At 60.9% G+C, this 54,434-nt stretch carries 59 protein-coding genes, 2 pseudogenes and 1 riboswitch (1 of these 62 running past the window's edge); of the genes and pseudogenes, 34 read left to right on the top strand and 27 right to left on the bottom strand.

Features of this window, described 5'->3' with window-relative positions:
- The 7 genes from ACF8GB_RS09290 to ACF8GB_RS09260 all read right to left on the bottom strand — a co-directional run.
- Positions 1-191: the 5' portion of a histone-like nucleoid-structuring protein, MvaT/MvaU family gene (locus tag ACF8GB_RS09290; protein ID WP_070094665.1), read on the bottom strand. 175 nt of this gene lie to the left of the window's left edge; the window shows 191 of its 366 coding nt (coding positions 1-191); it begins with the start codon at positions 189-191; its stop codon lies off the left edge, out of view.
- 84 nt (positions 192-275) lie between these two features.
- A complete protein-coding gene (locus ACF8GB_RS09285; RefSeq protein ID WP_100412981.1) occupies positions 276-1,148 on the bottom strand; it encodes a restriction endonuclease in 873 nt (290 codons plus the stop codon).
- Positions 1,149-1,261: 113 nt separating this feature from the next.
- Entirely contained in the window at positions 1,262-1,657 is a 396-nt protein-coding gene (locus tag ACF8GB_RS09280) for a hypothetical protein (protein ID WP_392526905.1), read from the bottom strand.
- Positions 1,658-1,841: 184 nt separating this feature from the next.
- Complete coding sequence (locus ACF8GB_RS09275; RefSeq protein WP_208210329.1) at positions 1,842-2,405, bottom strand: hypothetical protein; 564 nt, start codon at positions 2,403-2,405, stop codon at positions 1,842-1,844.
- Positions 2,406-2,477: 72 nt separating this feature from the next.
- The gene (locus ACF8GB_RS09270) at positions 2,478-2,864 is read right to left on the bottom strand and encodes a hypothetical protein (RefSeq protein ID WP_070094663.1); all 387 of its coding nucleotides are present in this window, start codon (positions 2,862-2,864) and stop codon (positions 2,478-2,480) included.
- Positions 2,865-2,866: 2 nt separating this feature from the next.
- Positions 2,867-3,337, bottom strand: a complete 471-nt coding sequence (locus ACF8GB_RS09265) for a hypothetical protein (RefSeq protein ID WP_070094662.1) — start codon at positions 3,335-3,337, stop codon at positions 2,867-2,869.
- Between the two features lie 42 nt (positions 3,338-3,379).
- Positions 3,380-3,778 carry a DUF6957 family protein gene (locus ACF8GB_RS09260; protein WP_070094661.1) on the bottom strand — a complete coding sequence of 133 codons (399 nt, stop codon included), beginning with the start codon at positions 3,776-3,778 and terminating at the stop codon, positions 3,380-3,382.
- 145 nt (positions 3,779-3,923) lie between these two features.
- Here ACF8GB_RS09260 and ACF8GB_RS09255 point away from each other — a divergent pair, with 145 nt between their 5' ends.
- Complete coding sequence (locus ACF8GB_RS09255; RefSeq protein WP_070094660.1) at positions 3,924-4,385, top strand: helix-turn-helix domain-containing protein; 462 nt, start codon at positions 3,924-3,926, stop codon at positions 4,383-4,385.
- A gap of 347 nt (positions 4,386-4,732) precedes the next feature.
- On the opposite strand, the gene ACF8GB_RS09250 is transcribed toward ACF8GB_RS09255, so the two are convergent.
- Genes ACF8GB_RS09250 through ACF8GB_RS09235 form a run of 4 tightly spaced genes read right to left on the bottom strand, consistent with a single transcriptional unit; the run spans position 4,733 to position 10,157 of the window.
- Positions 4,733-6,016, bottom strand: coding sequence for a site-specific integrase (locus ACF8GB_RS09250; RefSeq protein WP_079989982.1), 1,284 nt, complete (start codon positions 6,014-6,016; stop codon positions 4,733-4,735).
- Positions 6,013-6,552 (bottom strand): hypothetical protein, encoded by a 540-nt coding sequence (locus tag ACF8GB_RS09245; protein WP_052742384.1) that lies wholly within the window; start codon positions 6,550-6,552, stop codon positions 6,013-6,015. The genes ACF8GB_RS09250 and ACF8GB_RS09245 overlap by 4 nt, the downstream gene beginning before the upstream one ends.
- Position 6,553: 1 nt before the next feature.
- On the bottom strand, positions 6,554-8,416 hold the full coding sequence (locus tag ACF8GB_RS09240) for a hypothetical protein (protein WP_152994582.1): 1,863 nt from the start codon (positions 8,414-8,416) through the stop codon (positions 6,554-6,556).
- Positions 8,409-10,157 carry a hypothetical protein gene (locus ACF8GB_RS09235; protein ID WP_039594348.1) on the bottom strand — a complete coding sequence of 583 codons (1,749 nt, stop codon included), beginning with the start codon at positions 10,155-10,157 and terminating at the stop codon, positions 8,409-8,411. The genes ACF8GB_RS09240 and ACF8GB_RS09235 overlap by 8 nt, the downstream gene beginning before the upstream one ends.
- Positions 10,158-10,303: 146 nt before the next feature.
- Here ACF8GB_RS09235 and ACF8GB_RS09230 point away from each other — a divergent pair.
- Positions 10,304-10,879: pseudogene (locus ACF8GB_RS09230) on the top strand (DNA recombination/repair protein RecA); the annotation flags it as partial.
- 20 nt (positions 10,880-10,899) lie between these two features.
- Positions 10,900-11,367, top strand: coding sequence for a recombination regulator RecX (gene recX / locus ACF8GB_RS09225; protein WP_078478976.1), 468 nt, complete (start codon positions 10,900-10,902; stop codon positions 11,365-11,367).
- A 15-nt stretch (positions 11,368-11,382) separates the two neighbouring features.
- On the opposite strand, the pseudogene ACF8GB_RS09220 reads toward recX, so the two are convergent.
- Both ACF8GB_RS09220 and ACF8GB_RS09215 read right to left on the bottom strand, forming a co-directional pair.
- Positions 11,383-12,491: pseudogene (locus ACF8GB_RS09220) on the bottom strand (TIGR00730 family Rossman fold protein).
- 120 nt (positions 12,492-12,611) lie between these two features.
- The gene (locus ACF8GB_RS09215) at positions 12,612-13,031 is read right to left on the bottom strand and encodes a quorum-sensing-regulated virulence factor family protein (RefSeq protein WP_058605329.1); all 420 of its coding nucleotides are present in this window, start codon (positions 13,029-13,031) and stop codon (positions 12,612-12,614) included.
- Between the two features lie 210 nt (positions 13,032-13,241).
- Between ACF8GB_RS09215 and ACF8GB_RS09210 the strand changes: the two genes are divergently transcribed.
- The 3 genes from ACF8GB_RS09210 (at position 13,242) to ACF8GB_RS09200 (ending at position 15,220) form a co-directional block, all read left to right on the top strand.
- Positions 13,242-13,952 (top strand): tRNA-uridine aminocarboxypropyltransferase, encoded by a 711-nt coding sequence (locus ACF8GB_RS09210; protein WP_392515042.1) that lies wholly within the window; start codon positions 13,242-13,244, stop codon positions 13,950-13,952.
- Between the two features lie 175 nt (positions 13,953-14,127).
- Positions 14,128-14,778, top strand: a complete 651-nt coding sequence (gene erdR, locus ACF8GB_RS09205; protein WP_058605331.1) for a response regulator transcription factor ErdR — start codon at positions 14,128-14,130, stop codon at positions 14,776-14,778.
- Positions 14,779-14,851: 73 nt separating this feature from the next.
- Positions 14,852-15,220, top strand: a complete 369-nt coding sequence (locus tag ACF8GB_RS09200) for a diacylglycerol kinase (protein ID WP_326383754.1) — start codon at positions 14,852-14,854, stop codon at positions 15,218-15,220.
- Positions 15,221-15,252: 32 nt separating this feature from the next.
- Here the strand turns inward: ACF8GB_RS09200 and ACF8GB_RS09195 are convergent, their stop codons facing one another.
- Positions 15,253-16,179: a LysR family transcriptional regulator gene (locus ACF8GB_RS09195; RefSeq protein WP_058639504.1), complete on the bottom strand. Its 927-nt coding sequence runs from the start codon at positions 16,177-16,179 to the stop codon at positions 15,253-15,255.
- A 121-nt stretch (positions 16,180-16,300) separates the two neighbouring features.
- On the opposite strand from ACF8GB_RS09195, the gene fpr reads away from it, so the two are divergent.
- Positions 16,301-17,080, top strand: a complete 780-nt coding sequence (gene fpr / locus ACF8GB_RS09190; protein ID WP_028635022.1) for a ferredoxin-NADP reductase — start codon at positions 16,301-16,303, stop codon at positions 17,078-17,080.
- A gap of 83 nt (positions 17,081-17,163) precedes the next feature.
- Here the strand turns inward: fpr and ACF8GB_RS09185 are convergent, their stop codons facing one another.
- On the bottom strand, positions 17,164-17,670 hold the full coding sequence (locus tag ACF8GB_RS09185; RefSeq protein ID WP_256674258.1) for a SprT family zinc-dependent metalloprotease: 507 nt from the start codon (positions 17,668-17,670) through the stop codon (positions 17,164-17,166).
- A gap of 168 nt (positions 17,671-17,838) precedes the next feature.
- Here ACF8GB_RS09185 and ttcA point away from each other — a divergent pair, with 168 nt between their 5' ends.
- Together ttcA and ACF8GB_RS09175 are read left to right on the top strand one after the other, a co-directional pair.
- Entirely contained in the window at positions 17,839-18,663 is an 825-nt protein-coding gene (gene ttcA / locus ACF8GB_RS09180) for a tRNA 2-thiocytidine(32) synthetase TtcA (RefSeq protein WP_023534071.1), read from the top strand.
- A gap of 3 nt (positions 18,664-18,666) precedes the next feature.
- Positions 18,667-19,338, top strand: a complete 672-nt coding sequence (locus ACF8GB_RS09175) for a DNA-3-methyladenine glycosylase I (protein WP_078478973.1) — start codon at positions 18,667-18,669, stop codon at positions 19,336-19,338.
- Positions 19,339-19,364: 26 nt separating this feature from the next.
- Here the strand turns inward: ACF8GB_RS09175 and ACF8GB_RS09170 are convergent, their stop codons facing one another.
- From ACF8GB_RS09170 to arsC, 3 genes are read right to left on the bottom strand one after another with little or no spacing between them, the layout of a single operon-like run.
- Positions 19,365-19,778, bottom strand: coding sequence for a DUF2069 domain-containing protein (locus ACF8GB_RS09170; RefSeq protein WP_058639501.1), 414 nt, complete (start codon positions 19,776-19,778; stop codon positions 19,365-19,367).
- On the bottom strand, positions 19,771-20,376 hold the full coding sequence (wrbA, locus tag ACF8GB_RS09165) for an NAD(P)H:quinone oxidoreductase (RefSeq protein WP_058639500.1): 606 nt from the start codon (positions 20,374-20,376) through the stop codon (positions 19,771-19,773). The genes ACF8GB_RS09170 and wrbA overlap by 8 nt, the downstream gene beginning before the upstream one ends.
- The gene (gene arsC, locus ACF8GB_RS09160) at positions 20,373-20,726 is read right to left on the bottom strand and encodes an arsenate reductase (glutaredoxin) (protein ID WP_058639499.1); all 354 of its coding nucleotides are present in this window, start codon (positions 20,724-20,726) and stop codon (positions 20,373-20,375) included. Before arsC ends, wrbA begins: the two co-directional genes overlap by 4 nt.
- Before the next feature lie 85 nt (positions 20,727-20,811).
- Here arsC and ACF8GB_RS09155 point away from each other — a divergent pair, with 85 nt between their 5' ends.
- On the top strand, positions 20,812-21,276 hold the full coding sequence (locus ACF8GB_RS09155) for a TlpA disulfide reductase family protein (RefSeq protein ID WP_058639498.1): 465 nt from the start codon (positions 20,812-20,814) through the stop codon (positions 21,274-21,276).
- Positions 21,277-21,346: 70 nt separating this feature from the next.
- Here ACF8GB_RS09155 and ACF8GB_RS09150 read toward each other — a convergent pair whose 3' ends face one another.
- From ACF8GB_RS09150 to ACF8GB_RS09135, 4 genes are read right to left on the bottom strand one after another with little or no spacing between them, the layout of a single operon-like run.
- Positions 21,347-21,751, bottom strand: coding sequence for an META domain-containing protein (locus ACF8GB_RS09150; RefSeq protein ID WP_058605340.1), 405 nt, complete (start codon positions 21,749-21,751; stop codon positions 21,347-21,349).
- The gene (locus tag ACF8GB_RS09145; protein WP_078478972.1) at positions 21,748-22,185 is read right to left on the bottom strand and encodes a hypothetical protein; all 438 of its coding nucleotides are present in this window, start codon (positions 22,183-22,185) and stop codon (positions 21,748-21,750) included. The genes ACF8GB_RS09150 and ACF8GB_RS09145 overlap by 4 nt, the downstream gene beginning before the upstream one ends.
- A 31-nt stretch (positions 22,186-22,216) precedes the next feature.
- On the bottom strand, positions 22,217-23,206 hold the full coding sequence (locus ACF8GB_RS09140) for a 2-hydroxyacid dehydrogenase (RefSeq protein WP_196121681.1): 990 nt from the start codon (positions 23,204-23,206) through the stop codon (positions 22,217-22,219).
- Positions 23,207-23,255: 49 nt separating this feature from the next.
- Positions 23,256-26,012, bottom strand: coding sequence for a response regulator (locus ACF8GB_RS09135; protein WP_392526903.1), 2,757 nt, complete (start codon positions 26,010-26,012; stop codon positions 23,256-23,258).
- Positions 26,013-26,270: 258 nt separating this feature from the next.
- On the opposite strand from ACF8GB_RS09135, the gene cysM reads away from it, so the two are divergent.
- From cysM to ACF8GB_RS09110, 5 genes are all read left to right on the top strand, one after another.
- Positions 26,271-27,170, top strand: a complete 900-nt coding sequence (cysM, locus tag ACF8GB_RS09130; protein ID WP_058605367.1) for a cysteine synthase CysM — start codon at positions 26,271-26,273, stop codon at positions 27,168-27,170.
- Entirely contained in the window at positions 27,171-28,529 is a 1,359-nt protein-coding gene (rlmD, locus tag ACF8GB_RS09125; protein ID WP_325943018.1) for a 23S rRNA (uracil(1939)-C(5))-methyltransferase RlmD, read from the top strand.
- Positions 28,530-28,625: 96 nt separating this feature from the next.
- The gene (gene relA / locus ACF8GB_RS09120) at positions 28,626-30,866 is read left to right on the top strand and encodes a GTP diphosphokinase (protein ID WP_058605345.1); all 2,241 of its coding nucleotides are present in this window, start codon (positions 28,626-28,628) and stop codon (positions 30,864-30,866) included.
- Positions 30,867-30,947: 81 nt separating this feature from the next.
- The gene (mazG, locus tag ACF8GB_RS09115) at positions 30,948-31,781 is read left to right on the top strand and encodes a nucleoside triphosphate pyrophosphohydrolase (protein WP_058639493.1); all 834 of its coding nucleotides are present in this window, start codon (positions 30,948-30,950) and stop codon (positions 31,779-31,781) included.
- Positions 31,782-31,807: 26 nt separating this feature from the next.
- Complete coding sequence (locus ACF8GB_RS09110; RefSeq protein WP_058639492.1) at positions 31,808-32,347, top strand: DUF2058 domain-containing protein; 540 nt, start codon at positions 31,808-31,810, stop codon at positions 32,345-32,347.
- Between the two features lie 122 nt (positions 32,348-32,469).
- Here the strand turns inward: ACF8GB_RS09110 and ACF8GB_RS09105 are convergent, their stop codons facing one another.
- The 4 genes from ACF8GB_RS09105 to purM form a co-directional block, all read right to left on the bottom strand.
- Positions 32,470-32,652, bottom strand: a complete 183-nt coding sequence (locus ACF8GB_RS09105) for a hypothetical protein (protein ID WP_023534042.1) — start codon at positions 32,650-32,652, stop codon at positions 32,470-32,472.
- A 216-nt stretch (positions 32,653-32,868) separates the two neighbouring features.
- Complete coding sequence (locus tag ACF8GB_RS09100) at positions 32,869-33,579, bottom strand: DUF3108 domain-containing protein (RefSeq protein ID WP_197843891.1); 711 nt, start codon at positions 33,577-33,579, stop codon at positions 32,869-32,871.
- 8 nt (positions 33,580-33,587) lie between these two features.
- On the bottom strand, positions 33,588-34,241 hold the full coding sequence (gene purN, locus ACF8GB_RS09095) for a phosphoribosylglycinamide formyltransferase (RefSeq protein ID WP_058639490.1): 654 nt from the start codon (positions 34,239-34,241) through the stop codon (positions 33,588-33,590).
- Positions 34,241-35,299, bottom strand: coding sequence for a phosphoribosylformylglycinamidine cyclo-ligase (purM, locus tag ACF8GB_RS09090; protein WP_058639489.1), 1,059 nt, complete (start codon positions 35,297-35,299; stop codon positions 34,241-34,243). The genes purN and purM overlap by 1 nt, the downstream gene beginning before the upstream one ends.
- 286 nt (positions 35,300-35,585) lie before the next feature.
- On the opposite strand from purM, the gene ACF8GB_RS09085 reads away from it, so the two are divergent.
- The 5 genes from ACF8GB_RS09085 to ACF8GB_RS09065 all read left to right on the top strand — a co-directional run bounded on the left by ACF8GB_RS09085 (position 35,586) and on the right by ACF8GB_RS09065 (position 40,081).
- Positions 35,586-36,653, top strand: a complete 1,068-nt coding sequence (locus ACF8GB_RS09085) for a DUF2066 domain-containing protein (protein WP_196185634.1) — start codon at positions 35,586-35,588, stop codon at positions 36,651-36,653.
- Between the two features lie 11 nt (positions 36,654-36,664).
- Positions 36,665-37,768, top strand: coding sequence for an AI-2E family transporter (locus ACF8GB_RS09080; protein WP_196185635.1), 1,104 nt, complete (start codon positions 36,665-36,667; stop codon positions 37,766-37,768).
- Between the two features lie 158 nt (positions 37,769-37,926).
- On the top strand, positions 37,927-38,634 hold the full coding sequence (hda, locus tag ACF8GB_RS09075; RefSeq protein WP_027913921.1) for a DnaA regulatory inactivator Hda: 708 nt from the start codon (positions 37,927-37,929) through the stop codon (positions 38,632-38,634).
- Positions 38,635-38,761: 127 nt separating this feature from the next.
- A complete protein-coding gene (locus tag ACF8GB_RS09070) occupies positions 38,762-39,400 on the top strand; it encodes a C40 family peptidase (RefSeq protein WP_028686867.1) in 639 nt (212 codons plus the stop codon).
- A 141-nt stretch (positions 39,401-39,541) separates the two neighbouring features.
- Positions 39,542-40,081: a C40 family peptidase gene (locus ACF8GB_RS09065; protein ID WP_196125170.1), complete on the top strand. Its 540-nt coding sequence runs from the start codon at positions 39,542-39,544 to the stop codon at positions 40,079-40,081.
- Between the two features lie 6 nt (positions 40,082-40,087).
- Here ACF8GB_RS09065 and ACF8GB_RS09060 read toward each other — a convergent pair whose 3' ends face one another.
- On the bottom strand, positions 40,088-41,404 hold the full coding sequence (locus tag ACF8GB_RS09060; protein WP_058639486.1) for a sorbosone dehydrogenase family protein: 1,317 nt from the start codon (positions 41,402-41,404) through the stop codon (positions 40,088-40,090).
- Positions 41,405-41,557: 153 nt separating this feature from the next.
- Positions 41,558-41,778, top strand: a riboswitch (cobalamin riboswitch).
- A 119-nt stretch (positions 41,779-41,897) separates the two neighbouring features.
- On the opposite strand from ACF8GB_RS09060, the gene cobO reads away from it, so the two are divergent.
- The 14 genes from cobO to ACF8GB_RS08990 all read left to right on the top strand — a co-directional run bounded on the left by cobO (position 41,898) and on the right by ACF8GB_RS08990 (position 54,086).
- On the top strand, positions 41,898-42,509 hold the full coding sequence (gene cobO / locus ACF8GB_RS09055; RefSeq protein ID WP_027913925.1) for a cob(I)yrinic acid a,c-diamide adenosyltransferase: 612 nt from the start codon (positions 41,898-41,900) through the stop codon (positions 42,507-42,509).
- Positions 42,506-43,801, top strand: coding sequence for a cobyrinate a,c-diamide synthase (locus tag ACF8GB_RS09050; RefSeq protein WP_182138976.1), 1,296 nt, complete (start codon positions 42,506-42,508; stop codon positions 43,799-43,801). Before cobO ends, ACF8GB_RS09050 begins: the two co-directional genes overlap by 4 nt.
- The gene (gene bluB / locus ACF8GB_RS09045) at positions 43,792-44,448 is read left to right on the top strand and encodes a 5,6-dimethylbenzimidazole synthase (RefSeq protein ID WP_193754411.1); all 657 of its coding nucleotides are present in this window, start codon (positions 43,792-43,794) and stop codon (positions 44,446-44,448) included. The genes ACF8GB_RS09050 and bluB overlap by 10 nt, the downstream gene beginning before the upstream one ends.
- Positions 44,445-45,353 carry an adenosylcobinamide-phosphate synthase CbiB gene (gene cbiB / locus ACF8GB_RS09040; RefSeq protein ID WP_392526902.1) on the top strand — a complete coding sequence of 303 codons (909 nt, stop codon included), beginning with the start codon at positions 44,445-44,447 and terminating at the stop codon, positions 45,351-45,353. The genes bluB and cbiB overlap by 4 nt, the downstream gene beginning before the upstream one ends.
- Positions 45,346-46,338 (top strand): threonine-phosphate decarboxylase CobD, encoded by a 993-nt coding sequence (gene cobD, locus ACF8GB_RS09035; protein WP_058639484.1) that lies wholly within the window; start codon positions 45,346-45,348, stop codon positions 46,336-46,338. Before cbiB ends, cobD begins: the two co-directional genes overlap by 8 nt.
- Positions 46,335-47,789 carry a cobyric acid synthase gene (locus ACF8GB_RS09030; RefSeq protein WP_058639483.1) on the top strand — a complete coding sequence of 485 codons (1,455 nt, stop codon included), beginning with the start codon at positions 46,335-46,337 and terminating at the stop codon, positions 47,787-47,789. Before cobD ends, ACF8GB_RS09030 begins: the two co-directional genes overlap by 4 nt.
- A gap of 1 nt (position 47,790) precedes the next feature.
- Entirely contained in the window at positions 47,791-48,312 is a 522-nt protein-coding gene (gene cobU, locus ACF8GB_RS09025; RefSeq protein WP_058605360.1) for a bifunctional adenosylcobinamide kinase/adenosylcobinamide-phosphate guanylyltransferase, read from the top strand.
- The gene (cobT, locus tag ACF8GB_RS09020) at positions 48,309-49,364 is read left to right on the top strand and encodes a nicotinate-nucleotide--dimethylbenzimidazole phosphoribosyltransferase (RefSeq protein WP_392526900.1); all 1,056 of its coding nucleotides are present in this window, start codon (positions 48,309-48,311) and stop codon (positions 49,362-49,364) included. Before cobU ends, cobT begins: the two co-directional genes overlap by 4 nt.
- Positions 49,361-49,927, top strand: coding sequence for an alpha-ribazole phosphatase family protein (gene cobC, locus ACF8GB_RS09015; RefSeq protein ID WP_392515033.1), 567 nt, complete (start codon positions 49,361-49,363; stop codon positions 49,925-49,927). Before cobT ends, cobC begins: the two co-directional genes overlap by 4 nt.
- Position 49,928: 1 nt before the next feature.
- Entirely contained in the window at positions 49,929-50,651 is a 723-nt protein-coding gene (locus tag ACF8GB_RS09010) for an adenosylcobinamide-GDP ribazoletransferase (RefSeq protein WP_196185639.1), read from the top strand.
- A 231-nt stretch (positions 50,652-50,882) separates the two neighbouring features.
- On the top strand, positions 50,883-52,001 hold the full coding sequence (locus ACF8GB_RS09005) for a glycoside hydrolase family 5 protein (protein ID WP_078479445.1): 1,119 nt from the start codon (positions 50,883-50,885) through the stop codon (positions 51,999-52,001).
- Between the two features lie 165 nt (positions 52,002-52,166).
- Complete coding sequence (locus ACF8GB_RS09000) at positions 52,167-53,369, top strand: MFS transporter (protein WP_196185641.1); 1,203 nt, start codon at positions 52,167-52,169, stop codon at positions 53,367-53,369.
- Positions 53,366-53,488 (top strand): hypothetical protein, encoded by a 123-nt coding sequence (locus ACF8GB_RS08995; RefSeq protein ID WP_256675178.1) that lies wholly within the window; start codon positions 53,366-53,368, stop codon positions 53,486-53,488. The genes ACF8GB_RS09000 and ACF8GB_RS08995 overlap by 4 nt, the downstream gene beginning before the upstream one ends.
- A 46-nt stretch (positions 53,489-53,534) precedes the next feature.
- Positions 53,535-54,086 (top strand): glutathione peroxidase, encoded by a 552-nt coding sequence (locus tag ACF8GB_RS08990; RefSeq protein WP_196185642.1) that lies wholly within the window; start codon positions 53,535-53,537, stop codon positions 54,084-54,086.
- The last annotated feature ends 348 nt before the right edge of the window (positions 54,087-54,434 follow it).

The raw sequence follows: 54,434 nt of genomic DNA, 5'->3' as shown, positions 1-54,434 counted from the left end.
GTGCCAGCTTGCGGATCCAGGATGTTAATCACTTCGCGGAGGCTGTAACCGTATTCGCCAAGCAAGGCGCGGAGTTTGTTTTCAAACTCCATTTCGGCCTGGATGGCGCCATCGCTTTTCATCGCTTCCAATTCTGCAAGCTGCTGAGCGAGTTGCTGCTCGAGACGACGAAATTCTGCAAGACGAGACATTGTTAGCTTCCTACATTGTTGGTGGGGCAAGAATACATTCAGTTAACGCCCAACTGCTATCCCGGACTGAAGATAAGTCTCGATCTAAAACAGGCTATTCACCTCAACGAACACCGATCCGGTCTCTGCGGCAGCTCGAACCTTGCGGTCGATGACGTCGGCGAACGGTATCTGTTTGTCGAGTGCGTCGCGGATATCTTTGCCAGAAATACACACCAGGCTTTTCCCACGACCGAAGGCTTCTAATCCAACATCCGTGAAGCCGTAGTAGCTGATGAACACTCCGCGTGTCCATGCAGCCTTCTCGTTGATCTTGCCCTGTAGGACATGAAGCTCACCAGCTCCAACGGGGTTAGTTACCCACTTCGCTTCGACGAGGTAGATGTCACCGCGACACATGAAGCTCCCGTCGATCTGTTCCCCGGTATTCCGGAATGGGGCACGTGGTTGGAGGTTGGAGGCCTCAAACAGCTGCTGCAGGAACGTCTCAAACGCATAACCTCGTGCCTGGGGCGCGAGCTTATGGATATCCAGCAGGGCCTGCTTGAGCTTGGCCGCCTCATTAACGCTGACTTTGCGTACTGCGGCAAATGGATCGCCTGCAACGCGGCTACTGGAGGTGCCCGATTCCAAATCTTGGATCAGGGTCAGAAAACGCCCTTCGGCATTCGCAACTGGGTCATCTCGACCTTCATACAACAGGCGAGCCTGTCGATGTGCCCACACGGCCTTCAAGGCTCGTACACACGTCTGGGTATCTGCAAGGTTTAGGAAGCTGCGAAAGCGCTTGGCCTTGGACGTACCATCGGCGGTGAAGAGTTGATCATCAATATCGATCTCCAACTCCCCGAGGAAGAACCGGCTGAAGGTAGCGTTCGAAAAATCCAAAACGTAACCCCCTTCCATTTCGAAGAGGAGATCCAGGAGCTTCATATCAAACGGTTTTATCTTGGGCATGCCACGCGTCCTTGATCAAGCACAGCGAATCGAGCATACGACATCGCTGTGAAAGACCCAACGGGCTATCGCGCTCAAAGCCCACCATCCTTAACGATAGTAAGCCCGGACTTCTACTCAGAAGTAAGAGAGGCATTGCTGCTATGTGCGGAGCAGAGCGTGCTGACCCAGGTCGTACCCACCTGCCTTCCAGGAGAGCCACAGTAGGAGCAAGTCTTCAGCGATAACTCGGTGGCAACATCTACCGCGCCTCGGCAGTAGGCATCCCCGCCATCGTAGAAGAAGTGCAGCTCTCCGAATTTTGATTTGATCTGCGCGACGGTCACCGGGACAACCTCTGGATGTCGAGCCAGGTGATCCCGCAGCGTATCGCACAGTGCGAGGAGGAGGTTTTTCCAGCCAGGCCCGCAGTAGATCACATCGACGCCAGGATCAGAAAACAGCTGTGGATAGCGCTGACGGAACTCTCCAATGTCGATCTCGGGTAGAGCTTCAGCCGGTGTATTCATAGTGCTCAAGGTTTACTGTTGGGGTAGAGGCCCGGCCATGTGATTTGCGATCAAACCGCAAGCGGAGCGCGCCGGCCAGGGATGGCCGAAAGGCGAGAGGATGAAAGCCCGCGAGGGCCGAGACCGGCAAGGCCGGGCTCGGTTCACGACAGCCGCACCTCCGAAGGAGGGGCTCGCCCAGGCTTCAACGATGCAGTTTGCTGAAGCGCTCTACCAACAAATCAGGCGCAATCGACTTCCATGTATCAAGAACCGTGGTTTTATGGAACAGGTAGATACCGCTCCCAACGAAAAACGCCCCAACTCCTAGCCCTATGAACAAAGATCCCCAGTTGGTTACAGACCATTGCTCTGAAACCGAAAGACTTCCGCTGAAAGAGCTTGACACGAAGATCAGTGCAATCCAACTCAGAACAATCGCCACGGCAGCCCAAATCGCCGCGATCATCAGGAAGTGGAACTGCACTTCATAGCGCATGCTCGGCACACACAGGAGCTTGCCGCTCGAGGTCTTAGCTGCATAGACAATCTCTGTGTTCTTTACCTTGTTTTTTGAGTTTTGCACGAGAGCATAAAACTCAACATGCGACCCTTTCTCTAGCTCTTCGAAGATCGGCAACGGAATCTTGAAGTTTGGGATTAGCACCCCATCGATTTTCATGATTACCTGGACTACGTCCGAGAAGTGCTCGAAAACTCGGATATCCTCTAAACAGCCGGAAAACCTCAGATACTCAAATTTGATCACTTACAGCTCCTTGCATAACCTGAATTTCCGGCACGGGGAGACCTTGGACACGCTCGCATGCCCAGGCTCTAACTAATGAATCAGATCAGTGTTCGGGATGCTGTTACCAACCAGGCGGCAAAAATCCCTCAAGCTCCGGCGCCCACCATCACGGCGGAAGGTAGCCACCACGTACACAGAGTTCATGGTCGTGATCACCCAGAACTTACCTTCCTTCTTGATAGCCACGATGTCGGAAGTCTGGATCAGGTGCCCATCGGCGAATCGACCATGAGGCCCTTGCCGCACATGCCCAAAGACCACGCCAACGGCGCTCAGTCGATGAATGTGGACATTCACCAGAAACGCAGTGATGTCGTCTTCGTACCCTTGGCCTACAGCTCGAGCAATACGCAACAGGTCGAAGTCCGAGTAGCGCTTCACGTGATAGTCCACCTTCACCGTGTTGACCTCTGACATCCCTAAGCCCTCCGAGATTCTGCTGCAGCACTGGCCTGAGCCATACCGCGTCGATACAGCTCCCTGACGCCGTTCAAGGAGTCGGCACCGAGACCAGGCTCATGTGTATCGACGTACACAGCACCACCCTCTACTTCCAGAACGCAGACGGCCACACCAGCCTGGTTGTGTCCCATCGAAAGCGACGTGAGCTTCTCCATCTTCCAACCGACATCCTTGTTCATCCAGGATGGGGTGACGGCTTGGACTTCCTGCACAACCAGGCTCTCGTCTTGCGCCACCAGCAGCTCGACGAGACGCATCTCATCGTTGAGCATCTCCTCGTAGGCGACGAACCGATCTTCGTGCCGGCGCTTGAGGCTGACGTGATACCAGTGAGTGGCCAGAGACCGGGAGACTGCATGAAAGTGAGCAAGGCCGTCCCCAAACATACCGACAGGGCCAGCCTGGTCTTGCGTGCTAATGCGGAACATCGTGGATCTCATCTGGGCAAGCCCACCTATGGGGCCTGCGGGTCAACATAAGCCGAAAATTGTCTTCAGCGAGGCGGTCTGCTCCCGACCAGGGCCAACCAAGACGTACACGGTGTTGCGCGTTTCGAACATGCAAGCGCCGTCATAGGTCTTGCACAGCGTCGAGCGCACCCATCCCCCTGGCGGGAATCGCCCCTCGCTGTCGTAGTTAACGCAGTGGGAGTACAGGAACATCGGCTGCAGGCCTACAGACCGGACTCTGTCCAGCGACTCCTGTGGCTCGTCAACGTGGAAGATGAGCCAGTCCTCAACCAAGCAATAGGGCCTGCGAGGAAAGCGTTCGGCAAGTAATGCCTCAATTTCGGGTTGGGACAGCGACGTCCCGGCGGAAGAGGCGTGCCCTTCCTGGAGCAGCTCGTGCTCTACGGAGCTATCAGTCACCAATTACCTCAGTATTCAGAACGACGAGGTGATGTGCGAACGGGGAACGTAGCGGCAGATCGCCATTCGACTCACTCAAACCAATATATCTGTTTGAGCGAGTCTAGGCAAACGAGGCATACCGTCTCCTTTTGCGGAGGCAGAAATGCCGCTACGCCACTCTCTCGCCGCCGTGCTCCAGTCGCTCCGAACGCAGCAAGGTCTGTCTCAACAGGAGGTCTCTGGCCTTCTTCGTCAACAAACGATCAGCGAACTGGAAGCGGCTCGCTTCACGGCCACCATCGATACCGTGAGGGATCTGGCCATTTCGTTGAACATCAGTCCAGCGACCCTGTTCGCCATGGTCATTGCAGCTGAAAATCAGCAGACGACTCACCAGGTACTGGTCGATGCCATCGTGGAGGCAGAGGCCCTGGGCAGAGCCAACGAGATCCTGGAGCGACGGCCTCGCGAGATTGAGCATCCGCGTGTGACGGCTGCAAGAGAGAAGTGGAAGGCAGTTCAGGCGCTGAAAAAAGACGGCCTTACACAGGCCGAGGTGTCTCGTGCTCTGGGGTACTCAAAGGGCACTGTGTGGCGGCTTTGGGAGCGAGAGCCAGGCGTTTAATCCTGCATCGATGGACGGGTCGCTGGCCACAAATGTGGCCACAGCAGCGACCTATCTTATCTCTCGGGCCTGCGTACCAATTCCTTTAGTCGCTCCCGTGACTCCAAGACCTGCTCCCTGATCTCTTCCGGGTCGATAGACATCCTTCCACCCTCAGAAACATGGAGCGTCTTGAGGGAGTTAACTGCGGCTGTGAAGTCCCGCTCTTGCTGCTGCACCCAGGCCGGGCGCTTATCAGGGAACAGCCGGAGCGATAGCTTTCTTACCCAGGACATCTGTACCTCCTCAAAAGATGTTCTCCCTGGCGGGCTTTATAGACGGCCAGGGAGGGTAGCCACCTTAGCATCTCAAGGAGACTTGGCTTTCATCAAAGCCTTTATCGCTGCGAGCTTCTCCTCGGAGGATCTACCGTCCACTGCATCGACAATGCTCTGGATCGACTGAAGGGTTGTGGACGCATTAGGTTCAGCTTTCAAAATCGCCTGAATTTCTGGGTCTTGTGTAAGGTGAATGTAGGTTGAAAGGGTGTCCTTAGAGGCGTGGTACGAATCCTTGCGCACAATAGCCATTGCCACATCCAAGATGTTAGCTTTGGACATTTTCGAAAGCTTACTGATGTTTTGTGCAACCAGTATTGTGAAGTAGCGGTGTCGAAAGTTGTGATATGAAATTCCTTGAAGTATGTCCTTGTGTTTGGATGCGTTTGCAACCACCCGGTAATAAGAATTGAATGTCTTGCGTGACATTGGAAGGCCGCTGCCCTCGCTAACAAAAATTTTGTCATGAAGCACGCTGTGTGGATGCAACTCGTGAGTGAGTTTGACGAATTTGTATAATTCTAATAACTCAGCGTCAGGGATCAATACTTGCCGTAAGCACCCCTTATACTTGCCTTTGAGGACTGGGATATTTTTAACGAGATCTTTGTTTTTGAATGCGTCGATGATTGAGCTCGCGGGTATATTAATCGCTTCTTCGATCCGGCACCCTGTGAATTCCAATAGAGTGGCAAGCGTGTACCATCTATCTATGACATACTGATTTGATGTGTAGTCATGAATAGCTTCGTGCCAAGCGTTTAGCTCGTTATTTCGAATAAAGCTTACCGGTTCGGCTGGTTTGTCTCTAAGCTCGTCTATGCAGGGGTGAGACAAGAAGCGTACTCTGCGTTTCTGAAAGTTATAGTGTTCTTCAGTGGCGTTAATTTGAAAGTTGTGCTCGCTCGGGTCTGTCGTAATAAGTTTTGTAAACTTGTTTTCTTTTTGAGTGTGCTCTAGTAGAAATAATATTTGTCTTATAATTCTTTTGATGGTTGTTGGATTGCTATTTCCTGATTTTTTCTTGAAAGTAACAAAGTCGTATAGGTCTTCGTCGGTTACATCAAAAATTCTTAGTTTGTGCGAGTCTAAGTATTCCTGGAAGGTGTTAAGTGTTTCGGCTCGGCTAAATATTGTTTTTGGTAGAGGGCGTGCTCCGTAGCTATGGGGGCCACCGCCATATTGCGTTAGATAGCTATTCATCTCCCAGCAGAAATTCCCATTTGAGTCAAATAGCAGGGGGAGCGGTGGGGGAGTCGTATGGCCATGGTTGAAAAGGAAATCAAGTCGCGGAGCCTTTGCTGTGTGGATCATGGCTTCACCAAAGTTAAATGCGCTCTGTCGAGTGTCTGTGTATGGCTTTTCAGGACTTGCTGATATCGTTGGTCTTGGCGAGTTTGCTCATCCACTCTGTCAGCTAGCTGCATATAAGCTCGGTAAATCTCGGCAACTGTATTTGTTAAATAGTTGATCTGATTCTTCAAAGTCGTCACTTCTTCTTGTTGGGAGCGCTTGGTTGTTCGGGGCTTGGGTAAAGGTGTATCCGGAAGGGTGATCATTGCATTATAAATCTCAAGTGCTTCCGCTAATTGCCCTGAATACTCTATGTTGTACGGCTCCTGTGAGGTGTTATATGAGCATGATGAAACCTCTAGAGCAGCGTCTTCCCACGCTAGCGCAGCCTTGAAGGGGATGCCTCTCTTGCTTTTCAGTGCGTCGAGAGTAGGTAGCCTTTGGTGTTCTTGTGAGGCCCTCCTGATAAGGACGATTTTGTTGAGCAGGCTTTGAGTTTTGGCCTGCTTCTCCATTAGCTTAGCTTGCGAAGTCTCGCCTTTAGAATAACGACTCATGTTATTTGCTCGCGTATACAAAGATTTTTTCGTTGTTCATGATTTTAAGTTTGATGTCGCGGTGGTTGGTCAGTTCGTTAAGGTGCTCGGACAAAAGTGCATGGTCACCGAGTTTTACATCTGGCTCGCACATAGCCAGTTCTTCCAGTAAATCTTCGTCAACCAAAACATCCTTGCCCACATTTCCCTCCAGGAAGTCGGTTAGAAATTCGAGAGTATCTCGCTCCCAGTCAGGTTGGTTTGAGATGTCAGCATAGTAGAGCGTGACACTCGGTTCAACGTGGCCCATCATCCAACGCAATGGTTCAATCTCAGTGTTTCCGCTCAGGTAGAAGAAAAAAGCAGCAAAGAACCGCCTAAACTGATGGGGGCGCGCATACCATCGCGTTTCACCTGTTGTTGGTACTTGAATCCAATCTGAGTATTGATCGAGTATTTTACGAAAGGTTGTCTCGTTTCGGTCTTTTCCTTTTTGTGCGCCAGAGGGCCAAATTGTGTTCATGCCTGGGTGCCGACTCTCCATGAACTCAATATAATCGTAAATGAAGTCCCATATGACTTTAGGGATTGGGCGCTTTATGATTTCCAGTTCATGGCTATTGCTGGCTTTGGGGGTTTTTAGTTTTAAGTCCCATAGGCCATCCAGTTTAGATATAGTGAGGCAGTCTGCATCCAGTAGAGCGGCGCTTAATACACGGCATGCGGAGAATGTATGAATCAAGATGCGGGTTGTAATAGCGTAGAAATCGATCAGTTCGTCGGTGGAGATGTGTTCTCTGAGAATCGAGTTGCGGGTGATGCCGCCTCTGGAGCTGCCGCATTTTCCATATGTTTTGATGTTTAGGTGCCGCAGTGCCTTAGGCATAGGCACAGCCTCAAATGTTTGTGTCTTGAAGATATCCACATTTGACCTGATTGTGCTCGCGGCATACCTTCCAATAATTTCCCTGGCGTAGTAGTCGTCAAGCTTCTTAATGTACTCTCGAATGTGTGGCCAAAGGTCGCGGTGAAAAACAATCGCGTTACTAATGTAGTGAAATGCTATGTTTGCGGGCATTAAAGGAGTCTGGGTTTTCTCCAGAAACCTTCCAGAGACGCTGTTGAATGCGTCGGAGATTTCATGGGTTCCAACCTCAAAGCGTTGACTTTGTTGTTCTTTGGTGGCGTGCAAATAGGTTAGGTTCGTGCACTTGTTTTGTATTGTAGAGATGCTAAGGCTGTCTGCTTCTTCATCTTCATCGGCAGTGTAGGTGCAGATGAATTCGCGGCAGATGTCTATATTGCTGCTCTTGAGTTTTTGGATTAGGATCTTTTTGGTAATCGGGGGGATATTCATTTCTGAAATTAGCGGCACTATATTTTTCAGCCCTCTCGATGCTGAGCCTAGCTGTGAGTCAAGCTCAGCGATATTAATGCCCATGAGTGTTAAGTCGTGAGCTTCAAGGAATGTTTTGATGTCGTCTAGTTTGATGTCAGCCAATGTGAGGATCTTGGGGGCCTGGCTTGAGCGATGCCGAGCCTCATACACATGATCGGCAATCTCAAAGGCTGTCCTTACAAAGGGAGCGAGTGCATTTGGTCGTTTTGACTTCGAACTTTCAATTAGGGCAATAGCTGATGACTGTAAGTCTTTAATAAAGAGATTCCACACCAGGTCTGTTGTAGATGAGCCGTCAAATAGCTGGTAATCGAAGCTGATCTTCACATAGTGCCTGGTATTAGGGTCTTCTGAAGCAGATACTCTTGTGCCGGTTTTCGGAACATACCATTCCATTTTAGTGGAGGCTGGGTGAAGCCAGTTAGGAAGAGTGACTTGAGAGGGTGTTACCGATGGATTGATCGTCGTGGCTTTTTGGTTAGTCATCAACTGATACCTCAAGGAGATCAAAGTTAAGATGCTTAGGCTTGGCGTCAGCAAGCAGCTTGATCATTTTTCGGCTGCCCTCATCCTGGATCTTTGTAATAATCGTCTTGCATGTCGAAATGAGGCTTTCATCTTTGCCGTATGTCGCATATGAAACGATTAGTTCAACCGTTTGGGGCGAGCATAGAAAATACAGCATCTGGCTTGAATTGCTCGCTGCGGTTCCGGGTCTATCAGCCCTGAGCCTCTTTACACCGTCAATGAGTTGGGCCATTGCGATTGAGCAACCTTCTCCTTGGTGATTGGTTTCAGTGGGAACGTTCCCTTCCGCGATAAGTAGCTGAATATTTTGATGGTCGCGTACTCTCTTGCGGTATACGAACTCTTGTATTGACGGGGGGACGTAGTTTCGCAAGGCGGTAAGTAACGAATTCCCAAGATATAGGCTCGTTTCCAAAGTGTCCCCACCGCTTTCGATCCACTTCAGGAGGCCGCGTGATACCCTGATTTTGGGCATTGTGGGTTCAGCGTCACCTACCCAGGAGGGCAGTGAATCAATAATTGCTTTGAAAGTGTTCTTCCGTCTCGTGTCTAGGATGCGGTAGAGTTGCTCATCCCCTTGACGAGTGGGGCTAGAACCATCCATGACAAAAAGATAATTAGAGTTCAAAGCTTTTGAATGTTGAGCTCTCATTTGTAGAAGCATCCATAACGCAGTGTTAGCGTCGATATTTTTCGCTTCGATCTCAATTTCATCTGTAGTCTTGGGTGCGTGGCGAGTAATCAGCTTGTTCGCCCTGGGTTTTAGGGTGGTGACAGTGATCCCGCCGTCCTCTCGAATCGTGACAAATTGCCCGTCTTTCGTTTTCTTGACCTGAGCGTTTGCCAAGTCTGAAACATTGATTCCGAGTTCATCGATAATGATGCACATGGCGGCTACAGCAAAATCTTCGGTAATGCCTAAATAAGACTTAACTTCCATCGAAGACCAAGAGTATATATGGTGTGCGCCAGGAAAAGACTTGCGGGTAAATAAACCATCTTGTTCTTGGGCTAGGTACGCAACGGAATTAATGAAGCCGTTTGGGTGTGATGGAGAGAAAAAGCTTATGTGTTGGCCTGATCCAAATGCTCGGAGGTTGGGATCCAGGTTGTCCGTTGTGAGTCGAATGGCAGCCAAATCGCTTTTACAAATCATGTCTGGAGCTTTCAAAAACCGAGCATAGCCCTCTGCTACCATGCGTTTGCATTTGGATAGGATAATGATTCTATGTTTTTCGATTTGTTGAGCAATCTCATTCAGAGCCATTTCCATGGATGGTGCATTTACGGCATCTTCCAAGGTCAGATAACCTAGAATGTTACATTCTTTTTCTGAGAACACATCTGATGAATCAGGGTTCGGTAAGATCAGCGCATTGCTAGGCAGCTTTTTAGCTTTTTGAAGCCTGTTCAAGTAATGACGAACAGTCGAGTAGTCAGAAATAACGGTTACTTCTTTGACGGGCTTGCCGGTAGTTTCTGATACTGCATTACGTCTATCAGAGAGAAATATACGGCATGCATTGGTTATTACTACGGGATTCTGATGCCACTCTGGGTCGAGCTGATGAGCGATGAGGAAGAAATCGCGGATGAAGGGTGCCCGCCTCTTCGGGGGATGCTTTTCCACCCAGGCAAGGATGTCTTTTGGGCAGCAGGTTCTGATACCATCAATGAAATTTTCTGGCTTCCTGCTCATCGCTTTCCTACCTGAAATGGGTTCGGATAGGAAGTGTAGATTGGGATTAGGCTTCCGCAAGGGTGAAAAGCATGAACAGTATGGCTTTGCAGCGCATTGGTTTCGTAGGCACCAGCCTATATGAACCCCTGCCCGTACTGCTTCCCCTCGCGGCTCGCCTGATGTCCCAGGCATTGCGCAAGATCACCGGTAACATCAAGAACGCCAACTGCCTGGTCATCTTCATCAACCAGATCCGTATGAAGATCGGCGTGATGTTTGGTAGCCCAGAAACCACCACTGGCGGTAACGCACTGAAGTTCTATGCCTCGGTTCGCCTGGATATCCGTCGCACCGGTGCAGTCAAGGAAGGCGACGAGGTGGTGGGTAGCGAAACCCGCGTCAAGATCGTCAAGAACAAGGTGGCGCCACCGTTCCGTCAAGCAGAATTCCAGATTCTGTACGGCAAAGGTATCTACCGTAACGGTGAGATCATCGACTTGGGCGTCTCTCAGGGCCTGGTCGAGAAGTCAGGTGCCTGGTACAGCTACCAAGGCAACAAGATTGGTCAGGGCAAGGCGAATGCTGCCAAGTACCTGCACGAGAATCCCGCTATCGGTAGCGAGATCGAGAAGCAGATCCGCGACAAACTGCTCAATGCCGGTGCCGTAGCCGCTGCTGCCAAGGCTGCGGCCGCACAGGCCGATGCGGGTGACGTGGCCGAAGCCGAAGCTGGCTATTGATCACGCGACCTTAGCTGAACATGCCTGCCGTACTCGACACCCCCGTCGCCATTCGGCGGGCAGCCATGGACCTGCTTGCGCGACGTGAGCATGGTCGCGTGGAATTGACCCGCAAGTTACTTCAGCGCGGGGCTTTGCAGACGCTGATCGAGCATGAGCTTGATCGGCTGAGCGAAGAAGGTTTGCTGAGTGAAGCTCGCTATCTGGAAAGCTTCATTCGTTATCGATCCAATTCTGGTTATGGCCCTGCCCGAATCCGTGAGGAGCTCGGGCAGCGCGGCTTGGCGCGTGGTGATATCGATGCAGCGCTTCGCGAGAGTCATATCGACTGGGGCGAGCGCCTGTATGAGGTATGGCAGCGCAAATATGCCGGGCAACGCCCTGAGGATCCCAAGGCGCGTGCGCAGCAAATGCGCTTTCTCGCTTATCGTGGTTTCCCCATGGACATGATTGGAAAGCTGCTCAGCGGGCGAGGCTGGGACGATTGAACCCACTGCCTGCGCCTAAGAGAGATCCGGCAAGTGCTGTTCATGGCAGGCTGACGGCGCAACAGCCCAATGTTGCGGCAGATTGATGAAGTCCACCAGCTCTCGCAGTCGGCCTTGATCGCGGCCGGTAAAAGCGAAGCACAGGCGTGTCAGATGCCCAAAATCCCCGGTTTCGTTTTCGACGTTGCTGTCAGGCGTTTGCTCGAGCTGCCGCTTAGGCAGAGATCGGCAAATTGCTCGTCAATCGCCTGTAACGCTTCGGGTGCGAGTGGCCGGTGCATGCGCAGGACGAACTGGCGTTTCAGCCAGCGGCTGGAGTGGTAGTTTTGGTAGAACCGATTGATTTCCTCAACAGCTTCCTCGGCACTGTGCACCAGGCGCAGCAGCTTAAGGTCGCCTGGCAGGATGTAGCGATTGTCCTGCAGCTGGTGGCGAATGAACGCCAGGCAGTCCTGCCAGAAGGTACCCTGCGGTGAGTCCAGCAGTACCACCGGTACCAGGGGGCTCTTACCCGTCTGGATAAGCGTCAGCACTTCCAGTGCTTCATCGAGCGTACCGAACCCTCCGGGGCACAACACCAGCGCGTCCGCTTCCTTGACGAAGAACAGCTTGCGAATGAAGAAGAAGTGAAACGACAGCAGCTTGTCGGTGCCTTCTATGGTTGGGTTGGCATGTTGTTCGAAGGGCAGGGTGATGTTGAAGCCAAGGCTGTTGTCGGCGCCGGAGCCTTCATGGGCGGCGGCCATGATACCGCCGCCGCCACCGGTGATGACCATCAAGTCCGAGCGGCCCAGCGCAGCACCCAGCTCACGGGCCAGGGCATACATGGGGTGCTCCAGCGGCGTACGCGCCGAGCCGAACACAGTGACCTTACGGCGGTGCTTGTGGCGACGCAGTGCGCGAAAGGACTGGTCGAGTTCGCGCAGCGCTTGCAGGGTGATCTTGGTGCTCCAGCGGTCGGCGTCGTCGTGGGCCATGCGCAGGATCGTCAGCATCATGTCGCGATAGAGGGGCAGGTTGGGGCTATCGGGGGCTACGCGTTCGAGTTGGGCGTCGATGTAGCTCAGGTCGATGTCATGATCGCGGAAGTGGCTGGAAAGCAGTTCATTCGATTGATAGGGCATGCAACTTCTCCTTCTGCTCCTTATCAATCTAGCCCTATAGCACGGGGCACGCCCAGCCCGTATAAGGGTGTCGGGCGCATGGAGGGGCGCCCGGACGGGGCTTGAGCGGTATTCGAAACTTTACTTCTTCTTGTTACCGGCAACGCAGCTAGCGCTGTCGAAGGCCTGATCCATCAACGGCTGATTGGTCTTGTAGACCGTGAAGCGGTACACCATCACTGCGCCTTTGGACATCAGGTTGCGGAACCCGGTGTTGCGGCAAACGCTGTCGCCCAACTGGCTGCGCACCTGCTCAGGGTTGGCCTGCATGCGCGCAGCATGGTCAGCGCGTACGCTGAGGTGGTTGATCAGGGCCTTGCCTTCGACCGTATAGCCTTGGTCGAGAATGTCTTCGTTGATGGCGCGGGGTGTGCCAACGCTGCTTTCCTTGGCAACCTTCTGCAGCATCGTGTTCAGGTCATAGTCCTGCTTGGAAGCCGCCTGGGCTGCAAGTGGCAGTGCGAGCAACAAGCTCAGGGCGGGGGCGATAAGGCGCAGCATGGATCTCTCCTGGTTCGGTGACTGGCGCTTGGACAGGCGTAGGCAGACGGCGTTCCCTCATCGCTGCCGCCCGCGTGGCGCTTGAAATCGCGAGTATAGGGGCGCTCCGGTCGTCTGCACAGCAAATGGCCGGCATTCTGGTAAACTGCCAGCCGTTTTCAATCGAGCCACTGCAGTGACTGCCACCTTTTTTCTGCAATGCGTGCCGGCATGAGCCATGCCGTCGCGCGGCTGCGCGCCGAACGCCTGGCGCGCAGCAACAAACCCTTTATCGCACGCGGCTCCCGGGCCGAGCGTTGCCCAGGTTGCCGGGTTATTGCCACGCATTGCCTGTGTGACTGGAAACCCAACGTCAGTGCCGAGTCGGGCATCTGCCTTTTGATGCACGATACCGAGCCGCTGAAGCCAACCAATACCGGCTGGCTCATCGCTGACCTGATCGAAGACACATCCGCCTTTGGCTGGCTGCGCACCTCGGTGGACGAGGGCTTGTTGGCGTTGCTCGATGACCCGCAATGGCAGCCGTACATCGTGTTCCCGGGTGAATTCGTGGCGCCGGAGCGCGTCGTGACGGACGTGGTGCGCTCGCCTGGCAAGCGGCCACTGTTCATCCTGCTCGACGCCACCTGGACCGAAGCGCGCAAGATGTTTCGCAAAAGCCCCTACCTGGAGCGTTTTCCGGTGTTGAGCCTGCAGCCCGAGCAGATGTCACGCTACCGGCTGCGCCGCTCGCGGCGCGATGACCATTTCTGTACGGCGGAAGTGGCCGCCATGTGCCTGGACCTGGCCGGGGATCACCTCGCCTCACAGGCGCTGGACGCCTACCTGGACGTCTTCAGCTTGCACTACCTCAGTGGCAAAAGCCGCCTGCCCCTGGATGAACAGGATGCTGTTCACCAGCGCCTGCATACCTTCCTATAGTCCAAGGGGCAGCCTACCGGCTTTGGTTCATAATGACCGGGATGCCGCCAAGGCGGATTGAGCGACTGGCAGGCTGGCTTGACCTATGCCGTCGCCGCTCGGCATCCTTGGCGCCGATTCCCGCCAGTGCGCCCGTGCCGACGGGCCCCTGGTACAGAACAGGATCCTTAGATCGATGGCCACATACGAAATCCTGATTGCCGATGACCACCCGCTGTTTCGCGGTGCACTGCGCCAGGCCGTCACCCTGGGCATGGGCCCGGACGTGCGTCTGGTGGAAGTGGCAAGTATTGCAGAGCTGGAGAACCGCCTGAGCGAAAAGGCAGACTGGGACCTGGTGCTGCTCGACCTGAACATGCCAGGTGCCTACGGTTTTTCCGGCTTGGTCCTGCTGCGCGGGCAGTACCCGCAGATACCGGTGGTGATGGTCTCGGCGCAGGAGGAGGCTGCGGTCGTGGTCAAGTCCCGCGAGTTCGGCGCCAGCGGGTTCATCCCCAAGTCGAGCACCCTCGAAGTGATTCAGGATGCGGTGCGCAAAGTGCTCGATGGCGAAGTGTGGTGGCCACCACAGGCGTTCGAGAAGGTCGATGTGCCTGCTGAAGCGAGGGCTGCCAGCGAAGGGCTCGCCAGCCTGACGCCGCAGCAGTTCCGGGTACTGACGATGGTCTGCGAGGGCTTGCTGAACAAGCAGATCGCCTACGAGCTGAGCGTGTCCGAAGCCACCATCAAGGCCCATGTGACGGCCATTTTCCGCAAGCTGGGCGTGCGCACGCGCACCCAGGCCGCTTTGTTGCTGCAACAACTTGAATCGGTTGCCAGCACCTGATTACCCAGGCCTTCACGCTTTTTTGACCCTTGCCAGCCTAGTCTGCCGGCCCTTTCGTAGCTAAGCGAACCCCATGACGCCATCACCTTTCAAGGGCCAGACTGGTCTGAAACGAATCCTCAACGCCGCGGGCTATTCCCTGGACGGGCTGCGCGCCGCCTTCAAGGGCGAGGCTGCATTCCGCCAGCTGGTACTGCTCAACATCGTGCTGGTGCCTGTTGCCTTCTGGTTGCCGGTAAGCCGTGCGGAGCGGGCGATCATGATCGCGGTGTGCCTGCTTGGCCTGATTGTCGAGCTGTTCAATTCGGCGGTGGAGGCGGCGATCGATCGCATTTCCCTCGAATGCCACCCTTTGTCCAAGAACGCCAAGGACATGGGCAGCGCTGCCCAGTTGGTGTCGTTGTGCATGGTCGCGATCGTGTGGGGCGTGATCCTTCTGTAGGGCTACAACGCGGGGCGCTGCGCCTGCACGGCTCAGGCTATAGGCGGCAGCACGATCTCGTCGCTGCGCGTGACGCCAGCGGTGAAGTGGCGACAGAGTTCCAGAAACTCGCGCATCGCCGAGGTCTGGTATTTCTGCTTGTGCCAGATGAAGTAGAACTGGCGCATCAAGTCCAGCTCGGGTGTTTCCACTGCCACCAGGCTGCCACGGCGAAAGGCATCGCGCAGGGCCAGGCGTGAGATGCATCCGATGCCCAGGCCCGATTCCACGGCGCGCTTGATGGCCTCGGTGTGCTCCAGTTCCAGGCGGATGTCCAGCTGTGCGCGGTGGTGGCGCATGGCCTGGTCGAACGTCAGGCGCGTGCCCGAGCCTTGCTCGCGCAGGATCCACGCCTCACGGGCCAGCGTGGCGATGTCGGCGCGGCCCTGCTTGGCCAGTGCATGTTGGGGGGCGCAGAACACTACCAGTTCATCCGCCACCCAAGGCTGCACCTCAAGGTCCGGATGATTGCAATCACCTTCGATCAGACCCAGGTCAATTTCGTGGTGTGCCACCTGTTGCACGATATGCACAGTATTTTGTACGTGCAGCTTCACCTGGCTTTCGGGGTGCCGCTGCATGAAGCTGCCGATCAGAAGGGTTGCCAGGTAGTTGCCAATGGTGAGCGTGGCGCCCACCACGAGGGAGCCGAACCCTGATTTGCCGTTGAGCAGGTCCTCGATTTCCTTGGCCTGGTCCAGGAGTGCCACGGCTTGTGGCAGCAACTGATGACCCAAGGCGTTGAGGCTCAGGCGCTTGCCCGCCCGGTCGAACAACTGGCAGCTGCTCTGGCGTTCAAGCTCGGTGATGGAGGTGCTGGCAGCCGATTGCGACAGCGCAAGCACGCTTGCAGCGCGTGAAACGCTCTGGTGCTGGGCGACGGCCACGAAGACCTGAAGTTGACGTAGTGTGAATCGCATATCGATATAACCGATAACACATATCTTGATAATCCAGTTAACAGATATTGTCGCTGCCCCTAAACTATCGCGCAACTCTGCGCCTTGTGCGCGCTGCGACTTTCTTCAGGAGCCCCATTAGATGAGCAACATGAACCACGAACGTGTCCTCAGTGTGCACCACTGGAACGACACGCTGTTCAGCTTCAAGTGCACCCGTGATCCGGGGCTGCGCTTCGAGAACGGTCAGTTCGTGATGATCGGCCTGCAGCAGGACTCCGGCCGTCCGCTCATGCGCGCCTACTCCATCGCTTCGCCGAACTGGGAAGAACACCTGGAGTTCTTCAGCATCAAGGTGCCCGACGGCCCGCTGACCTCGCAGCTGCAGCACCTGAAGGAAGGCGATGAGATCATCATCAGCAAGAAGCCTACCGGTACGCTGGTGCTCGACGACCTCAACCCCGGCAAGCACTTGTACCTGCTCAGCACCGGTACTGGCCTGGCGCCGTTCATGAGTGTGATCCAGGACCCGGAAACCTACGAGCGTTTCGAGAAGGTGATCCTGGTCCACGGCGTGCGCTACGTGAACGAAGTGGCTTACCGCGAGTTCATCACCGAGCACCTGCCGCAGAACGAATTCTTCGGCGAAGCCGTACGCGAAAAGCTGATCTATTACCCGACCGTCACCCGCGAGCCTTTCGAGAACCAGGGCCGCCTGACCGACCTGATGCGCAGCGGCAAGTTGTTCAGCGACATCGGCCTGCCGCCGATCAACCCGCAGGATGACCGCGCGATGATTTGCGGCAGCCCGAGCATGCTCGATGAGACCAGCGAAGTGCTGGACAGCTTCGGCCTGAAAATCTCCCCACGCATGCGCGAGCCGGGCGATTACCTGATCGAGCGGGCGTTCGTCGAGAAATAAAGACGCGCCCAGCATGACCAGACGATCCGTTGACCCCACGTCAACGGATCGTTTTTTTTTTGCCTGTTTCGTGACCAAGCCCGCTATTCGACCCGCGTCTGGCCGCTGTAGACCAGCAGTTGCCTGCAACGTTTGCACAGGTACCGCCGGCCTTGGCCCACCAATGCGTGCCGCTGCGCCGTGAACGCAAACTCACTTTGCGGACAGGGGCAGCGGTAGAGGTAGCGGGTCACCGCGCGGCGCTTGACGGCGTAGTTGTGGCAGCGCGCCGGCGGCAGTTCGTAGACGCCGCGCATGATCAACTGCCACTCCTGGCCGTGGGCCTGGATACCGTCACCAAAGACCTGGTGAGCGACCAGGTGGGCGACCTCGTGCGCTACGGTCTGGCGCAGGAAGTCTTCGTGGTTCTCGCGGTATAGCTGCAGGTTGAAACGCAGCTTGTTTTCGTGCAGGTGGGCCACCCCGGCTTTTTGCCCGCGCAGCTTGAAACTGACCTGCGGGCGGGGGAAGGCGCGATCAAAAAAGCGCTCGGCCTGCTGATAGCAGATTTCGACGCGTTGGATGAGCAGTTCGGGCATGGGGCAATGAATCCTCTGGCGGCCATTATGCCGCAGCGGCCGTGCACTCACCCAGCCATTGGTCACACGATGGGTTATTTGAGCGTGATCGCCCTGAAGTCTTTGTCGGAATGCCTACAGCCCTGCTGCAATTGTGCGTAAAATAGCCGGCTTTTGTCACACCTCGCGGATTCAAGCGCTATGGGCACCCTTTCGGTCAACCAGAACAAATTGCAAAAACGCCTGCGTCGTCTCGCTGGCGAAGCCATCACCGACTACAACATGATCGAGGATGGCGACAAGGTCATGGTCTGCCTGTCCGGCGGCAAGGACAGCTACACCATGCTCGATGTTCTGTTGCACCTGCAGAAGGTGGCGCCGATCTCGTTCCAGATCGTGGCGGTGAACATGGACCAGAAGCAGCCAGGCTTTCCGGAGCACGTGCTGCCGGCCTACCTCAAGGAACTGGGTGTCGAGTACCACATCGTCGAAAAGGACACCTACTCGGTGGTCAAGGAACTGGTCCCGGAAGGCAAGACCACCTGCTCGCTCTGCTCGCGCCTACGCCGCGGCACCTTGTACACCTTCGCTGATGAAATCGGTGCCACCAAGATGGCCCTGGGTCATCACCGTGACGACATCGTCGAAACATTCTTCCTCAACATGTTCTTCAACGGTGCCCTCAAAGGCATGCCGCCAAAACTGCGCGCCGACGACGGCCGTAACGTGGTGATCCGTCCGCTGGCCTACTGCAGCGAGAAGGATATCCAGGCGTACTCGGACATGAAGGCGTTCCCGATCATCCCCTGCAACCTGTGCGGCTCGCAGGAAAACCTGCAGCGTCAGGTGGTCAAGGACATGCTGGTCGAATGGGAGCGCAAGCACCCAGGCCGGACCGAAAGCATTTTCCGCGCTTTGCAGAATGTCGCACCGTCGCAGCTGGCCGACCGCAACCTCTTCGATTTCACCAGCCTGACGATCGATGAAAACGCCACCCCGCGCTTTCTTGACGTGGTGAACATCTGACCCATGCGTGACTATCAGTGGCTGCACGAGTTCTGCCTGAACCGCTTCGGCTCTGCCCGCGCCCTGGAGGCGGCCCTGCCGCAACCTCGCAGCTCGGAGCAGCTACGGGCGACCAGCGCTGATCGCTACTTGTCGACCCTTGCCCTGCGCGTATTTCGCGCCGGGCTCAAGCACAGCCTGGTGGACGCCAAGTGGCCGGCGTTCGAGCAGGTGTTCTTCGGCTTCGACCCGGAAAAGGTCGTGCTGATGAGTGCCGAGCACCTTGAGCGGCTGATGCAGGACACCCGCATCATCCGGCACCTGGGCAAGCTCAAGAGCGTGCCACGCAACGCCCAGATGGTGCTGGATATCGAAAAGCAGTGGGGCAGCTTCGGGAACTTCATCGCCGATTGGCCAGTAACCGATATCGTGGGTTTATGGAAATACCTGACCAAGCACGGTAATCAGTTGGGCGGTTTGTCCGCGCCGCGTTTCCTGCGCATGGTCGGCAAGGACACCTTCGTGCCGACCGACGATATGGCGGCAGCGCTGATCGCGCAAAAGGTCATCGACAAGAAGCCCACCAGCCAGCGCGACCTGGCCCTGGTGCAGGACGCCTTCAACCAGTGGCACGAACAAAGCGGCCGACCGTTGTGCCAGCTGTCGGTCATGCTGGCCCATACCGTCAATCACTGAGCCGGCGGGGGCGGGCCCGCCCCCCATCAGTTGCCTTCGCCGGCCAGGCGCCTTTGGTACTGGAACTTCCAGCGCACATACAGCAGCGCGGCCGTGAACAGCCCCAGGCTGACCAACAGCTCAAGCCAGCCAAACAGAGCCCGCGCAGGATCGAACGCTGCCACCACCCCCTTGATGAAGTAGATGTTGACCACGAAACAGGCCCAGGCATGAGCGCGGGCGCTGGCGCTGACCATGCCTGGCAGTACCAGCAGCAGTGGCAGCAGTTCGATGGCCAGGATCACGCTCACCCGCGCGCCATGCAGATTGGCGAACCACAGGTTGTTCACCACCAGCAGCGCGATCAAGCCCAGCACGAACGCCAAGCTCAGCGCCCGGGTCACCCGTACCCGAGGTGCTAGCCATGCCTGCGCAGGCAGCGGTTTTCGCGCCTTAGCCACGCGTGGTCTCCAAGGCTTTGGCCGTGGTTGCCAGGCGCTGCCCCAGGGCGCGGCACAAAGCGATTTCGTGCTCATCGAGGTCGCGCTTGCCATCGGCGCCGGCGTGGTGGCTCGCCCCGTAGGGTGTGCCGCCGCCACGGGTCTCGATCAGGGCTGATTCGCTGTAGGGCAGGCCCAGTACCAGCATGCCGTGGTGCAGCAGGGGCAGCATCATCGACAGCAGGGTGCTCTCCTGACCACCGTGCAGGCTCGCGGTGGAGGTGAACACACCGGCGGGCTTGCCCACCAGCTCGCCGCCCAGCCACAAGGGGCTGGTACCGTCCAGGAAGTACTTGAGCGCAGCGGCCATGTTGCCGAAGCGGGTAGGGCTGCCCAGGGCCAGCCCCGAGCAGTGGCGCAGGTCGTCGAGGGTGGCGTAGGGCGCGCCACTGGCCGGCACGTCGGGCGCGACCGCCTCGCATTCGCTGGACACGGCCGGTACGGTGCGCAGGCGTGCTTCCATGCCGCCCAGTTCGATGCCACGGGCGATGTGCCGGGCCATCTCGCTGGTCGAGCCATGGCGGCTGTAGTAGAGCACCAGGATATAGGGTTCGCTCACGGCAGGATCTCCAGGATATTTTCGGGTGGGCGGCCGATCACGGCCTTGTCGCCGGCTACCAGGATTGGCCGCTCGATCAGCTTGGGGTGGGTCGCCATGGCGTCGATCAGCTGGGCGTCGCTGAGTGTCGGATCGGCCAGATTGAGTTGAGCGTAGTCGTCCTCGCCCGTACGCAACAGTTGACGGGGCGGGATGCCCAGCTTGTCCAGCAGCACCTTGAGCGTGGCGACATCGGGGGGCGTTTCCAGGTAGCGCACCACGGTAGGCGCCAGGCCGCGGGCCTCGAGCAGTTCCAGCGCGCCGCGGGATTTGGAGCAGCGCGGGTTATGATAGAGCGTCAGGTCAGTCATGTGGGGTCGCATCCAGCAAGGTGTGACCGGTATTCTAACCGCAGCGACTGACCCATTTGCTCTAAAACTCGAGAAGGATTGACCCATGGCAAGGCGTCTGGCAGCAGTAATGGCCATCACCGCGAGCCTGTTGCTCGGTGGTTGCGGTGCCGATTATGGCGTGGACCAGCACGGCAACACGGTAAAGGCCGAACAGGTAGACGGGCACTGGCTGGTGCTCAACTACTGGGCGGAGTGGTGCGGGCCGTGCCGTACCGAAATTCCCGAGCTCAATGCGGCTGCCAAGCAATGGGCCGCTGACGGCATCAAGGTGGTGGGGGTGAATTTCGATGGCCTGCAAGGCGCGGACCTCAAGCAGGCGGCCGATACGTTGGGCATCGATTTCACCGTGCTGGCCCAGGACCCCGCCGAGCGCTATGACCTGCCCCGCAGCGAGGCGCTGCCGGTGACCTACATCATTGATGACAAGGGCAAGGTGCGTGAGCAATTGCTCGGTGAGCAGACGCTCGAAGGCTTGAAGGCCAAGATCAAGGCCCTGAAACAGGGGTGACGCTGGCACGGCCTGAGCGAACGGGACGCTGACCTGTCAAGCCAGGCCCCGCGGGCAACAGCCCGCCCGCTCAGCCCTCTTCAGGCCACAGGCGCAGCGGCTTGCCGTCGGTGGGCCACAAGCGCAATTGCTGATCCGGCGCCAGGTCCCAGCGGGTGACTTTGCCAAGGGCCTGCAGGAAGCGTTTTTCCTGTTCCATCAAAGCCGGTGCACACAGCTTGCGGGTGCTGCCGACGCTACCAAAACTCAAGCGCTCGCCATCGAGGGTGTAGGCCGCGAACCAGTGATTGCAGCCGGCATTGCCATAGGCGCGCCCGTCGCTGCCCAAGGTCATGCTCAAGTGGCTGTTGTCGATCAGGGGGCGCTCGCCGATCCACTCCAGTACGTAGCTGCGGTCTTGCTGCAGGTCCGAAGGGGCGGTCGCGCAGCCAAGCAGGCCGGTGGCAATCAGTGCGCTGGTAAGCAGGTTTTTCATTGTGCAGGCTCCTGGCAACGGGGGCAGAGGTGCCGGGCGTCCTGGCTTGCCCAGCCCAGTTCGGCGATGCGGGCGCTGGCTGCAGGCTGACGCGCTGCCTTGCCCAGCTTGGCATCGACCGCAAATTCGAAGTCCAGTACCGCATCGCAGCTGTCGCACGCCACTTGCCAGGCCAGGATCTCCAGTTCATGGAAGACTGGCCCGTTGGCCACGGCAACCCACTGTCCGCGCGGGTTGATCAGGTGGCGGACGCTGTCCACGGTCAGGCGCATGGCCAAGTCCTTGCTGCCCTTGAGAGTGACCAGCAGGGTGTCGCCCTTGTGCATCGAGCCACCGTTGCCTGTAACCTGGTAACGGCCGGGCACCAGGGCTCGGCACTCGATCAGCGTGTGCTGCGGGTTGAAGAGGGTGTAGCGAAAATCGTGTTCGACCATGGGTCCTCCCTAAATGCCGCGTATCCTAGCATTAACCGGTCACCAGGTTCTGCGCCCTGCCTGCCGCCCAGCAAGCAATGTTCTCAAGCGTCGTCTGGGCAATGGCCTGCAAGGCCTCATGGGTGAGGAAGGCTTGATGGGCCGTGACGATCACATTCGGGAATGTCAGCAGGCGCGCCAGCACATCGTCCTGCAGGGGCAGGTCCGAACGGTCTTCGAAGAACACTTTGGCTTCTTCTTCGTAAACGTCCAGGCCCAGGTAGCCCAGCTGGCCGCTCTTGAGCGCATCGAGCAGTGCCGGCGTATCGACCAGCGCCCCGCGTCCGGTGTTGATGAGCATGGCGCCAGGTTGCAGGTGGACCAGGCTCTGGGCATTGATCAGGTGCCGGGTGCCTGGCGTCAACGGGCAGTGCAGGCTGATGATGCGTGCCTGGCTCAGCAACGCTGGCAAACTCATGTAGCGCGCGCCCAAGGCCTCGAGCTGCGGGTCGGGGCAGGGGTCGTAGGCCAGCAGTTGGCAGCCGAAGCCGGCCATGATGCGTGCGAAGGCCGCGCCGATCTGGCCGGTGCCGACGACCCCGACGGTCTTGCCATGCAAGTCGAAACCGGTCAGCCCGTGCAAGGTGAAATCGCCTTCACGCGTGCGGTTGTAGGCCCGGTGCAAGCGCCGATTGAGCGCCAGTATCAGCGCCACGGCGTGCTCGGCCACGGCTTGGGGCGAATAGGCCGGTACCCGCACCACATCTATTCCCAGCCGCTGGGCCGCAGCCAGGTCGACATGGTTGTACCCGGCTGAACGCAAGGCCACCAGGCGCGTACCACCGCGCGCCAGGCATTGCAGCACCGCCGCGTCGAGCTCGTCGTTGATGAACGCGCAGACGACCTCGTAGCCCTGGGCCAGCGGCGCGGTATCGGCCGTAAGACGCGCGGACTGAAAATGCAGTGCCAGGCCGCCGCCCACGGCGGCCTGGGTGAAACTCTCCTGGTCATAGTGCTGACTGCTGAACAGCAGGGCGCGCATGGTGGCTCCTTGTGCATAGGCACTGGGTCAGTGGAAAGGGCGGCTGCCCTCAAATACTCAGCCTGGCCTCGGCTGCCAGCCGGCTGATCGCGTTGTCCAGTTCATCGAGCGCCTCCCCAGCCAAGGGGCTGTCCTGCTTGAGCAGGGTCTCGCTGCGTTGGCACGCGGCACGCAGCTGAGGCACGCCGCAATAGCGAGAAGCGCCGTTGAGCCGGTGCACCTGCTCGATGAGCGTACGACGGTCATGCGCTTGACGTGCATCCCGAATAGCGGCGCGGTCATCTTCCAGCGAGGCCAGCAACATGCTCAGCATGTCGGCGGCCAGATCGGCTTTGCCTGCCGCCAGGCGCAGGCCTTCGTCATGGTCGAGCACCTTCAACTCGTCAGGCCCGGTGGGCAGGCTCGCCGGCATCTGCGGCGACAAGCCAAGGCTCAGCCCAGTCCACTTCATCACCACCTGTGCCAGTTGCCGCTCGCTGATCGGCTTGGTCAGGTAGTCGTCCATGCCGCCATGGAGCAAGGCGCGTTTTTCATTGGCCATTGCGTGGGCGGTCAGTGCAACGATTGGCAACGGGTTGCCGCTCTGGGTGTTTTCCCAGCGGCGAATTTGCTCGGTGCAGGCGCGTCCGTCCATGCCGGGCATCTGCACGTCCATCAGTACCAGGTCGAACGGTTCGCTCTGCACGGCCTGTACCGCCGCGTAACCATTGTCGACAGCCGTCACCCGGGCGCCCAGGTCCTCCAGCAGAGTCTGCACCAGCAAGAGGTTGGCCGCGTTGTCATCCACGCACAGCACCTTGGGCTGGCGCTGCTGGCCCACCATGGCGCTGACCTCGCCCTGCAACCGGCGGGGCTGGACCATTTCCAGCAGCAGGCGGCGCAGCTTGCGCGTGCACGATGGCTTGGACAGCAGTTGGCCGTGGCCATTGGACAGGTAAGGGTGATAGAGCGCCTGCTCGGTCGTGGGGCACAGCACCACGCACTGGCAATGATGCCGCTCCAGGTGCTGGTAATACTGACCCAGCTGTTCGGGTGCCAGGGAGCCTACGTTGGCGCCCAGCACGGCGAAGTCGAACGGCTGCCCCGCCTGGCTGGCAGCTTGCACCGCCTGCAGCAGTTGCTCGTAGGAGGTAAAGACACAGACGCTCAAACCGCAGTCCTGCAACTGGTGCTCCAGGGCCTGCCGCGCCAGTGCATGGCCATCGACGATGGCGGCGCGACGGCCGAGCAAGGGCTGCAGAGGCAGCTCCTCGGCATCGTCGTGCGCCTTGGGCAGGTTGAGGCTGATCCAGAACTGCGAACCTTCGCCAGGGGTGCTATCGACGCCGATTTCGCCGCCCATCTGCTCGATCAGGCGCTTGGAGATCACCAGCCCCAGGCCGGTGCCGCCTGGCTGGCGGGCCAAGGAGTTGTCAGCCTGGCTGAAGGCCTGGAACAGCGTGCGTACATCTTGAGGCGACAGGCCAATGCCGGTGTCCTGGACACTGATGCGCAACTGGGCGCTGTCCTCGTGCTCGTCTTCGAGCATGGCGCGCACGACGATGGTGCCTTCGCGGGTGAACTTGATCGCGTTGCTGACCAGGTTGGTGAGGATCTGCTTGAGGCGCAGCGGGTCACCGATCAGCGAGGAGGGCGTATCGCGGTAGATCAGGCACAGCAGCTCAAGCTGCTTGGCATGGGCGGCCGGTGCCAGGATGGTCAGGGTGTCCTGGATCAGGTCGCGCAGGTTGAAGGGGATGCTGTCGAGCACCAGCTTGCCTGCTTCTATCTTTGAGAAATCGAGGATCTCGTTGATGATCCCGAGCAAATTGTCGGCTGACTTCTCGATGGTGTTCAGGTAGTCCACCTGGCGGGGCATCAACTCGCTTTTCTGCAGCAGGTGGGTAAAGCCCAGAATGCCGTTGAGCGGCGTGCGGATTTCATGGCTCATGTTGGCCAAAAATTCCGACTTGATGCGGCTGGCTTCCAGGGCTTCCTTGCGGGCCATGTCCAGCTCGATGTTCTGGATTTCGATGGTTTCCAGGTTCTGCCGGACATCCTCGGTGGCCTGGTCGATGCTGTGCTGCAGCTCTTCGTGGGCACTGTGCAGGGTCTCGGCCATGCGGTTGATGCCGCGGGCCAGTTCGTCCAGCTCGTGACTGCCCATGGCCGGCAGGCGCTCCTCGAGGTGGCCGTCCTTGAGCTGGTTGACCGCATGCTTGATGCGCTCGATCGGCGTGTTGATGGCACGGCTCATGCGCAGGGCCAGCAGCCCGCTGACCACCAGGCAGGCCAGGATCAGAAGCAGCGTGGTGAACAGGTTGCGGTAGCCGCGCAGCAAGGTGCCGTCATGGGACAGCTCGATCTCCACCCAGCCCAGCAAGCGTTCGGCTTCGGCAGGCACGGCATCGGTGGCCAGGTCACGGTGGTGGCCGAACACCGGCATCAGGTAGCGAGTGGCGTCGTTGCCACTGCGTTGCAGCAACTGGGTACCGCTGCCGCCGCTGGGCGGTTGGTTGAGCATGCTCGGGCCGGCATGGGCCAGCCGACTGCGGTCCGGTGCCAGGAAGGCGACGGCGCGTACGTCGGCCTGTTCGAGGGTTTGCGCGGCAATGCGCTCCAGTTGTGCAGGCGCCTTGCGGGCCATGGCCGGGGCTGCCAGCGGCGCCAGCTGCTCGGCCAGCATCTTGCCCCGTTGCAGCAGTTGCGTGCGCAGGTCGCTCTGTTGCAGCCAGGTGAAGTAGCTGCCCAGCACCACTGCCATCAACCCGGCTGGCAGCAGCGCCAGCAACAGCACGCGGCTGCGAATTCCCAAACGATCGAGCACACTCGCCTCCTGTCAATGTGCCTGGATGCCGCCCTGCAAGGCGGCCAAGCGGGGACGTTACTCCCCCTCGCCAGCCATTGCACGCGTTAAGTCCGTACGCAGGTGCAGCACCGGCGGTGGCATGTGGCGCCGTGCATGGGCAAGGCATTGCACAGGCTTTATAGCCTGTAGCTATATGCACCACAGATTGCGTGATATGGCGAAGCGGGGTTTGCCGGTATGATGGGCGCCCCCGCCGTCCGGATTGTGAAAGACACCATGACCTTGCAGTATCCAACCATCGCCGATTGCGTCGGCAATACGCCCCTGGTTCGCCTGCAGCGCCTGGCTGGCCAGACCAGCAATACCTTGCTGCTCAAGCTCGAGGGCAACAATCCTGCCGGCTCGGTCAAGGACCGTCCCGCGCTGTCGATGATCGCCCGTGCCGAATCGCGCGGCCAGATCAAGCCTGGCGATACGCTGATCGAAGCCACCTCCGGCAACACCGGCATCGCGTTGGCCATGGCAGCGGCAATCAAGGGTTACAAGATGATCCTGATCATGCCCGACAACTCCACGGCCGAACGCAAGGCGGCGATGGCAGCCTACGGCGCCGAGCTGATCCTGGTGACCAAGGAAGAGGGCATGGAAGGGGCACGCGATCTGGCTCAGCAGCTGGAAGCCGATGGCCGTGGCGTGGTGCTCGACCAATTCGCCAACGGTGACAACCCGATGGCGCACTACACCAGCACCGGCCCGGAAATCTGGCAGCAGACCCAGGGGCGCGTTACCCACTTCATCAGTTCCATGGGCACCACCGGGACCATCATGGGGTGCTCGCAGTACCTCAAGGAGCAGAATCCGGCGGTGCAGATCGTCGGCTTGCAGCCGATGGAAGGCGCGGCCATTCCGGGTATTCGCCGCTGGCCCCAGCAATACCTGCCAAAAATTTTCGACGCAGCCCGGGTCGATCGCATTGTCGACATGTCCCAGGACGAGGCCGAACAGACCATGCGCAGGCTTGCCCGTGAAGAGGGCATTTTCTGCGGCGTGTCTTCCGGTGGTGCAGTCGCCGCCATGCTGCGCCTGTCCCAGGAAGTGGAAAATGCCACCTTGGTGGCCATCATCTGCGATCGCGGCGACCGTTACCTGTCCACTGGCCTGTTCGATCCGAGCTAAATGTCCAAGAAGAAAACCAACAGCGGCCTGCGCTTTCAGCCAGCCGGTGGCAATCGTAGCCCCCAGATTCCCGTGGGCAAGAAGCAACGCCTGGTCATCGAGCGCCTGTCAGGGGACGGTCGCGGCATTGCTTTCCATGAAGGGCGCACCTGGTTCGTCACTGGCGCCCTGGCAGGCGAAGAGGTCGAGTCGAGGGTGCTCAATGCCCGTGGCAAAGTCGTCGAAGCGCGGCTTGAACGGGTGCTCCAGGCCAGTCCCGAGCGCCGCGAAGCCCCTTGCAAATACTACGGCCAGTGCGGGGGGTGCAACCTTCAACACCTGCCCCATGAGGCTCAGCTAGCGCTCAAGCAGCGCACCCTGGCCGAGCAACTGCAACGGGTGGCCGGTGTGCAGCCCGAGCAATGGGCCGCGCCCTTGACCGGGGCCGCTTTCGGCTACCGTCGCCGCGCCCGTGTGGCCGTGCGCTGGGACCCCAAGACCCGCCAGTTGGCAGTCGGTTTCAGGGCGCAGGCCAGTCAGGACATCGTTCCCATCAATGATTGCCTGGTGCTGGTACAGCCCTTGCAGTCGATCCTGCGTCATTTGCCCACGGTGCTGCGCTCGTTGGCCAAGCCCCAAGCCCTGGGCCATGTGGAGCTGTTCAGCGGCACGGCCGAGGCAGTGCTGGTGCGTCATGTCGCGCCGTTGCCGGCCGAAGATGTTGCACGCTTGCAGGCGTTCTGCGCCGAGGCCAGCGCGCAGTTGTGGCTGCAGGGTGAAGGCGAGCCGCAGCCGGTGGATGCCACCGGGCCGCTGGGTTTCGACCTGGCGCCCTGGCAGCTGCAACTGGCCTGGCGCCCCGGCGACTTCGTGCAGGTCAACGCCCAGGTCAATACCGCTATGATCGAGCAGGCCTTGGCCTGGCTCGCTCCGCAGCCTGAAGAGCGGGTACTGGACCTGTTCTGCGGCCTGGGCAATTTTGCCTTGCCGCTGGCACGGCATGCCCGTGAGGTGGTGGCGGTAGAAGGCGTACAGGCCATGGTCGATCGTGCGGCGGCCAATGCCCGCAGCAACGATGTGCATAACGCGCAGTTTTTTCAGGCCGATTTATCGCAGCCGTTGACGGGCATGGAATGGGCCGCCGAGGGCTTTTCTGCGGTACTCTTGGACCCACCGCGCGACGGTGCATGGGAGGTGGTGCAGGGCATCGCCCGTCTTGGGGCCAAGCGGCTGGTCTATGTATCGTGCAACCCGGCCACGCTGGCGCGAGACGCCCAGGTGCTGGTCGGGCAGGGGTACCGGTTAACAAGGGCCGGGATTCTCGACATGTTTCCTCAAACGGCGCATGTCGAAGCCATGGCGTTATTCGAAGTGGGCTAGCCAGCTGGCCCCTTGGTGCGGCTTCCAGGGAATGGCAGCCGTGCGGTGATTGCCAGTGCACCCGCAGGGTGCGCTGTATGGAAAGGTAAAACAAAGATGGTACAGGTGAGAGTGCACCAGCCGGTCAATACCGACGGCAGTATCAATCTCGAAGCGTGGTTGGACCATGTGGTCAGCGTCGATTCGGCGCTCGACCGCGCAGCGCTCAAAGAGGCCTGCGAGTTTGCCCAGGAAGTCGAGAAGAAGGGCAACCCGGCCAAGCATTCCTGGGCCGATGGTACGTCGAGCTATCAGGCAGGTCTTGAGATTGCCGAGATTCTCGCGGACCTCAAGCTCGACCAGGATTCCCTGGTAGCGGCGGTCATCTACCGCGCTGTGCGAGAAGGCAAGGTCACCCTGGCCGAAGTCAGCCAGCGCTTCGGGCCGGTCGTGTCCAAGCTGATCGATGGCGTGCTGCGCATGGCTGCGATCAGTGCCAGTCTCAGCCCCCGCCAGTCGCTGGTGCTCGGCTCTCAGGCGCAGGTCGAGAACCTGCGCAAGATGCTGGTGGCGATGGTCGACGACGTTCGCGTGGCGTTGATCAAGCTGGCCGAACGCACCTGTGCCATTCGAGCGGTCAAGGCCGCTGATGACGAGAAACGCCTGCGGGTGGCGCGGGAAGTGTTCGACATCTACGCCCCCCTGGCCCACCGTCTGGGTATCGGGCATATCAAGTGGGAACTGGAAGACCTTTCGTTCCGCTACCTTGAGCCCGAACAGTACAAGCAGATCGCCAAGCTGTTGCACGAGCGTCGCCTGGACCGTGAACGCTTTATCAGCGATGTCATGAACCAGTTGCAGAACGAACTGCTGGCCACCGGGGTGAAGGCGGACATCAGTGGCCGCGCCAAACACATCTACTCGATCTGGCGCAAGATGCAGCGCAAGGGCCTGGAATTCAGCCAGATCTACGACGTGCGCGCCGTGCGGGTGCTGGTCCCCGAGATACGCGACTGCTACACCGCCCTGGGTATCGTGCACACCTTGTGGCGTCACATCCCCAAGGAATTCGACGACTACATCGCCAACCCCAAGGAAAACGGCTACCGCTCCCTGCATACGGCGGTAATCGGCCCGGAGGGCAAGGTGCTGGAAGTGCAAATCCGCACCCACGGCATGCACGAGGAAGCGGAGCTTGGCGTCTGCGCCCACTGGCGATACAAGGGCACCGACGTCAAGCCCAGCTCGAACCACTACGAAGAAAAGATTTCCTGGCTGCGCCAGGTGCTGGAGTGGCATGAAGAGCTGGGCGACATCGGGGGCCTGGCCGAGCAACTGCGGGTCGACATCGAGCCCGACCGGGTGTACGTGTTCACCCCGGACGGTCACGCCATCGACCTGCCAAAAGGGGCGACGCCCCTGGACTTCGCCTATCGGGTGCACACCGAGATCGGCCACAACTGCCGGGGCGCCAAGATCAACGGGCGCATCGTGCCGCTCAACTACAGCCTGCAGACCGGCGAGCAGGTCGAAATCATCACCAGCAAGCACGGTAACCCGAGCCGTGACTGGCTGAACTCGAACCTAGGCTATGTCACCACTTCGCGCGCGCGGGCCAAGATCGTGCACTGGTTCAAGCTGCAGGCGCGCGACCAGAACGTTGCCGCCGGCAAGACGCTGCTCGAACGTGAGCTCAGCCGGCTGGGCCTGCCGCAGGTCGACTTCGAGCGCCTGGCCGAGAAGACCAACGTCAAGACGGCCGAGGACATGTTTGCGTCCCTGGGCGCTGGGGACCTGCGCCTGGCGCATCTGGTCAATGCGGCGCAACAGCTGCTCGAGCCTGAGCGCATCGAGCAGATCGAGCTGGTGCCGCGCAAGCCCAGCGGGCCGCGTGGGGGCAAGCGTGGCGACATTCAGATCCAGGGCGTGGGCAACCTGCTGACGCAGATGGCCGGTTGCTGCCAGCCGTTGCCTGGCGATGCCATCGTCGGCTACATCACCCAGGGTCGCGGTGTGAGCATCCACCGCCAGGATTGCGCCTCGGTGTTGCAGCTGGCCGGCAAAGAGCCGGAGCGCATGATCCAGGTCAGCTGGGGGCCGATTCCGGTACAGACTTACCCGGTCGATATCATCATCCGTGCCTATGATCGCCCCGGTTTGCTGCGCGATGTGTCGCAGGTGCTGCTCAACGAGAAGATCAACGTGCTGGCGGTCAATACCCGCTCGAACAAGGAAGACAACACGGCGCTGATGTCGCTGACCATCGAGATCCCCGGTTTGGATGCCCTTGGGCGCTTGCTGGGGCGTATCTCGCAGTTGCCGAACATCATCGAGACACGGCGTAATCGTACGCCCTGAATCCCGCGTGCACGATTCGCGGGCATCCCGCCCCTAGGGGCCGGTTTGCCCGCCAAGCCCGACCGTCAAGGACTTGCCTGAATGACCTACACCCTCCAGGACCTGCTCCACCTCATGGCCCGCTTGCGCGACCCGCAATACGGCTGCCCTTGGGACCTGAAGCAGGACTATGCCAGCATCGTCCCACACACCCTCGAAGAAGCCTACGAGGTGGCGGACACCATCGAGCGCGGCGATTTCGAGGACTTGCAAGGCGAGCTGGGCGATCTGCTGTTCCAGGTGGTCTACTACAGCCAACTTGCCCGGGAGGAGGGCCGTTTCGCGTTCGACGGCGTGGTGGACGGCATCACCCGCAAGCTCATTCGTCGACACCCCCATGTCTTTCCAACCGGGGACCTGTATGCGCCGCTAGAGACGCCCAGCCTGAGCGATGCGCAGGTCAAGTCACGCTGGGAAGAAATCAAGGCGCAGGAGCGGGCGCAGAAAAGCCGTCCAGAACAGCTGTCATTGCTCGACGATGTGCCAACGGCATTGCCTGCCTTGTCCCGGGCGGCCAAACTGCAAAAGCGTGCGGCCACCGTCGGGTTCGACTGGCCCGAGGCCTTGCCGGTTGTGGACAAGGTGCGTGAGGAACTCGACGAAGTGTTGCAGGCCATGGCCGACGGGGACAGCGATGCGCTGGAAGATGAAGTCGGTGACTTGCTGTTCGCGGTAGTCAACCTGGCGCGTCACTTGAAGCATGACCCCGAAAACGCCTTGCGCCGAGCCAATCGTAAGTTCGAGCGACGTTTTCGCTTTATCGAGCAGGCGTTGCGTGACAGCGGCACTGCCATTGAAGACTGTAACCTTGATGCGCTGGACACCCTTTGGGGTGAAGCCAAGCGTCAGGAAAAGAACCTGCCCAGCTGCGGCTGAGCTGTTGCATAAGTGAGTGAACATTCATGAGCCTTTCCCTTCGCGACCAATTGCTCAAAGCCGGGCTGGTCAACCAGAAACAGGTTTCTCAGGCCAACAAGGCTGAAAAGAAACAGAAGCGCCTGGAGCACAAAGGCCAGGTCGAGGTGGACGATACCCAGCAGCGGCTGGCCAAGGAAGCCATGGCCGAAAAGGCCAAGCGTGACCAGGCGCTCAACCGTGAACAGCAGGAAAAAGCCGAGAAGAAGGCACGCGCCGCGCAGATCAAGCAACTGATCGAAGCGACCCGCCTGCCCAAGCTCACGACCGAGGATTACTACAACTTCGTCGACGACAAGAAGGTCAAGCGTATCGCGGTCAATGCCCTGATGCGCAGCAAATTGAGCCATGGTGCGCTGGCGGTGGTGTCCTACGGGGGCGGCTATGAGGTCATTCCCCGCGAGGCGGCCGTCAAGATCCAGGAACGCGACCCGGGCCGGGTATTGCTGCTCAATACCCATGTCGAGGAAGCCGACGACGACGATCCGTATGCGGCGTACAAGATCCCTGACGATCTGATGTGGTAATGCTGCAAGGCCCTGTCTGAACGTCCACCGGGTGGTCAGGGCCGCATTGTGCGGCGATGGGCCGCAAGGCGGCCCCTGGCGCCATAACGGGTATTCACGTCACGGTTTTCTGAAGATCGCTGTCACTGTGTGGTGCGCTGCTTTTCCAGGTCTTCCAGTTCGACACGGTACTGTTGCGCCTCGTGTTCGTTGTGGAACATCCCGACCAACTGGCCCTGCTGGTGCACATCCCAGATCCGCACGCCTGCGGCCAGGCCTTCGTGGGACATTTTCGATTCGTCGCGTTCGGTCACTTGAACTGTCATCGTTAAACTCCACTTTTTCTGGTTGGGTGCGACAGTCTGTCGCACGCCTTATTTATAGAGTTTGTTAGCAGCCTAAGTAAATAAAACGGCCATGAAACAAGTTTCATGTAGCCATGGCATGCCTAGGCCCGACTGCTTTATGCCCGACCAAATAAAAGCCCCGCACGGTGCGGGGCTTGGTGTTGCGTTATGGCTCAACGCCGACAAGCTTGAGTGTCAGTTACCTTTAACCGGCTTGCCATCGACCGTGCCGTCCTGCAGGACGATCACGTATTCCTTGCCATCGGTTTCCACTTGGCGCAATTGCACCAGCAAGTAGTCCCAGTTCTTGGCAAACCACAGCTCGGTGATGCGCTTGCTCTGGCTTGGATCACGCACACGTTCGACCTTGACGGCATCCACCTGGCCGGTCTTGGTGGTGACTTTCTCAGTACCCAGTACGCGGAAGTCATAGGTGTCGATCTCGTCACCATCGACCACCTGGTAGGTCATGCTCTTCTTGCCAGCGGCAACATCGTGCTGCAGCGCCAGCTGATAGGACGACTTGTCGAGCACCCCACGGTTGAGCGGCAGGGTGATGGCATCGCCACGATCGCTGCCGGTCACTTTCTTGGCAGCCCAGTCGAAGTTCAGGTCGACCTTTTTGGCCTTGCCAAGACCGCCGCGCTCGAAGTGGTAACGCTGCGGCAGCAAGGTGTCGTTATCCAGGCGCAGCGAGCTTTGCTCGGTCAGGCTGGCGATCATCATCGACGCTTTGAAGTTCAGGTCCCAGGTACCATCGGCATTCTTGACCAGGCTACGTTCGGCGGTACCGCTCATGGGCAGTTGCTTCCAGTCGGCGGTGTAGCTGGCCGAGAACGGCTTCAGGTCTGCTGCCTGGAGGGGCAGGGCAAGCACGGCAAGAGCCAAGAGCAGGGCACGACGCATAGTATCTCCTAGGATCGAATCAAATGACCGCTGGCCGACAGGGGCTGGCCATCCAGTAATGCACCTTGTTCGCCAAGACGCAAGCGGCCGTTGGCGAACCAGTGAACAGCCATTGGGTAGATGACGTGTTCCTGTGTGTGAACCCGCTGAGCCAGGCTTTGGACCGTGTCATCGGGTGCCACCGGCACGACAGCCTGTACGACCAACGGGCCCCCATCGAGTTCCTCGGTGACAAAGTGGACACTGCACCCGTGCTCGACATCCCCTGCTTCCAGGGCGCGTCTATGGGTGTGCAACCCTTTGTAGCGAGGCAGCAGCGAAGGGTGGATGTTGAGCAGGCGACCTTGGTAGTGGCGCACGAAGTCGCCACTGAGGATACGCATGAAACCCGCCAGCACCACCAAGTCCGGAGCGAACCCATCGATACAGGCCACCAGGGCCGCATCGAAGGCTTCGCGGCCCTGGAAGCCGGTATGGTCAAGGACCGCGGTGTCAATACCGGCAGCGGCTGCACGCTGCAGCCCGTAGGCATCGGCGCGGTTGGAGATGACCGCGCCGATGCGCACGGCGCTGTCCGGGATGGCGCAGCTGTCGATCAGCGCTTGCAGGTTGCTGCCGGAACCCGACAGCAATACCACCACATTGCAGGACTTGCTCGGCATCAGTGTGCCTTGAGGTTCTGCAGCTCGACCTGGGCAGCGCCCTCTGCGGCCTCGGTGATGTGGCCGATGACCCAAGGCTGTTCACCGGCGTTGCGCAGTTCGCTCAGGGCGGTTTCGACCTGGTCCTGGCCTACGCAGATCACCATGCCCACGCCGCAGTTGAGCACGCGGTGCATTTCATGCTCGTCGACGTTGCCCTTTTCCTGCAGGAAATCGAAGACGGCTGGGCGCTTCCAGCTGGCCACGTCGATGACCGCCTGGGCATTGGCCGGCAGTACGCGCGGGATATTGTCCAGCAGCCCGCCACCGGTGATGTGGGCCATGGCCTTGACCGCGCCGGTGTTCTTGATCAGTTGCAGCAGCGGCTTGACGTAGATGCGCGTTGGCGCCATCAGCAGTTCGGTCAGCGGCTGGCCGTCGAGCTGGGTGCTTTCGACGTCTGTGCCCGAGACTTCGAGGATCTTGCGGATCAGCGAGTAACCGTTGGAGTGCGGGCCCGAGGATGGCAGGGCGATGAGCGCATCGCCGGTGGCCACGCGCGAGCCGTCGATGATTTCGGCCTTCTCCACCACGCCTACGCAGAAGCCTGCCAGGTCGTAGTCTTCACCTTCGTACATGCCCGGCATCTCGGCCGTTTCGCCGCCGACCAGCGAACAGCCTGCCAGTTCGCAACCTGCGCCGATACCGGTGACCACGGTAGCCGCCACGTCCACGTTGAGCTTGCCGGTGGCATAGTAGTCCAGGAAGAACAGCGGCTCGGCACCGCAGACCACCAGGTCGTTCACGCACATGGCGACCAGGTCCTGGCCGATGCTGTCGTGCTTGTTCAGGTTCAGCGCCAGGCGCAGCTTGGTGCCCACGCCGTCGGTGCCGGAGACCAGCACCGGCTGCTTGTAGCCAGCCGGGATCTCGCAAAGGGCGCCGAAGCCGCCCAGGCCACCCATGACTTCAGGGCGTGCGGTGCGTTTTGCCACGCCCTTGATGCGTTCGACCAGTGCTTCGCCGGCGTCGATGTCTACACCGGCGTCCTTGTAGCTCAGGGAGGGTTGCTTGCTCATTGATCCAGGCCTTTAGGAGGGAGGGATTCGTAAAAACGACCCTGACGGCAAGGGCCGGCAGCCATGCAGCGGCTAACCGTGACATCAGTGGTCTGTGAAGGCGCGCGATTTTATCAGGGTTGCCGTGCAGCGGCCATCCTCCGGCCGACGGGCAGGTGAATTTAGGGCTCTCGCCGGTGCAAGATCGCCAGAAGCCTGGCCTTGCCGGTGCTACCTTTAACCGTGCCGCTTGAGGTATGAGTGCTGAAGCTTGAAACTCGCCGTTCCAGAGCACAAGGACACAACGATGCGCTTGTTCACTACTTGGGTCATGGGATGTCTGTGGTTGATCGCAGGGGCGGCCCAGGCCGAGAACGTCTCCGGCCTTTATCAGGTGCGCGAGCCGGTGGCCGGGCAGGGCGCCGAGGCGCGTGCGGCGGCGACCAGCCAGGCCTTCGACACCCTCGTGCTGCGCCTGACCGGCAACCCCAAGGCCGTGCAGAACCCGGCGCTGGCCGCATTGCGCAAGGATCCGCAACCGATCGTCAACCAGGTGGGCAGCGACGCAGGGCCACCCGAAACCGTCCGGGTCGAGTTCGACCCTGGCAGCACCGAACGTGCCCTGCGCAAGGCGGGCCTCAGTCTGTGGGGCAGCAATCGCCCGTCGATTCTGGGTTGGTGGCTCGTCGAGAGTGTTGACGGCACTAGCCTGGTAGGGGACGGCCAGCCTAGCGCCCAGCCGTTGCGGCGCGCGGCCCGTCACCGGGGCTTGCCGCTGCGTCTGCCGCTGGCCGATCTGCAGGAGCAACTGGTGGCCGACGCCAAGCATATCGAAGCCAAGGATCCTGGGCCGCTGCGTGAGGTCTCCCAGCGCTACGGCGCCGATGCCGTGTTGGCCGTGCACGCCCAGGAGATCGACGGCAAATGGCAAGGCAAATGGCAATTGTGGCTGGGCGAGGGGCGCGAGCAGGGCAGTGCCGAAGGAGCGGACCCGGCAGCGCTGGCCGACGCCGTGATGCTTGCCGTGAGCACGCGGCTGGCACCGCGCTACGTAACGCGTCCCGGGGCCAGTGGTCAGGTGCAGATGCAGGTCCAGGGCATGAACCTGCCGCGCTACGCTGAGCTGGCCCGGGTGCTGGAGTCCTACGGCGCGCAGTTGAAGCGGGTCGACGGCGACGTGCTGATCTATTCGGTCACCGCCAGCCGCGAACAACTCCGGGCTCAGCTGGCATTGGCCAAGCTCAGGGAAGTCCCAGCCGAGCAGGCACCTGCGCCGCAGGTGACCCCGGGGCCATTGGGTACGTCCCCAGACGGGACATCGGTGTCGCCTGCGGCCGCCACCAAACCGTTCGATGGCTTGCGCTTTAGTTGGTAAGAGGGTCGTTCATGACTGACATGCGTCGTTGGATCTGGCTGGGCGTGGCATTGATCGCTATCGCCCTGCTCTATAGCCTGCACAATATTCTCACGCCGTTTCTGGTCGGCATTCTGCTGGCGTACCTGGCCGACCCGCTGGTCGATCGCCTGGAGCGCCTGGGTTTGTCGCGGACCTGGGGCGTAGTGGTGGTGTTCGGGCTGTTCACGCTGCTGATGCTTGCACTGTTGCTTGTGCTCATCCCCATGTTGGCCAAGCAGTTGGTGCGCCTGTACGCGCTGGCGCCGCAGATGCTTGACTGGCTCGAACATGTCGCCTTGCCATGGGTGCAGGGGCGTCTGGGCCTTGCCGACGGGTTCTGGAAATTCGACAAGATCAAGGCGGCCATCGGCGCGCACATGGGGCAAACCACCGATATCGTGAGCATGCTCTTGTCCCAGGCAACGGCCTCCAGCCTGGCGCTGATGGCCTGGGTGGCCAACATGGTGCTGATCCCCGTGGTCGGGTTCTACCTGTTGCGTGACTGGGACTTGATGATGGCCAAGTTGCGCAGCTTGTTGCCGCGCCAGAGGGAGCCACAAATCGTTGGCCTGGCCAGCGAGTGCCATGAGGTGCTGGGTGCGTTCGTGCGTGGGCAACTGCTGGTGATGGTCGCGTTGGGCATCATCTATTCGGCAGGCTTGATGCTGGTGGGGCTTGAACTGGGGTTGTTGATCGGCATGCTGGCAGGCCTGGCGGCCATCGTCCCGTACATGGGCTTCATCATTGGTATCGGTGCGGCGCTGGTGGCAGGGCTGTTCCAGTTCGGTGGCGATCTGTATCCCATGCTCGGCATCGTCGCGGTCTTCATGGTCGGTCAGGCACTGGAGGGCATGGTGCTGACACCTCTGTTGGTAGGCGACCGGATCGGTTTGCACCCTGTGGCGGTGATCTTCGCCATCCTGGCCGGCGGAGAACTGTTCGGTTTCACAGGCGTGCTGCTCGCGCTTCCGGTGGCGGCGGTCATCATGGTGCTGCTGCGCCACGTGCACGGCTTGTACAAGGAGTCGGACATGTATGCAGGGGATGCGCCGGCCCCCGTCCACCTCGATCCTCCTGTACCCGACCAGCCGTGACAGGCCGGCAGGTGAGCCTCGGTTGCTGCGGCAATAGTGCAACCCATTGATTTTGCTTGGACTCTGCAGCGGCGTCATTGTGCACCCCGCTTGGCAGGTATAGACTTTGCCGATTGTCCACAAAAGGCCCCCAGCGGTCCTGTCGACCGCCCGCGAGCATGAAACCACCGATCCAGTTGCCCCTGGGTGTGCGCCTGCGCGACGACGCCACCTTCATCAACTACTATCCGGGCGCCAATGCCGCTGCGTTGGGGTATGTCGAGCGGCTTTGCGAAGCCGACGCCGGCTGGACCGAGAGCCTCATCTACCTGTGGGGCAAACAAGGCGTGGGCCGCACGCACCTGCTGCAAGCGGCCACCCATCGCTTCCAGCAGCGGGGCGAGCCTGCCGTCTACCTGCCGTTGGCGCAGCTGCTCGAGCGCGGTACCGGTCTTCTGGACTACCTGGCCCAGTACGAGCTGGTGTGCATCGATGACCTGCACGTCATTGCCGGCAAGCCGGACTGGGAGGAGGCCATGTTCCACCTGTTCAACCGCCTGCGCGACAGCGGCCGTCGACTGCTACTGGCAGCCTCCGCTTCCCCGCGGGAATTGCCCGTCAAGCTGCCTGACCTGAAATCCCGTCTTACCCTTGCCCTGGTGTTCCAGATGCGCGGCCTGTCTGACGAAGACAAGCTACGTGCCTTGCAATTGCGGGCATCCAGGCGCGGCCTGCACCTGACCGACGAAGTGGGTCACTTCATCCTCACCCGCGGCGCGCGCAGCATGAGTGCGCTGTTCGATCTGCTGGAACGGCTCGATCAGGCTTCCCTGCAAGCCCAGCGCAAACTCACCATTCCTTTCCTGAAGGAAACCCTCGGCTGGTAAGCCCCTGGAAACACGGGGCCAGAGCCATCCCACGGAAAAGTCACATCTTTTTCGATAAAATTTGCAAATGGAACTTATAGTGGGCATAGTTCCACCCCACTAAAGGATTACAGACACGGTTGTGCCCATGCTCAAGCGCTTCGCACCCCTCGTGCCACTCGCACTCGTGACCCTGCTTTTTGGCTGTGCGGCCCAAGGCCCGGTATCCCAGCCCCAGGATCACACCCCGGTCGCCGTACAGCCGGCGATCAAGGCCAAGGCCTCGTCTTCGCCAGTGTTTGGCGAACCCCAGGAAGTGGCTACCGACGATGAACTGGAGGTCTTCTCCAGCAGCAAGCCCTATCAGTTGCCAGTGCTGGCCGACAGCATTCTGGAGCGCGGCATGTCGTTGATCGGCACCCGCTATCGCTTTGGCGGTACCTCGGAACAGTCCGGCTTCGATTGCAGCGGCTTCATCGGCTACCTGTTCCGCGAGGAGGCAGGCATGACCTTGCCGCGTTCTACTCGCGAGATGATCAACGTCGATGCGCCGAAGGTCGCGCGCAACAAACTCAAGCCAGGCGACCTGCTGTTCTTCAGCACCAACGGCCGTGGCCGTGTCAGCCATGCCGGGATCTACCTGGGCGACAACCAGTTCATCCACTCCAGCAGCCGTCGTAGCGGCGGTGTGCGCATCGATAGCCTCGGTGACCGTTACTGGAGCAAAACCTTCCTTGAGGCCAAACGTGCCTTGGCCATGGCGCCGACTCATATCGCGCGCAACTAATGGCAATCTGATGTGTCCTAACCACGGCGTCGCTGCTTTGCAAAAAAGCTCGACGCCGTGCGTATTTACAGAAAGCGTCTAATCTAATTTCTCAACTCTATCCCGCTGCGGCCCAGCGTTCCCATACAGGATGTTTTGGCCATGACAACGATGGCGCGCTTCGCTTTCATTTCCCTGGCAACCTTATTGGCGGCCTGCTCGAGCCAACCCCAGGCACCTGCCCCTACACGGGTCGTGCAGCCTCAGGTTACCTATAGCCAACCCAGCTTCTCGCCCACTGCCGATGACGTACTGATTCGCGCCATTGGTCTGGTTGGCACGCCCTACCGCTGGGGCGGCAATACGCCCGATTCGGGTTTCGACTGCAGTGGTCTGATCAAGTACGTCTACCGCGATGCCGCCGGCATCAGCCTGCCGCGCTCCACGCGGGAGATGATCGGCATGCGTGCGCCTACTGTGGATGTGAAGTCCTTGCAGTCCGGTGACCTGGTGTTCTTCGCGACCAGTGGCGGTTCGCAGGTAAGCCATGCTGGTATTTATGTAGGGGACGGGCGCTTCGTGCATGCGCCCCGCACCGGCGGTACGGTGCGGTTGGACTATCTGTCAAACAGCTACTGGGCCAAGGCCTACCTGCAGGCCAAGCGGGTCATCCCACAAGGGCACCTGGCCCAGAACCCCTGAGCCCGATCACCGAGCTTTGCTGACGCGCCAGATGGTATTGCCCACATCGTCAGCTACCAGCACGGCCCCGTGGCCATCCAGGGCAACCCCCACGGGGCGGCCCATGGCTTGGCCGCTTTCATTCAGGAACCCATCGAGCACGTCCATGGGCTTGCCCGACGGCTTTCCCGAGGCGTCGAAGGGTACGAATATCACCTTGTAGCCGCTGTGGGGCTTGCGGTTCCAGGACCCATGCTGGCCAATCAATGCACCTGCCCCAAAACGCGCCGGCAACACACCCGGCCCGGCGAAGGCCAACCCCAGTGAAGCGGTATGCGGCCCCACGGCGTAGTCGGGTACCTGTGCCTGGGCGACCTTGGCAGGGTCCTGGGGCTGCACGCGCTCATCCACGTGCTGGCCATAGTAGCTATAGGGCCAACCATAGAATCCACCTGCTTGTACCGAAGTGATGTAATCCGGTACCAGGTCGCTGCCGATTTCGTCACGTTCGTTGACTGCGGTCCAGAGCGCGCCACTGTGAGGCTCCCAGGCAAGCCCGTTGGGGTTGCGCAGGCCGGTGGCGAACAGGCGGTGCTTTCCGGTGCTGGGGTCGATCTCCCAGATCGCGGCGCGCCCCTGCTCCTGATCGAGGCCGTTTTCACCCACGTTGCTGTTCGAGCCCACGGTGACATAGAGGCGCCGTCCATCGGGGCTTGCGATGACATTCTTGGTCCAGTGGTGATTCAACGGGCCGGCTGGCAGTGAGGTGACCACCTCTGCCGGACCGGTTACTTGGCGTGCACCGGGCTGGTAGTGAAAACGCAGCAGTTTATCCGTATCGGCCACGTAAAAATCGGTGCCTACCAGCGCCATGCCAAAGGGTGAGTTCAGCCCGTCGGCAAAGGTATGGCGGATTTCCGCAACGCCGTCCTGGTCCGCGTCGCGCAACAGGGTAATGCGATCAGGGCTGGGCACGGCGGCCCCCGCGCGTGCCATGACCCGCTTCATGGCCCATCCGCGGATACCCTTGGCGTCTTCGGGTTTGGCAGGTGCGTTGGTTTCTGCCACCAGCACGTCGCCATTGGGCAGCACATAGAGCCAGCGCGGATGGTCGAGGTCACCGGCAAAGCGCGACACCTGCAACCCGGGTGCAGCCTGGGGCATGCGTCCGGCGGGCCAGCCGACGGCTGGCGCGATGTTCACGGTGGGTAGCAGGGTTTTGGCAGGGGAGGGCAGCTGCGGTGTGGGGCCGCTGCCGTCGGCCACCGTATAACGCGCCCTTTCGCCGCAGCCACTCAAGCCCAGGCTTACAACAAGTGCAACAGGCAGTGCCACGCGGTTCATGGTCGGCGTCCTCGGCAGGTTCTATTGATTCAGAGGGTAGGGAATGCCGCGGGTTCATTCGCACAGGCGGCAGGGGCTGCATCGGCGGCTCGGCGATCGCTGCTGTGCCGCCAGGCGAGCCGCGTCGATTGACGCTCCGGGTGCAACCCTCTAACCTTCGCGCGTGTTTCAGGTGCCCCGCCAGCCACGTCTGGCCAGGGTGAAACTGGGAAGTCGGTGAGCGCCCGCAGGGTGCGATTCCGGCGCTGCCCCCGCAACGGTAGGTGAGAGACGGCCGCGCAGGGCCACTGGGTACGATCCCCGGGAAGGCGCGCAGGTCAGGGCCAGTGGCCCGCTCACGAGCCCGGAGACCGGCCTGATACTGCCAACGGCATCACGGAGGGTGATGCGCGGTGCACTCTGGCTTTGGCCAATGCCCCTGCGCGCGCTCCGTTTGCCTGCCCATTCCCTGACACGGCGCTCGATCGTGGTGTCAGCCAGCGGAGAACTTCCCATGAGCGACGCCACCGAGCGCGACGAACGCCATCTGGCACGGATGCAGCGCAAGAAAGCGGTCATTGACGAGCGCATTGCCAACTCCCCTAACGAATGCGGCCTGCTGCTGGTGCTCACCGGCAATGGCAAGGGCAAGAGCAGCTCGGCCTTCGGCATGCTGGCCCGGGCCCTGGGCCACGGCATGCAGTGCGGCGTGGTGCAGTTCATCAAGGGCCGCAACAGCACCGGCGAAGAGCTGTTCTTCAGGCGCTTTCCCGAACAGGTGCGCTACCACGTGATGGGCGAGGGCTTCACGTGGGAGACGCAGGACCGCCAGCGTGACATTGCGGCGGCAGAAGCGGCGTGGGCCGTCTCCCGGCAACTGCTGCAGGATCCTGCGGTGCAGTTCGTGGTGCTCGACGAGCTCAACATCGCGCTCAAGCACGGCTACCTTGATCTGGACCAGGTGCTGTCGGACATCCAGGCCCGCCCTCCCATGCAGCACGTCATCGTCACCGGTCGCGCGGCCAAGCCGGAAATGGTCGAGCTGGCCGACACCGTGACCGAAATGGGTATGCTCAAGCACGCGTTCCAGGCCGGTATCCGTGCCCAGAAGGGCGTCGAGCTGTGAGCCAGGCCCGCCATTGCCCCGCCGTTCTGATTGCCGCACCGGCCTCTGGCCAGGGCAAGACAACGGTCACTGCCGCGCTGGCGCGCCTGCACCGGAATCTGGGCCGCAAGGTGCGGGTGTTCAAATGCGGGCCTGACTTTCTTGACCCCATGATTCTCGAACGTGCCAGCGGTGCACCCGTTCGCCAGCTCGACCTGTGGATGATCGGTGCCGAGGAGAGCCGCCGGCTGCTCTGGGAGGCGGCAGGTGAAGCCGACCTGATCCTCATCGAAGGGGTGATGGGGCTGTTCGACGGCACCCCTTCGAGTGCCGACCTGGCGCGTCACTTCGGCGTGCCGGTGCTGGCGGTGATTGATGGTACGGCCATGGCCCAGACCTTTGGCGCGCTGGCCCTGGGCCTGGCGCGTTATCAGCCGGACCTGCCGTTTGCCGGAGTGTTGGCCAACCGGGTGGGCAGCCTGCGTCATGCGCAACTGCTCGAAGGCAGCCTGACGGAGGGCCTGCGTTGGTATGGCGGCTTGTCCCGCGAGCGCGGCATCGAACTGCCCAGCCGTCACCTGGGGTTGGTGCAGGCCAGCGAGTTGAACGACCTGGACGCACGTCTGGACGCTGCTGCCCAAGCATTGGGCGCCAGCTGCGATGCCGCGTTGCCACCGGCCGTCACCTTCGAGCCGGCCGATCCGCTACCCGCCCAGGCTACCTTGGCGGGTGTACGTATCGGTGTAGCCCGCGACGAAGCCTTTGCCTTTCTCTATGGCGCCAACCTGGACCTGTTGCGCCGTCTAGGCGCACAGGTGCAGTTTTTCTCCCCCCTGCATGATGCGCAGCTGCCCGAAGTGGACAGCCTGTACCTGCCCGGCGGTTACCCCGAGTTGCACCATCATGCCCTGGCGCGCAATACCTCAATGTGCCAGGCCATCCGCGCCCATCACGCCCAAGGCAAGCCACTGCTGGCCGAATGCGGCGGCATGCTGTATCTGCTCGACGCGCTGACCGACGTGGCCGGGGACAGGGTCGAGTTGCTCGGGTTGCTGCCAGGTGAAGCGACCATGCAAAAGCGCCTGGCGGCCCTGGCCCTGCAAGCGGTCGAGCTGCCCGAGGGCACACTGCGCGGCCATACCTACCACCACTCCCTGACCAGCACTGCGCTCAAGCCGCTGGCACGTGGGTTGAGCCCCAACGGCGGGCGCGGCAACGAAGCCGTGTATCGGCTGGGCCGCTTGACCGCGTCCTACGTGCACTTCTACTTCCCCTCCAACCCGGAGGCGGCCGCAGCGCTGCTTTGCCCATGAGCGAGCATGCGTTCAGCGACCAGGAGCGTGCCGCGGTCTATCGCGCCATCGGCGAGCGGCGCGACATGCGCCATTTCGTTCAAGGCGAGGTGGCGCCGCAGGTCATGACACGGTTACTCAGCGCAGCCCACCAGGCACCGAGCGTGGGCTTGATGCAGCCATGGCGGTTCATCCGCATCACCGAGCGGGCCTTGCGTGGGCGCATCCAGGCACTGGTGGAGGCCGAGCGGGCGTTGACTGCACAGGCGCTGGGCGAGCGCTCGGACGAATTCATGAAGCTCAAGGTAGAGGGCATCAACGATTGCGCCGAACTGTGGGTCGCCGCCTTGATGGACAACCGTGAGCCCCACATTTTCGGGCGCCGCACGCTGCCTGAGATGGACTTGGCCTCGCTCGCCTGCGCCATCCAGAACCTCTGGCTGGCCGCCCGTGCCGAAGGGCTGGGCATGGGCTGGGTATCGCTGTTCGATCCCAAGGCGCTGGCAGCGTTGCTTGGCATGCCCAGCGGCGCCAAACCCGTGGCCGTGCTGTGCCTGGGGCCGGTGGCGGCATTCTACCCTGCACCCATGCTGGTCATGCAGAACTGGGCCGAAGAACGGCCGTTGCACCAGATGCTGTTTGAAAACCGTTGGGGAGAAGGCGCATGAGCGTGGCGTTGCTGACCGTGGCCGGTGTGGCCCTGGATGCATTGTTCGGCGAGCCCCGGCGGCGCCATCCGCTGGTTGCGTTCGGCAACATGGCCAGCAGCCTTGAGCGGCGCTTCAATGCCGGCGGGCGTGGTTGGCGCAGTCATGGTGTGAGCGCCTGGTTCCTGGCGGTGGTGCCCCTGACCTTGCTGGCCCTCATGCTCTCCTGGCTGCCTGTGATCGGCTGGCTGGTCGATGTGCTGGCGTTGTACTGCGCCCTGGGGCTGCGCAGCCTGGGCGAACATGTGCTGCCGGTGGCCACGGCCCTGCGCCAGGGGGATCTGGAAGAAGCACGGCGGCGGGTGGGGTATCTGGTCAGCCGTGAAACCCGTGAGCTGGACGAGACGGCGGTAGCGCGGGCAGCCACTGAGTCGGTGCTGGAAAACGGCAGCGATGCCGTATTCGCCGCCTTGTTCTGGTTTGCTGTGGCCGGGGCGCCAGGGGTGGTGCTTTATCGACTGAGCAACACCCTCGATGCCATGTGGGGCTATCGCAACGAGCGCTTCGAGCGCTTCGGCTGGTGCGCGGCGCGCATCGATGACCTACTCAACTACGTGCCGGCGCGCCTGGTCGCGCTTACTTATGCGGTGCTGGGCAAAACCCGTCTGGCGCTGGCCTGCTGGCGGCGCCAGGGGCCACTGTGGGACAGCCCCAACGCCGGCCCGGTCATGGCGGCCGGGGCAGGGGCCCTGGGTGTTGAATTGGGTGGGCCGGCGGTGTACCACGGCCAGCTGCACGACCGCCCGCGCCTGGGCGACGGCCTACCGGCCAGCCCCGATGCCATCGAGGGCGGTTGGACGCTGGTGCAGCGTGGGGTATGGCTGTGGCTGTTGGTGTTCTGTCTGGGAGCTTATCTGAATGCTTGAACATGGAGGCCGGCTGCTGCGCGCGGTTCGGCAGTACGGCATCGCCCGCGAGCAGTGGCTGGACCTGTCCAGCGGCATTGCGCCCTGGTCCTTCCCGATACCGCCGATCCCACTCGAAGCCTGGGCACGGCTACCGGAAACAGACGATGGCCTCGAACAGGCGGCGTGTAGCTACTACGGCGCCACGCGACTGCTACCCGTAGCGGGCTCACAGGCTGCCATCCAGGCCCTGCCGCTGTTGCGCAGCCCGAGCCGGGTCGGGGTGCTGACGCCCTGTTATGCCGAGCATCCCTATGCCTGGCAGCGCGTTGGACACGCGTTGCTCGAGCTCGATGAGCATCAGGTCGACGACGCGCTCGACGACCTCGACGTCCTGGTCTTGGTCAACCCGAACAACCCCACCGGCCGTGTCGTGCCTGCGCCCACGCTGCTGGGATGGCATCAGCGCCTGGCAGCGCGCGGTGGTTGGCTGGTGGTCGATGAAGCCTTCATGGACAACAGCCCCGGAAACAGCGTGATGGAAAGTGCCGAGCGCCCCGGTTTGATCGTGCTGCGCTCGTTCGGCAAGTTCTTCGGCCTGGCCGGTGTGCGCCTGGGCTTCGTGGCCGCAGAGCATAGCTTGCTGCTGCGCCTGACCGAACTGCTCGGCCCGTGGACGATCAATGGTCCCAGCCGGGTGCTGGCCCAGGCCAGCCTGACCGACCTGGCCATGCAGCAGCTGCAGCGCCAGCGCTGTGCAGATGCCAGCGAACGCTTGGCGGCTTTGCTCACCCATGCAGGGCTGGCGCCCGCCGGCGGGTGTGACCTGTTCCAGTACGTGCGGTGCGAGCATGCCGCGCGATTGCACGATCACCTTGCCCGACACGGGGTGCTGGTGCGCCTGTTCGAGCGCCCGGCGGCCTTGCGTTTCGGCTTGCCGCCAAGCCAGGCAGACGAACGACGATTGGCCCAGGCCCTGAGTGCCTACCCCAAGGACCTTACATGACGACCCTGATGGTGCAAGGCACCACCTCCGATGCCGGCAAAAGCACCCTGGTGACTGCCCTGTGCCGCTGGCTGCTGCGCCAGGGCATCGGCGTGGTGCCATTCAAGCCGCAGAACATGGCCCTCAACAGCGCCGTGACCGCCGACGGTGGCGAGATTGGCCGGGCCCAGGCGGTGCAGGCCCAGGCCTGTCGCCTGGCGCCGCACACCGACATGAACCCGGTGCTGCTCAAACCCAACAGCGATACAGGCGCCCAGGTGATCATCCATGGCCGTGCGGTGACCAGCATGAACGCGGTTGCCTACCACGATTACAAGGCCATCGCCATGCAGGCCGTGCTGGCCTCGCACCAGCGCCTGAGCCAGGGCTGGCCAGTGGTCATGGTCGAGGGCGCAGGGTCGCCGGCGGAGATCAACCTGCGGGCCGGCGACATTGCCAACATGGGGTTCGCCGAAGCCGTGGACTGCCCGGTGATCCTGGTCGCCGACATCAACCGCGGGGGCGTGTTCGCCCACCTGGTCGGTACCCTCGAACTGCTGTCGCCCAGCGAGCAGGCGCGGATCAAAGGGTTTGTCATCAACCGTTTCAGGGGCGACATCGCTTTGTTGCAACCTGGGCTCGACTGGCTAGAGCAGCGCACCGGCAAACCCGTGCTAGGCGTGCTGCCGTACGTCACCGACCTGCACCTTGAAGCCGAGGACGGCATCGACCGGCGCCAGAGCGAAAAGCAGCAGCGCGTGCTCAAGGTGATCGTGCCGGTGCTGCCACGCATCAGCAACCACACTGACTTCGACCCGCTGCGCCTGCACCCGCAGGTCGACCTGCAGTTCATTGGCCCTGGTCAGCCGGTGCCGCCAGCGGACCTGATCATCCTGCCGGGTTCCAAGAGCGTGCGTGGCGACCTTGCGCAATTGCGCGCGCGTGGCTGGGACAGGGCCATCGAACGCCATCTGCGCTATGGCGGCAAGGTAATCGGTATCTGCGGCGGCCTGCAGATGCTTGGGCGCGAGGTGCACGATCCGCTGGGCCTGGAGGGCGCTGCAGGCTCCAGCCCCGGCCTCGGCCTGCTGGACTACGCCACGGTGCTGGAAGCCGACAAGCAGTTGCGCAATGTCTCCGGAACCTTGCACCTGGACGCATCGCCCGTGACCGGTTACGAGATCCATGCCGGTGTCACCACTGGCCCTGCGCTGGCGCACCCGGCGGTACGCCTGGCCGACGGCCGCTGCGAGGGTGCCATCAGCACGGACGGCCAGGTGTTGGCCACTTACCTGCACGGGTTGTTCGAGGGCAGCGCCTCCTGCGCGGCCCTGCTGCGCTGGGCTGGGCTTGAAGACGTGCAACTGATCGACTACGAGGCGTTGCGCGAGCGCGATATCGAACGCCTGGCTGATCTGGTGGACAAGCACCTGGACACCCAGCGCCTGCGCCAATTGTGTGGAGTACCCTGACGTGCGTACGTTCGTGATCGGCGGAGCCCGGTCTGGCAAGAGCCGCTTGGCCGAGCAGCGGGCAGCCGACTGCGGCCTGCCCGTGACCTATATCGCCACCAGTCAGCCGCTGGACGGCGAGCTCGATGAGCGGGTGCAGCTGCACCGCCAGCGCCGGCCCGTGGAGTGGGGGTTGATCGAAGAACCCTTGGCCCTGGCTGCTGTACTAAAGGCCGAAGCTGCTGCTGACCGCTGCCTGCTGGTGGACTGCCTGACGCTGTGGCTGACCAACCTGCTGATGCTGGATGACCCGCGCCGGTTGGCCGAGGAACGTGATGCCCTGTTGGGCTGCCTTGAACACCTGCCCGGCCACATCATCCTGGTCAGTAACGAGACTGGCCTGGGTGTGGTGCCCATGGGCGAGTTGACGCGACGTTACGTCGATTTGGCCGGTGTCGTGCACCAGGCGGTGGCCGAACGTTGCCAGCAGGTGATCCTCACGGTCGCTGGCCTCCCACTCACGCTCAAAGGACCTGCATCATGAACCCTGTCTGGTGGCAGATGCCCTGCCGGCCCATCGACGGTGCGGCCATGGCCGCAGCACGCGAGCGGCAGCAACAATTGACCAAGCCTGCCGGTTCGCTCGGCCAGCTCGAAACGCTCGCCATTCAGCTGGCAGGCCTGCAGGGCTGCGAACGGCCGGTGCTCGAGCACGTTGCGATCAGCCTGTTCGCCGGCGACCACGGCGTGGTCGAGGAGGGCGTCTCGGCGTATCCTCAGGCCGTGACAAGCCAGATGTTGCGCAATTTCGTCGGCGGGGGTGCCGCCATCAGTGTGCTGGCGCGCCAACTGCACGCCACCTTGGAGGTGGTCGACCTCGGCACGGTCGACCCGACGCTCGCACTGCCGGGCGTTCGCCACGTGCACCTTGGCCCCGGCACGGCCAATTTCGCCCGAGAGCCTGCCCTGAGCGAGGCACAATTGCAGGCCGCCTTGCAGGCAGGTCGTGACAGCGCGCTGCGGGCGGCGACCCACGGCGCACAGCTGTTCATCGGCGGTGAAATGGGTATCGGCAACACCACCGCAGCGGCGGCGCTGGCCAGCGTACTGCTCGCCTGTCCGCCAGCCACGCTGAGCGGGCCAGGCACTGGGTTAGACAGTGCCGGCGTGCAGCACAAAGCACACGTCATCGAGCGGGCTCTGGCCTTGCACCGCCTGGCGGCCGATGAACCGCTGCGTGCACTGGGCTGCGTGGGGGGCTTCGAGCTGGCGGCGCTGGCCGGCGCTTATCTGGCGTCTGCCCAGGCGGGTGTGGCGGTGCTGGTGGACGGGTTCATCTGCACGGTGGCGGCCTTGGTGGCCGTGCGCCTCAACCCCCAGTGCCGCGCTTGGCTGTTGTTCGCCCATCAGGGTGCGGAGCCCGGCCACCAGACGGTGCTGAGCGCCTTGCAGGCCGAGCCTTTGCTGGCTCTGGGGCTGCGCCTGGGTGAGGGCAGTGGTGCCGCGCTGGCCGTGCCGTTGCTGCGGCTGGCCTGCGCGCTACACGGGCAAATGGCGACCTTTGCCGAGGCTGCCGTGGCGGACCGTCCGGCATGAGGCTCGACCTGCTGCGCCACGGGGAAACCGAGCAAGGTGGTCTGCGTGGCAGCCTCGATGACGCCCTGACCGAAAAGGGCTGGGCTCAAATGCGCGCCGCCGTGGCCGACGCAGGGCCTTGGCAGGCATTGGCCAGTTCGCCATTGCAGCGCTGTGGCCGATTTGCCGATGAGCTGGGCGCCAGGCTGGGCCTGCCCGTGCAGCGCGAGCCTGCATTGCAAGAACTGCATTTCGGCGATTGGGAAGGGCGCACGGCGTTGCAGATCATGGAACACGACGCCCAGGCGCTTGGGCAGTTCTGGGCTGATCCCTACGGCTATACGCCGCCCAATGGCGAGCCGGTCCAGGCGTTTGCGCAGCGCGTCCTGACGGCCATCGAGGGGTTGTACCGCCAGCATGCTGGCAAGCGCGTACTGCTGGTCACCCATGGTGGTGTCATGCGGCTGCTGTTGGCCCGCGCGCGTGGCCTGCCCAGGGCGCAGCTGTTGCAAGTGGAAGTCGGCCATGGCGCATTGGTGCGCTTGCAAGTCGGCGAGGATGGCCAGCTGGTTGAGGGGGGTTAGCATGCTGCCATTCTGGATTGCCCTGCAGTTTCTAAGCAGCCTGCCTGTCACCTTGCCCGGCATGCCAACGCCACGCCAGGTAGGCCGCTCGTTGTTGTACTACCCCTTGGTCGGGCTGCTGTTCGGTCTCCTGCTATGGCTGGCCAGCCACTGTCTCGCAGGCGTTGCGGCGCCGCTGCATGCCGCCTTGCTGCTGAGCCTCTGGGTGCTGCTCAGTGGCGCGCTGCACCTGGACGGCCTGGCAGATAGCGCAGACGCCTGGCTAGGCGGGTTTGGTGATCGCGAACGCACGCTGCAGATCATGAAAGACCCGCGCAGCGGGCCGGCAGCGGTGGTGACGCTGGTTTTGGTGCTGCTGCTCAAGTTCTGCGCCTTGTGGGCACTGATCGAGCAGGGAGCTGGCCTGCAACTGATGCTGGCACCGGTCATCGGTCGAGCAGCGCTGCTGGGGCTGTTCCTGTGTACCCCCTATGTGCGGCCTGGCGGGTTGGGCCAGGCGCTGGCCGAGCACATGCCCCGCCGCGCAGCAGGGTGGGTACTGTTGATCTGTGCCGGCCTGGGCCTGACATTGGCTGGCTGGGCAATGGTGCTGACGGCGGTCGTGTTCGTCGCCTTGCGCAGGCTGATGTGCAATCGCCTGGGCGGTACCACGGGCGATACCGCAGGTGCACTGCTGGAGCTGCTTGAGCTCACCGTTCTGCTGGGCCTTGTCGTGATCCCGTAAGCCAATCGGGGCAGCGTGGCTTGGGATTTATCCAATTATGTAGGACGACTCTGAAGGCGCCTTCTGCAAAGATCATCTGAAAAAAAGCCGGCAAACTAATCCTGTAAAACGCCTTCACCGGATGCACTACCCTCAGGCGCTTGTTTCCAAGAGGCGTGTGTGATGCATTATTGGCTGCTCTTCCTGGCCCTGCTGGGCTTCACTCCACCTGCCGCCCAGGCAGCCGATCTCATGGCGTTCTGGGACCAACCCCGGCATGGGGGCAACAGCTTCAATCGATTGCCCCCTGACCAGGCCTACTTTGATGCCCTCCGGGCTTATGGCGCGACCTGGGTTCGGGTGTCCTATGACAAATGGCGACCTGCGGACAGGGACTTTCTATTGGGCAATGCCGATGGCTACCACGGCTTGCCCGCCAGCGACCTGGCTACCCTGCGGTCGGTGTTGGATCGGGCCCATCGAGCCGGCCTCAAAGTGGTGATCGCACCGTTATCATTGCCGGGCATGCGCTGGTCGCAGAACAATAAAGGCACCTTCGACGACCGACTGTGGCAGGACAAGACCTACTGGGCGCAGGCCGCAGCCTTTTGGCGCGACGTCGCCCGTGCGTTGAAGGATCATCCTGCGGTCGCTGCGTACAACCTGGTGAACGAGCCCGCACCGGAAAAGTGCAGCGATCTGCCCGAACATGCCAGCCCGGAGCGCATGCAACGCTGGTATGCGCGCGAGCAAGGCGGTGCGCGTGATTTGCCGGCGCTGTACCGGCAGTTGACGGCGGCCATACGCGAGGAGGATGCGGTAACGCCGATCATGGTGGATTCGGGCTGGTATGCCGCCGCCGATGCCTTCACCTATTGGCCCGCGCCGCTGCCCGATGACAGGGTGCTCTACAGCGTGCACATGTACGAACCCTATGCAGCGACCAGTGCGCCCAACATGGCCCGCCGACAGCCGCTGGCCTATCCAGGGGCGGTGCCCTTCGCCGGCCAGCTTCAGCAATGGGACGGCCAGCGCGTGGCGCAGTACCTGCAAGCCCCGCTGAACTGGGCCGATACCATGAACGTGCCCCGTTCCCGCCTGGTGGTGGGCGAATTTGGCTGCATGCGCCGCCTGTCAGGCTGCCGCCAGTACCTGGAGGACGTACTGGGCGTGCTCGATCAGCACCGCTTGCACTGGGCGTTCTACAGTTTCCGCGAAGACAGCTGGGACGGGATGGACTACGAATTGGGCACCGCCAAAGTGCCCTGGCGCTACTGGCAGGCGATCGACCAGGGGTTGGCCGACCCGCTGCCGCGGCAAGCGACCCCCGCGTTCGAACCCATCCGCAAGCGACTGGCGACAGATCAATGACGACCTGCGCTGACGTCCTGCTTGCTGTCAGTCAGCTTCAGCGTTCATGCTGTAACCAAATGCTTCCTTGATGACTCGGCGTACGTGGCGGTGGATGGCCTTGCAGTGCCAGGTTTCATCAACGGCAGCACCTGACGACCTTGCGATGGGCTGGAGACAATAACAATGACGTCTGTATGGCGAACCAGTGGATGGGTGTTGACTGGGGCGGCGCTGATCCTTGCGCTGTCACTTGGCGTCAGGCACGGCTTTGGCTTGTTCCTGGCACCGATGAGCGCCGATTTTGGCTGGGGGCGCGGCGTCTTTGCCTTCGCCATCGCCTTGCAGAACCTGATCTGGGGCCTGGCCCAGCCCTTTGCCGGGGCGTTGGCCGATCGCCTTGGCGCCTCGCGGGTGGTGATGGTTGGCGGCGTGCTGTATGCGGTGGGCCTGGCGATGATGGGCATGGCCGACTCTGCCTGGTCGTTGTCATTGAGCGCCGGCCTGTTGATCGGCATTGGCCTGTCGGGAACGTCCTTTTCGGTCATTCTGGGCGTCGTCGGCCGGGCCGTGCCGCCTGAAAAGCGCAGCATGGCCATGGGCATTGCCAGCGCCGCCGGTTCGTTCGGTCAGTTCGCCATGCTGCCCGGCACCCTCGGCCTGATCCAATGGCTCGGCTGGTCGGCAGCTTTGCTGGTGCTGGGCCTGCTGGTGGCCTTCATCGTGCCGTTGGTAGGCCTGTTGCGCGACCGTCCCTTGCCCTCTTACGGCAACGAGCAGACGCTGGGCGAGGCGCTGCGTGAGGCGTGTGGGCACGCCGGTTTCTGGCTGCTGGCGCTGGGCTTTTTCGTGTGCGGCTTTCAGGTGGTGTTCATCGGGGTGCACCTGCCGGCGTACCTGGTGGACCAGCATCTGCCAGCCACCACGGGCACCACGGTGCTGGCCCTGGTGGGGCTGTTCAATATCGTGGGCACGTTCACGGCTGGTTGGCTGGGCGGGCGCCTGTCCAAGCCACGCTTGCTGACTGGGCTCTACCTGCTGCGTGCGGTCGTCATCGTGCTGTTTCTCTGGGCGCCGGTGAGTGCATTCAGCGCGTACCTGTTCGGTATAGCGATGGGCCTGTTGTGGCTGTCCACGGTGCCGCTCACCAACGGCATCGTCGCCACGGTCTTCGGCGTGCGTAACTTGTCGATGCTTGGCGGTATCGTGTTCCTGTTCCACCAGCTCGGGGCGTTTCTGGGCGGTTGGCTGGGTGGCGTCGTGTATGACCGCACTGGCAGCTATGACCTGGTCTGGCAGATCGCGATCCTGCTGAGTGTCTTGGCTGCGGCGCTCAACTGGCCGGTCCGTGAACGGCCTGTGGCACGCTTGCAGGTAACGGCGGCATGAACCCAGTATTGACCCGTATGGTTCTTGCGCTGGTGGCGCTTTTGGTGCTGATGCTGGCCTGGTGGGGGTGGCACGAGGGCGGCATGGCGCTCATGCAATTGGGCATGGGCGTCTGTTAGCCGCTACGCTGCCAGTTCAAGGTTGATCGAGCAGGAGCGAGATGTCATGAGCGTGAAGTGGATGGTGGTGCCGGTATTGGCGTTGATGGCCAGCGCGTCCAGCAGGGCGGCCGAATGCCCGGCCGTGTTGCAGGACACGCTGCCGGAGTTGCGGGGCAAGGGTGAGGTCGCGTTGTGCGAGCGGTTTGCCGGTAAGCCGTTGGTGGTGATCAACACGGCCAGTTATTGCGGGTTTGCGCCGCAGTTCGAGGGGCTTGAGGCGGTGTACAAACAGTACCATGGCCGTGGGCTTGAGATGCTGGGTGTGCCTTCGAACGACTTCAAGCAGGAGGATGCGGACAGCGAGAAGACGGCGAAGGTGTGTTATGCGAATTATGGCGTGACGTTCACCATGACCAAGGAACAGGCGGTGCGGGGCAAGGATGCGATTCCGATGTTTGCGGAGTTGGCCAGGCAGAGCAGTGCGCCCAAGTGGAATTTCTACAAGTATGTGATTGATCGTCAGGGCAAGGTGATTGGTAGTTTTTCGAGTTTGACGAAACCGGATGATGCCGAGTTTAAGGCAGCGATTGAGAAGGCTATCGCTTCGCAGCCTTGATCTTTTGGTGCGCTCAACTATTGGTCTCAGTTCAATTGCGGTGGTTTCGAGTCATTGAACTGTAGTGATCTGTGGCTGATGAATATATGAAAGGTCATAAGGGTTCTTAGCCAATTGCCTGCAATCGATTGGAGCGGCCTTGTGCCGCGATGGGCCGCGCCTGCAGGGGTTGTGTGTGGCTTTAAAGTTTGGAATCTGCTCGAATATCAGTTCTAGAGTAATGCGCTGTTTCGCTCTTGCTCTTGCTCTTGCTCTTGCTCTTGCTCTTGCTCTTGCTCTTGATTCTAAGCGCGCGGTAGTTCAGGCGCCGCAGATCGCGACTTCAGGAGGCCGAGCGCAGGGCTTGCG

This window comes from Pseudomonas sp. xss_4 (assembly GCF_043104125.1).
Classification (GTDB): Bacteria; Pseudomonadota; Gammaproteobacteria; order Pseudomonadales; family Pseudomonadaceae; genus Aquipseudomonas; species Aquipseudomonas parafulva_B.
The sequence above is the reverse complement of the archived record's forward strand: the minus strand, read 5'-3'. Positions and strand labels throughout refer to the sequence as shown.

Excerpts from the sequence above, each read along its gene's own strand:
- ACF8GB_RS09285 (WP_100412981.1), bottom strand. The coding sequence starts at position 1,148 with ATGCCCAAGATAAAACCGTTTGATATGAAGCTCCTGGATCTCCTCTTC.
- ACF8GB_RS09280 (WP_392526905.1), bottom strand. The coding sequence starts at position 1,657 with ATGAATACACCGGCTGAAGCTCTACCCGAGATCGACATTGGAGAGTTC.
- ACF8GB_RS09270 (WP_070094663.1), bottom strand. The coding sequence starts at position 2,864 with ATGTCAGAGGTCAACACGGTGAAGGTGGACTATCACGTGAAGCGCTAC.
- ACF8GB_RS09265 (WP_070094662.1), bottom strand. The coding sequence starts at position 3,337 with ATGTTCCGCATTAGCACGCAAGACCAGGCTGGCCCTGTCGGTATGTTT.
- ACF8GB_RS09255 (WP_070094660.1), top strand. The coding sequence starts at position 3,924 with ATGCCGCTACGCCACTCTCTCGCCGCCGTGCTCCAGTCGCTCCGAACG.
- ACF8GB_RS09250 (WP_079989982.1), bottom strand. The coding sequence starts at position 6,016 with ATGATCCACACAGCAAAGGCTCCGCGACTTGATTTCCTTTTCAACCAT.
- ACF8GB_RS09245 (WP_052742384.1), bottom strand. The coding sequence starts at position 6,552 with ATGAGTCGTTATTCTAAAGGCGAGACTTCGCAAGCTAAGCTAATGGAG.
- ACF8GB_RS09240 (WP_152994582.1), bottom strand. The coding sequence starts at position 8,416 with ATGACTAACCAAAAAGCCACGACGATCAATCCATCGGTAACACCCTCT.
- ACF8GB_RS09235 (WP_039594348.1), bottom strand. The coding sequence starts at position 10,157 with ATGAGCAGGAAGCCAGAAAATTTCATTGATGGTATCAGAACCTGCTGC.
- recX (WP_078478976.1), top strand. The coding sequence starts at position 10,900 with ATGCCTGCCGTACTCGACACCCCCGTCGCCATTCGGCGGGCAGCCATG.
- ACF8GB_RS09215 (WP_058605329.1), bottom strand. The coding sequence starts at position 13,031 with ATGCTGCGCCTTATCGCCCCCGCCCTGAGCTTGTTGCTCGCACTGCCA.
- ACF8GB_RS09210 (WP_392515042.1), top strand. The coding sequence starts at position 13,242 with ATGAGCCATGCCGTCGCGCGGCTGCGCGCCGAACGCCTGGCGCGCAGC.
- erdR (WP_058605331.1), top strand. The coding sequence starts at position 14,128 with ATGGCCACATACGAAATCCTGATTGCCGATGACCACCCGCTGTTTCGC.
- ACF8GB_RS09200 (WP_326383754.1), top strand. The coding sequence starts at position 14,852 with ATGACGCCATCACCTTTCAAGGGCCAGACTGGTCTGAAACGAATCCTC.
- ACF8GB_RS09195 (WP_058639504.1), bottom strand. The coding sequence starts at position 16,179 with ATGCGATTCACACTACGTCAACTTCAGGTCTTCGTGGCCGTCGCCCAG.
- fpr (WP_028635022.1), top strand. The coding sequence starts at position 16,301 with ATGAGCAACATGAACCACGAACGTGTCCTCAGTGTGCACCACTGGAAC.
- ttcA (WP_023534071.1), top strand. The coding sequence starts at position 17,839 with ATGGGCACCCTTTCGGTCAACCAGAACAAATTGCAAAAACGCCTGCGT.
- ACF8GB_RS09175 (WP_078478973.1), top strand. The coding sequence starts at position 18,667 with ATGCGTGACTATCAGTGGCTGCACGAGTTCTGCCTGAACCGCTTCGGC.
- arsC (WP_058639499.1), bottom strand. The coding sequence starts at position 20,726 with ATGACTGACCTGACGCTCTATCATAACCCGCGCTGCTCCAAATCCCGC.
- ACF8GB_RS09155 (WP_058639498.1), top strand. The coding sequence starts at position 20,812 with ATGGCAAGGCGTCTGGCAGCAGTAATGGCCATCACCGCGAGCCTGTTG.
- ACF8GB_RS09150 (WP_058605340.1), bottom strand. The coding sequence starts at position 21,751 with ATGAAAAACCTGCTTACCAGCGCACTGATTGCCACCGGCCTGCTTGGC.
- ACF8GB_RS09145 (WP_078478972.1), bottom strand. The coding sequence starts at position 22,185 with ATGGTCGAACACGATTTTCGCTACACCCTCTTCAACCCGCAGCACACG.
- ACF8GB_RS09140 (WP_196121681.1), bottom strand. The coding sequence starts at position 23,206 with ATGCGCGCCCTGCTGTTCAGCAGTCAGCACTATGACCAGGAGAGTTTC.
- cysM (WP_058605367.1), top strand. The coding sequence starts at position 26,271 with ATGACCTTGCAGTATCCAACCATCGCCGATTGCGTCGGCAATACGCCC.
- rlmD (WP_325943018.1), top strand. The coding sequence starts at position 27,171 with ATGTCCAAGAAGAAAACCAACAGCGGCCTGCGCTTTCAGCCAGCCGGT.
- relA (WP_058605345.1), top strand. The coding sequence starts at position 28,626 with ATGGTACAGGTGAGAGTGCACCAGCCGGTCAATACCGACGGCAGTATC.
- mazG (WP_058639493.1), top strand. The coding sequence starts at position 30,948 with ATGACCTACACCCTCCAGGACCTGCTCCACCTCATGGCCCGCTTGCGC.
- ACF8GB_RS09110 (WP_058639492.1), top strand. The coding sequence starts at position 31,808 with ATGAGCCTTTCCCTTCGCGACCAATTGCTCAAAGCCGGGCTGGTCAAC.
- ACF8GB_RS09105 (WP_023534042.1), bottom strand. The coding sequence starts at position 32,652 with ATGACAGTTCAAGTGACCGAACGCGACGAATCGAAAATGTCCCACGAA.
- ACF8GB_RS09100 (WP_197843891.1), bottom strand. The coding sequence starts at position 33,579 with ATGCGTCGTGCCCTGCTCTTGGCTCTTGCCGTGCTTGCCCTGCCCCTC.
- purN (WP_058639490.1), bottom strand. The coding sequence starts at position 34,241 with ATGCCGAGCAAGTCCTGCAATGTGGTGGTATTGCTGTCGGGTTCCGGC.
- purM (WP_058639489.1), bottom strand. The coding sequence starts at position 35,299 with ATGAGCAAGCAACCCTCCCTGAGCTACAAGGACGCCGGTGTAGACATC.
- ACF8GB_RS09085 (WP_196185634.1), top strand. The coding sequence starts at position 35,586 with ATGCGCTTGTTCACTACTTGGGTCATGGGATGTCTGTGGTTGATCGCA.
- ACF8GB_RS09080 (WP_196185635.1), top strand. The coding sequence starts at position 36,665 with ATGACTGACATGCGTCGTTGGATCTGGCTGGGCGTGGCATTGATCGCT.
- hda (WP_027913921.1), top strand. The coding sequence starts at position 37,927 with ATGAAACCACCGATCCAGTTGCCCCTGGGTGTGCGCCTGCGCGACGAC.
- ACF8GB_RS09070 (WP_028686867.1), top strand. The coding sequence starts at position 38,762 with ATGCTCAAGCGCTTCGCACCCCTCGTGCCACTCGCACTCGTGACCCTG.
- ACF8GB_RS09065 (WP_196125170.1), top strand. The coding sequence starts at position 39,542 with ATGACAACGATGGCGCGCTTCGCTTTCATTTCCCTGGCAACCTTATTG.
- ACF8GB_RS09060 (WP_058639486.1), bottom strand. The coding sequence starts at position 41,404 with ATGAACCGCGTGGCACTGCCTGTTGCACTTGTTGTAAGCCTGGGCTTG.
- cobO (WP_027913925.1), top strand. The coding sequence starts at position 41,898 with ATGAGCGACGCCACCGAGCGCGACGAACGCCATCTGGCACGGATGCAG.
- cbiB (WP_392526902.1), top strand. The coding sequence starts at position 44,445 with ATGAGCGTGGCGTTGCTGACCGTGGCCGGTGTGGCCCTGGATGCATTG.
- cobD (WP_058639484.1), top strand. The coding sequence starts at position 45,346 with ATGCTTGAACATGGAGGCCGGCTGCTGCGCGCGGTTCGGCAGTACGGC.
- ACF8GB_RS09030 (WP_058639483.1), top strand. The coding sequence starts at position 46,335 with ATGACGACCCTGATGGTGCAAGGCACCACCTCCGATGCCGGCAAAAGC.
- cobT (WP_392526900.1), top strand. The coding sequence starts at position 48,309 with ATGAACCCTGTCTGGTGGCAGATGCCCTGCCGGCCCATCGACGGTGCG.
- cobC (WP_392515033.1), top strand. The coding sequence starts at position 49,361 with ATGAGGCTCGACCTGCTGCGCCACGGGGAAACCGAGCAAGGTGGTCTG.
- ACF8GB_RS09010 (WP_196185639.1), top strand. The coding sequence starts at position 49,929 with ATGCTGCCATTCTGGATTGCCCTGCAGTTTCTAAGCAGCCTGCCTGTC.
- ACF8GB_RS09005 (WP_078479445.1), top strand. The coding sequence starts at position 50,883 with ATGGCGTTCTGGGACCAACCCCGGCATGGGGGCAACAGCTTCAATCGA.
- ACF8GB_RS09000 (WP_196185641.1), top strand. The coding sequence starts at position 52,167 with ATGACGTCTGTATGGCGAACCAGTGGATGGGTGTTGACTGGGGCGGCG.
- ACF8GB_RS08995 (WP_256675178.1), top strand. The coding sequence starts at position 53,366 with ATGAACCCAGTATTGACCCGTATGGTTCTTGCGCTGGTGGCGCTTTTG.
- ACF8GB_RS08990 (WP_196185642.1), top strand. The coding sequence starts at position 53,535 with ATGAGCGTGAAGTGGATGGTGGTGCCGGTATTGGCGTTGATGGCCAGC.